Consider the following 57,671-nt stretch of genomic DNA (forward strand, 5'->3'; position numbering starts at 1 on the left):
CTGCCGCGTTTAGCCACTTCGCTATCTCCCCACTATGTTGGTAAAAATGGTGCCGGCGATAGGACTTGAACCCACAACCCCCTGATTACAAGTCAGGTGCTCTACCAATTGAGCTACACCGGCATATTCTTTTTTGATAAATAAGGTGGCTCGGGACGGAATCGAACCGCCGACACGAGGATTTTCAGTCCTCTGCTCTACCGACTGAGCTACCGAGCCAAACATGGCGGAGCTGACGGGACTCGAACCCGCGACCTCCGGTGTGACAGACCGGCGTGAACTCCAACTTCACCACAGCTCCATGTTAAAGATAGTTAGTGCGAACATCGTTAAGTTGCCCCCTACGGGGACTCCGGATTTCATCTGAACGGAGAAGAATATTCGACGTAGTTCAGATGAGCATTAAAGTTGCGGGAGCAGGATTTGAACCTGCGACCTTCGGGTTATGAGCCCGACGAGCTACCGAGCTGCTCCATCCCGCGTCAATATGAGTGGTGGAGGCTGACGGGATCGAACCGCCGACCCTCTGCTTGTAAGGCAGATGCTCTCCCAGCTGAGCTAAGCCTCCATATATGGTGACCCGTAGGGGATTCGAACCCCTGAATGACAGCGTGAAAGGCTGCTGTGTTAAACCGCTTCACCAACGGGCCATGTTCTCTCAGGACTCTTACTCTATCACATCTCTGAGGTGATAATCAACACGAAGTTTTTGGAAATTCGTTTATCGATTATGCATTCCAGATCGTGTTACTTGAACGTGTGTTTTTCTTAACATCGTTCTCACAAGTACATACTCTAGCACATCTCTACAGTCACAATCAACACGTATTTTTTTCCAAATCGAATCTTTTTGTCTATCAGCCCCGATCTCGTGCTCATCTCTTGGGGCGGATTTATAATTTAGCATATTTGAAATCTGTTTAGCAAGTATATTTTTTGGAAAAGGTCTGATCGCCCCTGTGTTCTTCGCATCCTATTCTGTTACGTAGTCGAATAAGTCCTGCACGAATCGCACATCATAATGCAGGTTTTAGCCAATATCGAGCATACATAGGAGGAAGATATCATCGCCAGACACCAACGCGTCATCATCAATGCGTATCACCAAGGGATCGGTCTGTTGCAGGGCAAAGGTGTAGACATGATGGCTATACCTCCAGCGGTTCATATTACCGGCCGAGAGCAACAGCAGCCTGTTTTAATCTAAGGCAGGGAAACCCACGCCGAAGACTGACAGATCGATTTTCCTACACGCATAAGAGCAGGTTGTGCCTATTGAACGGACCTCCTGCTCTTTTTCACTTCCCGTAAGTAAAAAAGCTCTGATGCGGGACTCACATCAGAGCTTTCATCTACACGCCCTCTTTAGAGCTGCTTGGCGTGGTCAAGCCCCAGATCAAGTGGATTGCCAAAAAGTCTGTGGTTTATCTAGTATTTCGTATTGCCGGATTCGCTTGTGTTGCCTGCTGCGAAGCCTTTGAACAGGGTTGGTACATTGGAGTAGCGGGTATTGGTGATGCGGCCTGTGCTGATCGTGCTGTCGGTGCGAAGGATGGAATCTTTCACATTGGAGATGTCACTGCTGTCGACGGTCATCACCGTTTTAAAGGTGGTACCGCCCAGTTGACGAACCAACTTACCGATATCATTGGCTTTAAAATTCTTGATGTTGATCGTACCCGCTGCATTGAGCTGGAACACTTTATCATACGCCTTGAAGGCACCGCCGCCAGTGATGTTGACTGTACCGGAGGATTTGAGTGTCAGCGCGTCCTCGCCCACATCCTGCCAGGTTACATTGGTGATCGTGCAGTTACCGTAGCAGTGGACACCGTCAGCACCTGGTGCGCCGATGATCACATTGGTCAGGGTGGCTCCTGCTTCTAAGCGGAAAATTGGTTTTTGGCCTTCAGCCTGGCTGCCGTCGCCCAAAGTCGTTGGGTTCGCTACGAATGTCTGCCCTTTGCCATCGTAGACGGTACCGGCTGGGACTGGGATTGTAGTATTGACAACGGTTACAGCCGCCTGTACAGGATCGGATTGGGATACAGATGCCGCCGCAACCAGCCCCATGAGCAGAGCAGCCGTTCCGATTTTTTTCATCATTTACGATCATCCTTTCCATGTATGTATTCTAGTGTAGATCTCAAAACAGATGTGCACCTCTGTTTTTGCTCTGAACAGATCATATCACGAACCATTTATTTCAATTAATTAACAATTTTACTATTTTCGTTTTGGATTTTATGGAAAAGAGATTCAAAACAGTCGGAAGGAACGTCGTGCAATAGCCTTTTTAGACAATACAAAAAGCACCCCCTTAAGAGGTGCTTTTTTGTATCGCTTGTCCGCCTATGCTCCGTTGAGCTTGTTCATCTGTGACAAAAGAGATTGGGTCAAAGTGAAGTTATCCGGCAGTTTGAACTGGTATTTAAACGGCGTGACAAACAAAGGCTGGTTCACAGGGCCTGTCGCATCTCCGCTGAATCCGCCAACCATGGCGTCAAACAGATGATCAGATGCCCAGCCACCGACAAAACCGCCGATGATTCCTCCGAGTACCCCGCCGACTAAGATGCCGATCGGGCCGCCGACCATTGCCCCGATACTGGCACCGATGGCTTGGCCTGCTGCCTCGCCCTCGATGGTTGCAACTACATTTAACCCATTTTCGATAATGGTCGTCACCGGATGCGCATCGTCGGTGATCTGCCACAACGTGATCCCGATGGTCAACAGGATGAACGGGCCACCCTTTGACAGATATCGGGTGGAATCGGAGAACAGCGTGGTAAAGGCAGTGGAGCGCCCAGATGCCTCGATGATATCTCCATACACCAGCATTTTTTCTTCTTCATTCAGCGCGGCAAAGTCCGTCTGACCCGGAAAACGCTTCTGTGTATAGATCCGCTGCAGGTCGATCAAGGTCTTGCCCTGCATCCAGTCTTTAAATCCGCTGGCCGTGCGGGAAAGCTGTGCACGGTACAGATCCATCTGGATATCACGGGTCCTCATCGCCTGTCTTGCCAGATCTTCTAAGTCTGTCAGGCTGGCTTGGTTGATTTGGCCCCTCAAATCGTTCACGGTATCGGTGACGTTTTGGAAGTATTGGGCCCGCAGTTTCATGTTTTTGATGTTTTGAATCCCGTGATGCAGACTGGAGCGGGCCACTTCCCATGCGAGCTCCCGCACTTTTTCACGGGTCTGGTCTGTCGTATATGGTTTATCGTTCTGTTCGGCTGTCAACAGGTTCATCGCATTCTGGTAGGCGGTCTGGCTGTCCAGCATGTCCCGCTCTTTGGCCACGGGGGTACTGTACTCCGTGTTGCGGATCACCGATGTCTCGGCACCGTAAAGCGCTTTGGTGATCGTGACGGCTTGGCTGTTGGTTATGACCTGACTGGTTTGGGTTTGATCGTCCATAAACGGCTCCGTTTCCCCTTCTCTTTACTTCGTACGCTGGATGATGAATTTGCAGATTGGAGTAGCACCTGTACCGATGGTAGCTACAATTTTGTAAGGGGCTTGTTCATCAGAGCTTGAAGCGGTCGCATTGTTGACCAGGTTGTACATATAATCCCAACTCGCAGCATTGACCCAATGACCATGTTCTCTGGCCTCTACATAAGTTCCGTCACTGGATGCAGAACCGCCATATGGGTCACTCCAGCCCATGAAAAAGTCCTTCTCTGTCCCGCGATAGACGCAACATCCGACAGAACCGCACCAAGTCCCGCTGACATGAGTATGCAGGAAATAAGACCACTGACCATTCTGGATAATCGAGTCAAATGGAGATTGACCAAGATGACCAGACCAATCATGAGAGTCGACAAAGGTCAGATCCTCGCCGGTCGCGTTATAGATCATGATCAACGTTGCCGTCATGTTCCCGTTATTTGCACTCAGTGAAACAAGGGAAGAGGTTGCATAATCTTCCAGGTCCACACCATTAATCAGTCTGTTTTTTTGGTTCAGCGCCACTTGGCCCAAGATATAAGGCGTAATGGTTTTGCCTTGATATTCAGGGTACGTGCTTACGTCTGCTTCGAGAATTGGATTTCCGGCTGTTGCCATGTCTGAACCCTCCGAGATGAATAGTTATATAATCGTTATTATTATAATTCACACAGGTAATGGTTTCTATGAACTTTACAGGTTAACCCTGTTCTTTTTTACCCAACCGCTACTCGTCCGTCAAAATGTAAAAAAAGCTCTGGTGCAACTCAACGCTGCATCAGAGCTTTTTGGTATGGTTTTACAGGCTGGCTTGCCTTTACTGATTTGCCTGCTTGTTTATTTGCCTGTTGGTTTATTTGCCTGCCAACTGCGCTTCTTTCATTTTTGCATTCAGCAAGTCAAACGCTTGTTTCAACTGTGCTTTCGGTACCCCGGCATAGCGGTCACCGATGCTTACCTCATAGTAGCAGGAGGTCTCATCGACTTCTCTGAGGTAGTGAGTCAGCCCGATCCCTGTTTCTTCATAGATAGACACGAGGATCGGCTCCAGCTGCGCCTTCGGCAACGGATAGTGGACATGAAACATGTTGGATACAGGTACAACCGGTCTTGTCGTGACACCGTGGCACTGGTTGTACAATCCGGCCAGCTCTTTGGCCTCTTCATAGTATTTGGCGAAGTGATTCATCCGCTGGTCGAAATAATAATCCGCACTGAGGATATATGGATAAAGGCTGATTAAATCCCCGCCGTGGCGTCTTTTCCATACCTTCGATTCCTTGGTGAAGGCTTCATCCCCCGCCAGGATCGCCCCGGCGATGCCACCGATCCCTTTGTAAAAGGAGACGTATACACTGTCGAACAGCTCACAGATTTCGGCCGCTGTCTTTTGGTAATAAGGCAGCACTTCAAACAGGCGGGCACCGTCGAGTTGGAGCTTGATCCCCTTTTCGCGGCAGTAGGTGGAGATCGCAACCAGCTCGTCATACTCAGGCAGCTGACCGCCGATCTCGCGCTGTGGCAGCTCCAGCAGGAGGCACGCGACGTCTTCTGGCATGTTCAGGACATCTTCGAGGTGAATCACTCTGGACTTATCAGCCAACAGGATCGGCTCGATGCCGTGCAGCTCCTTCAGTCCGTCTTCTTCATGGATTTCCAGATGGCTCAGCGGGTGGTAGGCTACTTTTTTTACGCCTTTTTGGTCACACCAGATTCGTAGGGCAATCTGCTGGGCCATGGTGCCGCTTGGGAAGAAGACGGCGGATTCTTTACCGAGGATGTTGGCGATTTTTTGTTGGAAGTCCTCGATGACTGGGCCGGTGCCGTAGTTATCGCTCTCAAGACTGTCGTCGAGTTGGCCTAAGACTTGTTTGAGGACGTGGATATTGCGCTTGCCGTGTCCTCCCAGGGGGTAGGTGGTACAGTTGAAGGCTTCTAATAGGAGGTTGGTTGGGGTCATTGTGGGTGTGGCTCCTCTCTGTGTACTGCTGTGGCAGGATGATTAGGTCTTTGGTTCACAGGGATTCATTGGGTAATGCCTTCTAGCTGATGCTGTCTGTTTCCTTCTCGAAGCTAACAGGGTTGGTTCGGTAATTTTACCAGTAGGTACAAAAAAGAAGCTAAGGAAAAACGAAATGCTTTTCCCTAGCTTCTTTACTTTTTTAGGGACTTCTTAGACAGCTCCTAATAATAATCTTAACGTCCGGCTGTGTTTGTAGCCCAGACAGGATACCAATTACCATGTTTTGTGTTATAAACAACTACATTACCGTCATCTTGAACATTCAGAACGTCGCCAGTGAGGTCAGATGGCACGCTACCACTTGCGTAATTGGCTTTAGTCCAATTTTCGGGAGCAAATCTGTATACCACCATGCCTGTACTCCTTTCTATTAAACCAAGAGCTTGTGGCCAAGTTTGTGAGGAATAAATACTTTTCATTATGCCGAAACCTACATAATCGGGATAATGTCTGTCATAACCATAATAACTTCCATCACCGCCTTTAGGAGTTTCAACATAATAACCAACAGTGTTTGAAGACCAGAGAGACGTTGTGGAACCATTGTAATTCTTATAAAGTACTAGATTATTATCGGTCTGCCAGATGAGGGAATAGATACCATTAGACGAAGTTAACACTTGACCTTTTTCGAGTGTTTCACCAGCATAGAGCATACTCTTTGCAGATGCTGCTGAGACAATGGAAATCTGGAACAAGGATATCGCAAGTAAAATTAATGAGAATTTTTTCATAATAATAACCTCTTTTCGAATAGTCTTTCAATTCAGATGCAAAGTTTGTTATAAAGTGTAGACTGGCCAGTCAAAGCAAATTCAGTAGAACTTACATTTATTAACACTTTATCTTATTATTATAAGTTAATAATTGGATATTAGTCAATATCTTGGACACATACTAGTTAAGTCCTACGAAACTACTCTCAGCATATCCTCTACAGCGTGCGGGGTCTTGTACCATTGTTTATAACATCTACTCGGAGACTGTTCGGTAATTGGTTTAATGATCTTGCTACCTCACCAGCTATTCGACTTGCGTTATTTAATTGATTCAATATGTTCGGATCGATCGCATATTTATAGCTCTGGATAGCGTTATTTATCTCATCCCCAGCATGATTTCTCTCCTAAGAGTCTTCGAACGCATATCATTCTTGCCTCACCCCTGTGGTAATTGACTTTCCATAGAAAAATAATGACTTGGGTCAGTAGTCATATGACTACTCTAATAGATATAATTGTATCCGTTTGGTGAAGTATTGAAAGAGTACCAATCTTCACCTCGTTTCATGTAGATAAATTCAAAATGTTCACATGGTGAATGGAGGAAAAGCAATGAATCAGGGGACTATTAGTTTATTCGGAAATGAGCTTGAATTAAATTATAACTTTGACCCTCAAAATTTAACAGCTGTTGTAGGGCTTTCGGTTATCGGAGTGACTGTACTTCAACATCAGGTTACAGTTGACCAGCCTTTGAAAATCAATCCCACGATAAACGGATTTGATAAGCTTGATCTCGTCGTATCTATTAATAAGTATCCAAACGGAACAAACTGCCTTCATGCAAAATGGGATTTACCTGCAGAGGGGATACAAGGGGACAGAGATATCGTGTGCTGCTAAGGATACATGATGGAAACAAACTATAGAAACATTGCGATTTTGGAGGGGCGGAAACGCCCTTCTTTTGTTTTGTAGAAGGGAAAATGGAACACGGCCAGCTGGTTCGTTTCCTGTGTCTCCACCACCCCAGCCCTTTTAGATAGGTGGGACGGTATTTTTGAACATCCATTAAAACAGCGAGCCAACCTTTTTGGGCAAACGAATGGTTATGATCACCTTCCTCCAGACTGATCAAAAAGGTTTACCGCCACCTACCTCTTCAGGATGTAAAGTCTCGCTCGATGTTGACCTGACGCGGAGTACTTTTCCCCATAAAAGCAAAACACGTAACAGAAAGTAAGTTCTGTTACGTGTCAGACTGAAGACATTTCTGTGTACTTTTTCGTGAGAGGCGACTACACCTTAGGCTTCTTTTTCTTGGATGGCTCTTTCATTGGCAGAGTTTCTGCCCAAGCCAAGGACTGTTGCACCAATGAGGAAACCCTCTCCGGATCTTGACGCCACTTCTCCGGAACCGTTACATACTCTTTCATCGGTCTTCCTTGCATCGGGGCAAACTGTGTGGCCCCCTCCTCCTCTATCAATCGTTGCCGTTCGGCTTCGGGAAGACGGACAAATACTTGATCGCCGTATAAACCAGCAAACATGTTTCCATTAATAAAGCTGGCTAAGTTGCCGAACATTGGCTTCAGATTGATTCTGGGATCAATGGGAATAATCGACTTGAAAAAAGCTTTGGATTCTTCGCTCGGACGATTCATGCTCATTGGCCTTGCTCCACATAATCTTTAAGAAACTTCCCTAATAACTCCTGCCATCCATGTTCGTGACTTTCTTTCCAGCCGTCTTCGATATATCCGGATGCCGTGTGAGACAGCTTCAGAACCGTGGCGTCACCCTTCTCCTCTAACTGATAAATATACGAGCTGTTCACGGCGCCTTTCATACCCAGATGGCCTTGCAGGCGAATTTCTACCGGGGCATGAATGTAATACACGGTTCCCCAAAGAGCTCCTTGATGGTCTCCCCATGTCTCGATAAACGTCCCTCCAAGCTCGGGCTTTAATTGGAGCGTGCTCTTCACACCAGCAGGAGCGAGTCGATACTGCCACCATGACTGAACATCTTGAGTCAATGCCTCGAAAACCTTCTCCCGAGGGGCTTGAATCACAATCTCCTGCTCGATTCGAAATGTCGTGCTTTCCTTGCCGGGGCTTGCTTGTTCCATGTGATTCGACTCTCCTTTTTCACTATGTGCTTGATGGAGGTTGTCCCGTAGCATGACCAAAGAGCCTGCCAGTTTCGATTCGTATTGACCTACCCATCTGTCGTAAAGCTCCTGTAACGGGACTGCGTTTAGAAAATTGACCCTGTATTTCCCCTCTCTGCGCACAAGCACTAGATTCGCCTTTTCCAATAAGCTCAGATGCTTCATGACCGCATATCGGGACAGATCCGGAAAACGTTCCGCCAGTTGTCCCGTTGTCTGCGAGGCTTGCTTCAGCAAGTCCAAAATCTCTCTGCGAATCGGATGGCTCAGCGCCTTGAAAAGAAGAGTAAGCTCATTGTTCATTCTCTCACCACCCATCATGTTACCTTATGGTAACATGATGGGTGCATATACACAAGTTTCAATAAACAATACCAATCGTCAGGTTCATCATCCGTCAACTCATACGGAATAGAACACCCCGTCCTCCTTAGCAAATCTTCAGACAAACAAACAACCGCCATAGCTTCTAAAAATACTAGGCGGCTGCTTCCTATTCAAACTCTCTATTTTCCTATAAAACCATTGTTACCAATTTCAACATAATCCCATAAACAAATTTATGAATGAACCGATGTATCTACCGCTATTCAAGTATCGAATCAACCAGATATATCGTTCGTACCAAAATTCGCACCAATTGTCACAAGGCGAAAACAAAAAGTGGCACCCGCGTGTACTGGGCACTGTCTGGCTTGTTTATTTTAACTGGTTTCATTCAACTGGAAAGTGAAAGATTTTTCATAGATGCTGATTTCGTGATCGGGCTTCATGCCGGCCTTCTCATAGAGGCGGTAGGCACCCGAAGGATTGGCAGCATCGACGCCTAGCGAGACAAGCGCCTGACCCGCGCGATGGGATGCCTCGAACACACACTGCAGCAACGTAAGCGCAAGACCACGCCCACGGAACGGCTGGCGTACGCCAAGCTGCTCGATAAAGAGCAGGTCCTCGCGCATGCGGCAGAGGGCAAAACCTGCAACGGCACCTTTCGAATCCCTTGCTATCATCCACCATCGTTCGTCGAAGGTAGGCAGCTTCGTCTTTTCGACCCATTTCTCGAAGGAAGGCACCGCGAAATCCCAGTGATCGGCGAACGATTCTACATAGGCTTCATAGACGGCTTGTTCGTCGCGCCCCTTCACGAACGGCTCGATTGTGAAGCCCTCCGGTAGGATGACCGCGCCCGGTTCGTCATCCAATCGAATTCCCATTCGCTTGAAGTAACGGACCGGGGCGAATCCTTGAGCCTCAAACAGTCGGACGGCATCTTCGCATAACGTCGGGATCATGCTTTGTAGGCGCTTCGAGACGCCAGATTCATTCTGAAGTGCCACAGCGCGCGCTTCAAGCGCCGCGACGAGCGCCGAGCCCACACCTCGGCCGCGAGCGGTGGGTAGCACGCATCCGTAGCTGAACAGCTTCTCTTCACTGTCCTCCTCAAGGAAGGCGTAACCGATTAATGCGGAGTCCGTGTCTTCAACGATCCAAACATTGTTCTCGAGATCGAAGCGGGACCACATGTCTAGGACGTCGTCGAGAACGATGTCAGGTGCTCCGAGGTCTTCGGTATCGCAGGTGGCTACAAGATCGCAAACAGCTTGGGCGTCATCCAATAAGGGGCGGCGGATGCGGAAGGTCGTTTTCGTCATATAAGGTAATCTCCTTAACTGGTAATCAATTACGTTTGGTTAAATTATACACCATTGCGGATTACTGTCTGTTAGCTTAACGACGCTTCCAGTCAAAAAGCCAGCCAATCAGGTTGTACAGACCCATGCTTGTGTTTTCCATTCGCTACATCTAAACGGAAGCCTCAGGGGATCGATAATAGCCCTCCACCGTGTCGCGCGAATCCATCAAAAGTGTTTGATTGCTACCATTGGATTCTGATACGTGTGTTTGTCTATTTCGTCAACAAGTCATCTCTGTTTAAACTTCTCTTCCAACTCACTCCGAATTGAATCCAATTCTTTAAGAAGTTTTTTAACTTGATCTGGATTCTTCGGATTTTCTGGGTTTCTTACGTCCACAGTTGCAAAATAATCGATCTTAACCTCAATAATTCGAATTTGTAGCTTGTTCTCTTCTTTACCGTACTCCTTATCACTAAACATATTTAATATTGCACGCTCTTCATCAAAAAATCGATCTGTATGAGAAATCGCATCTTCTAGAATGTCTATTACTTCCAATGCCTCTTTATAAAAGACACCAGTGTCTCCGGTTAACTCCTCTGAAGCTTGCTTAGATCTGCCACAAAAAAATAGACTGATCATTAAACTTTCCCTCCCCTCTCACTCAACCTAAACGGAGTCCTCAAGAAACCGATAATAACCCGCCACAGTATTGTACGAATCCCACCAAAAGAGTTCGATTGCAGCCATTGGATTATGTGACAGTCGTTCACCAATCTCTCTCAGGATGGCAACAGATGTCTCTTCTTTCCAAAACCAAATAGCTCCCAGATTTCTCCGAATATACTCACCGTAATATGCTGCTGCTCCTAGTATCAGTACCCAGTCTACCTCCTCCATCTCCTGTTTCCTTGATAGTAATATCGCTTGAAGCTTTTGTAGAGCTAACGGATCGTTGAATTCTAATGCATACATGGATGCAAACTCTTCGGATAACATATCTTTTTCATCATATAACCTTCTTTTCAATTCTTCCGATGCCAGTGGCCGGGGCTTCGCCACACACTCAAACCAGGGCATCCCCTTTTGAACAACCAGATCGATCAGCTTACGGATAATATCCTCAAGCGATTCTTGATCTTGGTACTCCCACCATTCTTCTACGCTATCAGCCAACCGAGAACCAGCAACCCCTTTATAATATTCAGATGTACGCAAATTTACCCTTATCGCGTTAGCATAATTACTCTTGTCAAACTCGATGTACTCCATAATCTCACCATTCAAGCGGCAAAAAGTCCACAAATCCGATGGTGACTTCCTTTCCTCAAAAGAAAAGCGATATTCCTTGAAAACTGGCGATGCCAGACGCTTTATCGCAGCCTTTATTTTCATACTCAACTGAGTCCCTCCATCTCACCTTCTATTTGGTTGTCGCCTCATATCGATCTACACCTGATTTTGATACACCTCTAGTTGTACAGGCACGTAATTCTGAATGACATCTTGGAACACCTGTAATTCCTCAACCCGGGCAAAAAATGTATCCAAATCATGATCCAGATCATAAGACCAAAACGTAATCGAATACTGCTTCAATTCCTCGGATGGAGCAAAAAGAAACTGGCAACGCAATTGCTCAATAATCGGTTCATCGTTTTCCTCTACCTTGTAGAACTGCCGCACAAAATCAAAATGAAACAGTTTCTTTCCTGTAAAAGAATAAACACCGCACTCAAAAAGCACGGCTGGTTCCGTACAATTTACGTCCATCTTCGTAAATAACTTAAATTCGTTCCAGACATTCAGAATCGTTGGGTCTTGGTATTTTGAAATCATTTGCTTCAGGTACCTTTCCGTTTCATGCAATTCAAGCACGTATATCCCCCTTGTCAGATCATAAGTCATAAACCCTTCCTCAGAAAAATGGATACAGAACTTGCTATCAAAAATAGAAATCCTCCAAAAACAACGTATGATGTGCCAATTCCTGATATAAATAATCCGCATACAGTGGCACCAACTGTTGTTCCTAAGTTTGCCGATGTTAAAAATAAGCCATTAGCAAACTCAGGAGCCTCTGGAGCTGCGGATGTAATCCAGTATTGGTTGATATTGGCCCCTATACCAGCCAAGATTCCCCAGAGCAATACAATCAAGGCCATTGGAACGCTCAGATGTCCCATCAAAAACAAGATGATGTAAACGGCTCCTAACGCAAAAGGAAAAATCGCTACAGTTTTTAACGCCTGTGTTGTAAGCAGTGTCCCTGCGAGAATATTTCCAATAATATTGGCCGCACCGTATAGAAATAGCATGAAACTAATGGAGTTCCCCGTCATTTTCGTAATCGTTTCAAGATACTCCGCAAGGTAACTATACACACCGAATACGGCTCCGTTCATAAAAATGACAGCGGTAATGGATAGCCAGGTCATTGATTTTTTTAGTACGCTTACCTGTGCCCCATAAGAAAGTTTTTCACGAACAGGCATTGATGGTACATAGAGGAGTGTGGCTATGAATACGACAGCATTCACAATAGCGAAGAATAACATCGCCATGCTCAGGGAGGTTGCTGTAGCAATGAAGCTAGTGACGGGCACACCAAGCACCATCCCGGCAGATACCCCAATGAATATGTTGGAAACCGCTTTGGGGGATTCTTCCTTACTAACCGATGCAGCCGCTACCGTAAAAGCCAATGACACATAAATCGGGTGGAAAATAGCTGGGATCACACGCGCAATTAATAATATTGTAAAGTTGGATGTGAGTGCGGAGACAACGTTACCCAAAATGAAAACGCCGAGTACAAGCAACATGGTCGTCTTACGATTCATGCGCGAAAACCATATAGGCATAGTTGGACCAGATATGGCAACAGCCAGTGCAAAAAGACTTACGACCAACCCTGCGCTGGATATACTGACATGAAAGTGATCGGCAATTAACGGCAAGATACCGATGACACCCATTTCCGTATTTAAAATGCCGAAGACTCCCGTCGTCAATATTAGTACAAGCAAGTTATTTCGTTCAACTTTCATCATGCACCCCCCATCTTCCCACCGATGACAAGCGCAACTGTTATATTCTCTGACATTTCAATCCTCCCTTTCTCGGCTATTCATCATAGATTGGAGCAGAGCTTTCACTATAGAAAGAGGCACACCGTGTTGGCGTGCCCCATCATATGTTGCAAGGATGAATCGTATTTGAACCAAAATACATTCGGCGATCTTCCCCATTCCGATCATATTTCGTGCTTTTCTCAGCAACACGAACAAATACAACGCGAAGCGAATAAACAAAACATATTGTTTAATAAACACTTGTCTATTATTATATGATTAAGCAGAGTACAATCAATGGTTAATCTATCGCAAAATGTTGATATATCAACACAGTAATCAAAACTGTTCATTATTTACGAAAGTTGGTGGGTTTACGATGGCAAAAGTGGATCGGAGGATTCTTAAAACGCAAGAATCCTTGAAAAAAGCGGTTATTGAACTGATGACGGAAAAAAACTTCGATGAGATTACCATTCAGGATATTGCGGACCGGGCAAACGTAAACCGCGGAACCATTTATCTACATTATCAGGACAAATATGATTTATTGGATAAACTCATAGAAACACACATTAACGAATTAGGGGAAATGGATAAGTGGGCATGTGAGATGGATTGGACAGATGCTCTTGTACCCTATTTTGAATATTTTGCGGAACATCATTTATTTTTTTCGACAATGTTAGCAAGTAAAGGGACCCCGTCATCCTTCAGAACTCGGCTTTTTGCTTCTTTTATGGAAGGATTCAAAGGTGAGATTGACAGAGAAACCGACAGGAATACTAATTTAAGTGAAGATGTTATGCTGCAATATGCTGGGAACGCCTATGTAGGGGTAATTGAGTGGTGGATTCGGAATGGGATGCCGCATCCTCCGCAAGTCATGGCCAAACAAGTTGGAGCTTTGTTAGAGAGAAGTCTATAGTTAAAACAGCCGACCTCCCTCCAATCGTTACGCCCACTTCGAAAATAATACACAAGCCGGTATTCCTTAGAGCAGGAAATACCGGCTTTTTTATGGCGTTTGGACCGTTATGTGAAAAGAACAGGCTCATTTTCGTAAGGGAAGTTCTCAGCGATTCTTTCTTTTCGAACACACTTCGGAATTACAACGCCCCCTCTTTGTGTTAACCATCGTAGATTTACTTGAGATTGAGATACTCTTCGTCGGTCACGGGCTCTAGCCAGTCTGTTGGTCCTGGTGTAAGCGCTAGGTGTACAAACCAACTGTCTTTAGTAGCACCGTGCCAATGTTTTACACCGGGTGGTATATTTACCACATCACCCGTTTTGAGTGATAGGGCCGGTTTCCCTTCTTCTTGATACCAACCTTCACCGCCAGTAACTAACAAAACCTGCCCAGCCTGATGAGAGTGCCAATTATTGCGGGCTCCAGGTGCAAAGGTTACATTCCCGATGGATGTGTTGAGTGGTGTTGGATCGGTAAAGACCATCTGTAAGTATGCATCACCGCTAAAGTATTGTTCTACTTTTTGTCCCAAGGGGAAGATCGTGCTATTTTTCAATTGTTCATTTTTCATTTTCATTCCTACTTTCTTTATTTTTTACCCTACTTGAACAGTTGGCCGAATCATCATTTCATTTCTTTAGTCAAATCATGGCACTAGGAATGTAACCACATGAAATTCACAGCGATGTATTCTGTTACACCTGTGTATTATTATAAAAAAAGCCACACAGTCTTCAATTACTAAAACACCTCGATTCGTGCATTAATGCACAGATTGATGAAAATTGATCATTATCTTACAAGGTTTGGTGATATATATTATCTAAAGTCGACAGGAGAATACTTCAATCTCAGGAAGCAATAAAAAAACAACCGCCATGGCTTATGAAAACGCCCCGGCGGTTGCTTCCTTTCCGTCCTTCCCTTTCAAAACGACTACTCTTGAATAATATGATTTTCCTTCAAAATACCTAGCGTAATCTCCTTCGCCTTCGCAGACGATGCCGTTCCTTCTCCATCTACATTCGTCGCAAACACGTACGTCCCCCGCTCATTCTCCACAAAACCCACATACCAGCCGACTGGCGGCGTCTCTCTCGTTCCTGTTTTGCCATAGAGTGTGTACGTATCCTGCTCGTCTTGAATCATCATTCGCTTCACCGTCTTCATCACCGGTTTGTCGAACGGCAGTGTCTCTTCCACCAGCTTCTCCAGAAAATCCACCTCTTCCAACGGGGAAATCTTCAAGCTGCTGTTCAGCCAGAATCGGTCGATCCCGCCGGAGATATCCTCATTGCCGTAGTTGATTTTGTCCAGCCATTCCTGCATGCGTGCTTCGCCGATGTCACGCGCCATCGCCTGATAGAACCAGACGACCGAATATCTCATGCCAGAGGCGAGCGAGTGATCCTCATTCCAGATCGGAAGCCACCTCTGCACGCCGTCCCATTGCTTGACTTGGTACTCATCGCGGACAGCACCCACCTGCAGCCCGATTAACGAGTTAGGGATTTTAAACGTAGATTCCGGTGCTTGCCGGGTGATGGCTCTCGCTTGGTTATAGATGTAGGTCTCGTCAGTTCGCAGGTCACGGATGACGAAGGTTCCCTCCTGCTTCGGAAAATACTTGGCCACGTCTAACTTCTTGACGTGAACCTGTCCATGGCCCTGACTCTCGGTACCCGTGCTAGCCAGTGCGGACAGTGGATTGGACTTTGCAGGCGTATTCGTGTTGGACGCGGTCACAGATGTGGCGGCCCAGCCAGTTGCGAACATTGCTAATGTTAAGGCGAGACAAAATGCTTTTTTATTTTTTCTCATATCTTTTCCCATCTCCTCTACTCGTTAAGGTTGTTGCCCTTACCAAATATACAGGCAGAAGATGGGTGATTCGATAATAGGAGCATAACGGACAACTAACAAAACCATAACAAATGGATAACAGCTATTGCCAAAATATTCAGTGGAAAAGACCTCTGCCTACTACCTCTCCACTCTCTTCCCGTACCTCCCGTGCCACTCGCTGGGGAGCATCCGCTTCCGCAGGGTCAGCAGGGCCCATAGATTCCACAGATTCGGCAAACTCGGCAGACACTTTCCGCTGGTTCTTCTTCTCCTTTATGATCAGCAAAAATATCCCCGCCAGACACACGCTGATTATGATCAGATACTCGCCCATTTCCGGAATAAAGTAGCCCAGATCCCCGCCTTTATAACCCATACCCCGCAGAACCTTGAAATGCAGGGACAACGGAATCGCCTTGTTGACCCACTGCAAAAGCTCTGGCAGCAAGGCAGCCGGCACTTGGCCTCCGCTAAGCAAGAAGGACGGCATCATCAGCGCGATGATTCTGCCCCCTGCTTGAGCCGCGACGGGAGCCGTCCAGCCAATCAGCATCGCCAATAGACTGGTGCAGCATGTATATAAGAAAAACGGGATGAAGACCTGCACGTAGTCCGCTTCAAAGCGAAGACCGCCCACCTGCTTCATGACACCTATCACCAGATACAGCGAGACCGAGCTGACTAAGGCGTACGGAAGTAGCCGTGATACCAAGCCGAGTGGACGCCGAAGCTCCTCCTGCAAGCGGCCTTCTTCTCTCAGACGTGGGACGATGGATATCGTATTCACTCCAAGCAATGCAAGCAGAATCACATTCACAAACATCATGACCGAGCTCATCATCGTATCGCTGGTCGGGTTGTACAAGGTGCGCTGTTCCAGCGTGAGAGCAGGAGCACCCATGACTTTCACTGCATTCTCCACACCGACCACTTCGGCCAAGCCCGTCCGTATACTTCCCGCACTGGCGGTCAGCGTCATGTCGAGATAGAGTCCGAGATTGGTCGGCTTTCCTTGCAGATACGCCGCCTCCAGCCCATTCGGCAGGTAAAGCACACCGGAATAGGACTCATCGTACAGGAGCGGGTCGGCTTCCATGTAGGTGTCATATATATCAAGAACATCGATATACGGTGACGCTTCTAGCTTGGTGATCAGTTGTTTGCTGTACGCACTATGATCCAGATCAATGATAGCCAAGGGCGCTTCTTGCACCGTACTATTTTGAAAAATGTAACCAAACAACGCAGCAATCACCAAGGGGACAAACAGGATCAGCGGAATAAATTTGCCGTTGGTAATGTGTCTCCACTCGTCAATCAGCGGTCTCATCCATCTTCACCTCCACTGTCATGCCCGGCAGAAGCTCTGGGGTGCGTTCTACATCAATGCGTACCAGGAACGCGCTGACATCGGCCTGCCCCTTCTCCCGGCTCATCTTCATCGTGGCGTATTGAGGTGCTGCGGATATGTAGCGAACCTTCCCTCCGATCTCCTTGTTCAGGGCGACGACGTGTCCAGAGACGCTTTGCTTAGGCTTGACCTTCCCGATCTGCGTTTCTTCTATATAAATGTTGTAGTAGAGCTGGTTGGACTCCAGCATGACGACGGGTGCCCCCACCGCTGCGTTCTCCCCGACCTTTGGCATGATGCGGGTCACTTTGCCATCGGATGGGGCTTTTAGTACCAGACGCTGTTTTTGCACCTCCAGTGTCTGCAGTTGCACCTGCATCGAATCCTTTTGCTTTTGGAGCAGCTCGACGTTGTAGGCACTGTTCTCGACATCTTGTCGGGCTTGGGTGGTTTGGGTCATGGTTGTTTTGGCTTTTTCCGTTTGGATCTGGGCTTGTTGCCGCTCTTGTGCGGTCGCTCCGGCCTGCATTTTGTGAAGGAGAGCTTGTTGCTGGGACAGTCCGTTTTTGGCGGCTTCCAGCTGGTTGGTCACAGTGTCCAGACTGGCTTGTGAGACTGCACCGCTGTCAAAAAGCGCCTTGGTGCGGTCATATGTCGTCTGTGTCAATTCCAGTGCCTGCCGGGAGGCTTCTACAGCGAGCTTCTGACGTTCTAAGTCTTCGGTACGCACTCCTTGGTTGACCAGACTTTCCGCTGTCTGCGCGGCCAGTACCCCCAGCTGGGCCTGCTGCTCCTGGGTAGCCACTTTGCTTAGCCCGATCTGTACAGCGTCCTTGGTCTGCCTGATCTTGACGTCCTGCTGCAAGATATCGGTCTTGAGCTTGGCGATTTGCAGGTCGAGGTCGGTGGGGTCCAGCGTCATGAGGATGTCACCCTTTTTGACCTGCTGCTCCTCTGTGACGTGAATCGCAGTCACCTTTCCCCCCACCCCTTGGAAGGACACGTTGACCGTATCTGCCGTCAGGATACTGCTTTTCTCCACGGCCGCCATCGTGACCGCATCCTTGCCTTGCATCACCATCAGTGTCCCACCTGTACCAAGCGCCGCGATTACGAGAAGCAGCGGAATGATTCTTTTTTTCATAGCCTGTCTCTCTCCTTTTTGAAAAAGGGTGTAACACTCGTCGGACAAGTTACTCAACTACGTGCCCACTAATCAACTTCGTGTTCATTTGTAATCATATAGGGTCACAGCTCATCCAAGCAATGATCAATGTTGATGCGATCTGTTGATAAATCAACAGGTGGATACGGTTGTGTCGATCATGTTTGATACGGGGCTACCCTTATCGAAAAATTACCCGTCCATGCATGAAAAAAGGACTACCTCCGCAGCCCTTCACAGGTGATCAATCTTTTTCAGTTGAAACAACAATCCAGTCGGTCCGTTATAAGACAAGTTTACCAGCATCATCGCAAGCTCGTTGGGTGTATACTTCATCCCGCTCTCAAACCAATACAGAATAATCCCCAAATGGGCCGAGGTGATGTAGGCGATGACATAATCATAGGGAACGGAACTTTCTTTGTCCTGCAGCTGCATCTTAACGAGCTTTTCATAGAAATTGACTTCCATGAATTTCTTTAATTTCTTCTGAAAAGCCGGATCGCCCTTGGGACCCAAGACGGCTCTGAAAAAAACGGAGTGCTCATATAAGTATTCGAACACCTTGACGAGCGGGGGATAGGCTTCATTTCGGTTTACATACTGGATAATGTCCAAGGGGTTCACGACCCTGATGAACTTCCGTAACTCAGAGATCGCCTCCTCCTCGCATTTTTCCAGCAAATCGTATTTGTCTGTATAGTTGAGATAAAAGGTACCTCTATTGAGTCCCGCTTTTGACGTCAAGTCTTTGACCGTGATCGCGTCGAAGCCTTTTTCTTCGATCAGCTGGGAGAGGGCATCCTTCAGCATTTTGCGGGTACGGAGGATTCTCGGGTCTACTGTATGCTCTGACATGTCGTCACACCTTTCTGTCAGATGATGTGTGCTTTTGTTTGGTTTGAGAATCATTATAGTAGACACAGAGGTGACTAATCAACAGATCGTTCATTACCAATGACCCTACCCAACCTTTATCGGACACAAAAAAATACACCCCCCGCTATCATCGGATACCCCTAGGGCTGTTGCCGATGATAGCAGGAGGTGCTCATTTCACCTTTTGAACTGAGATGTTCTACGAATTACCCCTGATTCAATGCCTCGCCTACCTGCACGACGCGGTCCAGATACTGCTCAATCTCTTGACGGCTCTTCGCCAGCTTGCTTACAAAACGCACGGTTTCCTTGCCGTTCTGGAAGGCGACAAAGCTTGGAATCCCCATGATGTTGAGCTCTTGGGACAGGTCTGGGAAATTGTCACGGTCAAGCGAGATCATGTCGAGCTTATCCTTGTACGCCTCTTCAAGCTCCGGCATGAACGGGTCGATACGGTGGCAGTCCGGGCACCAGGTCGTGTAGAATTTGACCACAACAGGCTTTTCAGACGCAATCGCTGCGTCGAATTCGGCTTGGGTTTTGATTTCTTTCATTATGTATCATTCCTTTACTTGTAAGTTACTTACCCCTATTGTACGCTCACCGCGCGTTTTTCACCACATCGACCAACACTTCTGTCGGCGGATTTCCTTTTTGCGCAAAAATGATCTTGCCTGCCTTGTCGATTACATAGACGATCCGCTGCTGGGCAAAGAGTCCCAAGATCTTCCCCACGCCATAGGCTTGACGAATCCGCCCGCCCGCATCGGTGATCAGCGGGAACTCATAGCCGAAGCGGTCCGCGAATTTGTGATGGGTATCCAGGTCAGCCGGATTGACGGCGAAGACCACGGTATCGTACTTGTCATAGTCGGCAAACGCATCCTGTGCCGCACACAGCTGCTTGGTGCAGGTAGGTGTCTCGTCGGCGGGGTAGAAAATCAGTACGACGTTCTTTTTCCCCCGGTAGTCACGCAGATCAATCGTGCCCTGTGTGCTTTCGGCTGTGAATAACGGGGCCGGATCATTGATGGATAGCATTATGGAAACCTCCCTTTTTCTGTCTCTATCTCATTACCATTGTAAAGCAAAAGAGACGTTTTGTGGGAGTTGGTATCGGGCAAAAAGTACTTCCTCCTCGTCTACTCCCTCGGCTCGCCCACCTGTTGGATGACCTCGACGAATGCACGCGCCGGCTTGGAGAGGTGCCTATCCTTATGATACGCCACGACCAGTGTACGGTACGGTTTGGTCGTAAGTGGTACATAGGCTGGCTTGACGCTCGTCCACGGCGCACGGGTAATCATGTTCGGCGCAAATGAAATGCCCATTCCCGCCGCCACCAGGGACTGTACGGTCTGGATGTTGCTGCTCTCAAATACGATGCGCGGTGTAAAACCTGCCTGTTCACACAGCATCAGCGAGATCTGACGGAAGCCCTGCCCTTCTTTTAACAGGATAAACGGCTGCTGGGACAATTCCGCCAAGTCGATCTCGTCACGGTCAGAGAGCGGATGATCCGGCGGCAAAGCCAGATAAATCTCCTCCTGAAAAGCAGGCTGAATCTCCAAGCTCGGCTCCTCGATGGGCATCGTCAACAGACTCACATCCAGCTTGCCGCGCACCAGCATCTGCTCCAGACTGCTTGATGTATCCTCCACCAGCTGCAATTCCACATGGGGAAACTGCTTGGAGAACTCAGGAATCACATGCGGCAGGACATACGCACCTGTGATTGGCAGGCTGCCTACCAACAAGCGCCCCGAGTCCCCGCTGGCATAAGCCCGCATCTCCCGCTCCAGCGCCTCGGCCTGATCAATCAGAATTTGCGCCTGCTGGGCGAAGCGTTCGCCTGCATCGGTCAGCTCTACTTTTTGTCCCAAGCGGTGAAACAGCGGCACCCCCCACTCTTTTTCCAGCTTGGCGATCTGCTGGCTAAGCGATGGCTGGGCGAGGTGGAGTCTGGCGGCTGCACGGGAAAAACTGCGTTCTTCGGCCACCGCCAGAACATAGCGGATTTGGCGTAGCTCCATGGTACGACCTCCTTATAGGTATTACCTATCGTGTTGATTACTATTATATCTTTGACCTATCAAGCATTCTACAGGTAAACTAAACACAAGAGTTTCAATCGTAGCCATAATTCGCTTGGGAGGGTGCATATGATGATGAAACCACGTACTTTGTTTGAAAAAATTTGGGATGCACATGTAATCCACGAAGAAGCAGGCAAACCAAGCCTTCTTTATATCGACTTACATCTGGTACATGAGGTGACCTCGCCACAGGCATTCGAAGGTCTTCGCCTCGCAGGACGCAAGGTTCGCCGCCCTGAGTTGACTTTTGCCACGATGGACCATAACGTACCAACCGCTGACCGCTTCAATGTCGCTGACCCGATCTCCCGTCAACAGATGGAGACCCTGACGCAGAACTGCGCCGAATTCGGGATTCCGCTTGCTGACCTCAACAGCCCTGACCAGGGAATCGTCCACGTCATCGGGCCTGAACTGGGTCTGACTCATCCAGGCAAAACCATCGTCTGCGGTGACAGCCATACCTCTACACACGGAGCATTCGGTGCGCTTGCGTTCGGGATCGGGACCTCTGAGGTAGAACACGTCCTCGCTACCCAATGCCTGCAGCAGCAAAAACCAAAAACGCTCGAAGTTCATATCAAAGGCGACCTGCCATCCGGCACATCTGCCAAAGACATTATCTTAGCGATTATCGCAAAATTCGGAACAGACTTCGCTACCGGCTATGTCATCGAATACACCGGCGATGCGATCCGTCAACTGACCATGGAAGAGCGTATGACCGTCTGTAACATGTCGATCGAAGCAGGCGCCCGTGCCGGCCTGATCGCTCCAGATGAGACGACGTTCCAATATCTCAAAGACCGCCGCTACGCACCACAAGGCGAAGATTTCCTCGCCGCTGTAGAAGCTTGGTCCCAACTTGTAACCGACGAGGGTGCTACCTATGACCACCGTGTCGAGCTCGATGCAAGCGAAGTAGAACCACAAGTAACATGGGGAACCAGCCCTGGCATGGGTACCGGTATCAACGGATGTGTACCGCATCCAGAGAGCTTCTCCACTGCTGACCAGCAAAAAGCAACCCGTGACGCACTTGCCTACATGGGTCTTGAAGCAGGCACTCCAATGAAAGATATCAAAATCGACCGCGTCTTCATCGGTTCCTGTACCAACGGCCGTCTCGAAGACCTGCGCAAAGCGGCAAAAGTAGCACAAGGACGCCGTGTCTCCCCTACCGTCCACGCGATGGTCGTACCAGGTTCCCAAGCGGTCAAACTGGCTGCCGAACAAGAAGGCTTAGACAAAATCTTCGTGGAAGCAGGCTTTGAGTGGCGTGAATCCGGCTGCTCCATGTGCCTCGCGATGAATCCTGACGTACTGGCACCGGGTGAGCGTTGCGCATCCACTTCCAACCGTAACTTCGAGGGTCGCCAAGGTCGTGACAGTCGTACACACCTCGTCAGTCCAGAGATGGCCGTAGCCGCTGCAATTGCCGGACACTTCGTCGATGTCCGCGAATGGCTCCGTGAGTCCGCACCGGTCTCCAACTAACTCACGCTCCCAACCACTGACAGGGAATCAGAGATTTGTAACCAGCGATTAAGGAGGGTTCAGCATGCAACCATTTACCGTTCATACAGGTACAGCCGCCCCGGTCGACCGGGTCAATATCGATACAGATGCGATCATCCCAAAACAATTTTTGAAACGAATTGAGCGTTCCGGCTTCGGACAATTCCTTTTCTACGAATGGAGATTCACTCCAGAAGGCCAACCGATTGAGTCCTTCGTTCTGAATCAACCGCGTTACAAGGATTCCACCGTACTGCTCGCCCGCTCCAACTTCGGCTGCGGCTCCTCCCGTGAGCATGCACCTTGGGCATTGCTTGACTACGGCTTCCGCGCCATCATTGCCACTTCTTTTGCAGATATCTTCTATAATAACTGCTTCAAGAACGGTGTGTTGCCAGTCGTCCTCTCAGATGAGCAGGTAGATGAACTGTTCAAACGTGCTGCTGAGTATGAAAACTATCAGCTGACCGTTGATCTGGAGAAAAAAGTGGTCAAAGACGACCATGGCTTGGAGTATCCATTCGAAGTAGATGACTACCGCCGCTTCTTCCTGCTCAATGGCTTGGATGATATCGGTCTGACCCTGCAGCATGAGGATCAGATTGCAGCTTACGAGGCGAAACGAGGACTTGTGTAAGTTTTCGTCCCATATGTTAACCCCCTTTCCTCCACATGTGCCGTGGTGAAAAGGGGGTTTCCTTTTTTTCTACTTACATACCCAACCGCCGGAATTCCTGCTCGAGCTTCTGAATCCATTCATCCATCGTGATCCCCTCTGGATCTTCATCCGACGGCTTCTTATGCCACTCGCTGTTCGGCAATCGGCCTTGTCCGATCCTCAACTTCAGCTCGACCAGATCCTCTAAGTCCATATCGGCTACATCCATAAACCACAGCCGATCATCATTATGTTCGTTGGCACTCATCCAGTCCACCCCACACGTTATTATCAAATATGTAATTACAGCTCAATCCACACTTCTTCCTGCCGAATCTCAACCGGATAGGTCTGCAAGGGGATCACACATGGCGATGAGGCCGGCGCTCCCGTCTTCACATCAAATGTGCCTCCGTGTCTGGGACAAGCCACAATGTGCCCCGCAAGCGATCCATCCGTCAGGTACTGTTTTCGATGTGTACATATATCAGATGTCACATAAAATCCGTCATCCAGATGATACAGCGCTAATTCAGCCCCGTCTACGATGACCTGCTTCATTTCACCTACGCCGATCTCATCTGTGCCGGCGATCCTTTTCCACGGCATGTGTTCACCCTCGTTTTCTTACTCTTTTCGCCTTTTTTTGCCTGTATGAACTTGATCTATGTTGTTTCAATTTTCCCATTCATCCCAACTCCTATCCCTGTTTTTGTTGGATGAGCAGGTATGCGAGGTATGTTTTTCATTTGCTGCCCCATACTAACAATTAGGAGGTGCGTTCTGTGGAACAGGAAAAAGTAACGATCAAGATCAATGACAACGGTTCGATCCGGGTGAACGGCAAGGTAGAACTGCTGGATGGAGCGGGTGAACCGTATGAGGTGGGCGAATCTTTTTCGCTTTGCCGCTGTGGTCAGTCGGGTAAGAAGCCTTTTTGCGATGGAACCCATAAGCAGATTGGGTTTGAGAGTGCGCCGAGGGCGAAGGAATAATGCGTGTTTATGTAAAAAGGAACCGTGCTGGACAGCTGCGGCTCCTTTTCCTCTTTTATACAGGCAGCAAATCTGGTTGGCTACTGCTTGGTTGACTATTCATTTGGATCAGAGCTCCAGCCTTTTTCTGCATCTTCACCACGAAACACCAGCTTCTGATCCCGCAAAAAATACACATCTTCATCCGGATAGTGGGCGATATCACCCTGTTCTTTTGTACCTACATCTAAGATTTCTAATATTGCGTCACCTGTATTGATAAACTGATGCGCGATATTCTTTCCGGCTGGCTTGGCGAAGAAGTCTCCTTTTTTCACTGGATACTGCTCCCCGTCCAATCTCAGTGTGCCCTCCCCCGCGAGGATCAGGAAGAACTCTTCTTGTTTGGAGTGGCTGTGGTACTTGGTGCTTTTCTGGCCGGGTGGGATCTTGTCGATGTGGACGTAGATTTTCTCACTGCCTGCTGCTGCGCTTAATAGAAGCATGCTGGCGTTGCCGCCGAATTGTTCTTCGAATTCTGCGGGCAGTTGGTTAAGGTTATGAATCTGGCTCAGATGAAAGTCCCCTTTCCTCATACGTAATAGTCTATATGTTTGTTAGTGAATTACTCAGTAACTAGGGACTTAGAAGCATCAAACCTTCTATTGAATAGGTCTCACTTTTTATAAACCGCTCTAGATTATCTCCGAAATCCACCAATTGGTTCATCTCCGTTATGATAAAGAAAGTCGACTGCATCGAATACGGTTCTTGTCTCATATTTTGAACATGAACTTTGATGGCTACATATCCTCGTTTATTGTAAAGAGCGAAAGTCATCATGATATAATGATGACTTTGCTCCGAATCACTTCCGGAAACCCACTCAACACATTCCTCGGGGTTTGAAACGAATCGAAGGATAGCCTCTCTCCATTCCTCACATTCATCATTGGTCGTGTACATGTCCATGCTGATGCTGCATCCTATTCCACTGATGGTGAGCTTACATTCAAAAAAGTCTACATCGTACCATGTTTTCGTCAGTACAATACTCACTTGTGACCGCATCCCCCGATATTTATGATCCCTTATAAAAACAACACCATTAACCACTCATCATAATACTGCCCCGCAACCTTCAACGCCCGCTTCTCCTCCCCGTACACCTCAAAGCCACACGACTTATACAGCGCAGCCGCCGCTTCATTGGTGGTGACGACCGCAAGCTGGATTTGCTCGGCGGACTTTTCCTCACGAACGCGCTCAATCAAGGCTTGAACGAGCTTTTTACCGACGCCGCCTTGGCGTTTTTCCGGATGGACGTACATGGAGACAAGCGTACCCTTATGCCCCGCCTTCAGACCGCCCGGATGATAAAAGCCGACAATCCCGATCAGCTCCTCTCCGGCGAATGCTCCCAAGGTAAAAGAGGTTTTCCCCGGTAAGCGCTGCAGCAGGCTGGTCCAATAGTCATCCCCGGCCTTCACAGCATCCTCGTAGCTGGCCCCGAAGGCTTCCGGGTTCAGCCGTAATCCCATCAACCGTAATTCTTTAAAAACAGGGGCGTCCCCCGCGTCTAATATGCGAATCCTTACATCTTGTGCCATTCGTGGTGGCCTCCCTTACGTTCATTTTCCGATCATTTTCCGAACAATGCCGTTATCCCTTATCCCTGCTCCCACTCATGCCGGAGCAACCCGTACAGATGCATGTCAAACACCTGTCCATCCCGGTGCAAAAACTCACGGTACGTACCTTCCCGCTTGAATCCTGCTTTTTCATAAGCGCGAATTCCCGGAATATTGTAATCAAACACACTCAGTTGAATCCGATGCAGATTCAGCTCACGGAAAGCAAAACCAATGGCGACCTGCAAGGCTTCTGTTCCATAGCCTTTGCCACGCGTCTCTTCGCCGCCGATCAGCATTTCGATCCAACTGACACGGTTGTTCCAGAGGATCGCGGTCAGAGCGATATATCCGATCAATAGATTCTCATCCAGAGTACGAATAGCGAACACGTAGCTGGTATCACTGCTGTTATTCTGTTCCAGCCATTTGGTCAGCTTTTCTGCGGTGTAGGGCTTGGCTGGGGTGGCGTCGAGATGGCGCAGTACATATTCGTCGGAGTACCACGTCACCATCACAGGCACATCGTCTGTGGTTAGCGCGGTCAGTCGGATGCGCTCGCCGGTGAGTAGATTTTTGGCTGCTAACATGCTCGTCTCTCCTTTTTGGCATGGGTGTTTTGTATGATTTTGGTTGTTTCCGCTAAGTCTATACCAAAATGAATGGATTGGAAAGGTTTGGTGACGACATTTATGCCTCCTGTTCTGGGTGTGCTGCTGCCCCATCCTCCGGTGATCATCCCAAGAATCGGTCAGGATGAAGCGTCAGAGGCACAAAAGACGATTGACCATGCCCGCTTGGCCGCCAAAACCGTACAGTCGCTGGCACCCGACACGATTGTGGTGATTACGCCGCATGGTACGATTTTTGAAGACGCAGTGACCGTCATGAGCGGGGATGTGCTGTCTGGTACATTCGGGGAGTTCGGAGATGATACGCCATACCGTCTGGACAGCGATACAGAGCTGGTGGCGCGGATTCACCAGCTGGCAGTGGAAACGAACGCGAAGCTGACCGTGCTGGATGAGGCGCTGAAAAAGCAGTTTCAAATCACGAAGGAGCTGGATTACGGGGCGCTGGTTCCACTGGATTTCATGCTGGAAGCGGGATTCGATGGGACAATTGTCCATGTGACAATCGGACTTGTATCGCCTCTGGAGCTGTATCAGGCCGGGATGCTGATCCAAAAGGCTGCCGATCAACTTGGGCGCCGCATTGTCGTGATCGCAAGCGGAGACAACTCTCACGCCCTGACAGATGAGTCGCCGGAAGGAGCACGTCCCGAAGGCAAGCAGTTTGATGACATGCTGGTGGATGGCATCCGGCATGGAAAATGGACGGAGCTGATCCTGACCGACCGTGATTTTAGCGAGTCGGCGGCAGAGGATACGATTTTGTCGCTGACGATTATGCTGGGGTGTTTGGAAGGGTCTTTGATCCAACCATCGCTGTTGTCCTATGAGGCACCATTTGGGATCGGGTATACGGTGGCGACTTTTCGTGGGAGTGGGCGCAGTGAAGTCACTCTCTACACCTCTCTGCAACACGCCATCTCCTCCCATATCCAACAACGCCGTACCCAAGAGTCTCCCCCTGTCAAGCTGGCACGGCTTGCCTTGGAATACTACGTCCGCCATGAGAGTAGACCCACCGCCGATAAGCTCAAACAGCTGGTCACCCTCGACATGGACAGCCCTCACGGCGTTTTCGTCACGATCAAGCAGCACGGCTACCTGCGCGGCTGTATCGGCTCGACCGAACCTGTATCTGCGAGTCTGTACGAGGATATCATCACGTATGCCATCGAGACAGGGACCGAGGACGACCGTTTTTTTCCGGTGGAGGAAGACGAGCTGGATGAGTTGATCTATCAGGTCAGCCTGCTCTCCCCGCCGGAACCTGTCACATCTCCTGGCGAGCTTGATCCCAAGCGCTATGGGGTGATTGTGGAGACCGACGAACATTACGGCTTGCTTTTGCCTGATCTGGCAGGTGTCGAGGATGTGCAGACACAGCTTGCCTACGCACTGGAAAAAGCGGGCTTGACCGAACTTACACCAGACGTCAGGCTGTATCGTTTTACCGCTTCCGAGTATCAATAAATCCATCTGAGGCAATCCCCACAGACAGCGGCTATTGGGGTTTGCCTCCAAACGTGTTACACTAATAGGAAATATTCTTGATTGCCTTGCTAGTATGGAGGTTCTTACGTGGGAGTAGGTAACATGCTTTCTTTGCATGCCGCCCGTTATTATGCCAAACGAAACGATGCGGCCACATCAATTAAATATTATCGACGTGCCCAAGACCATGTGTTGGCCGACCCTGACGATGTGATGCGGTTCTGTGAGCTGCTATCCGAGCAGGGCGAATGGGAAGAGGCCGTCAGCGTACTCGACGCCGCGATTGAGCGTCACCGTGACAAGGACTTTTTGTATGCACGGCGCGGGCTGGTACTAAGAGAGTTAGGCCGGGATACCGAGGCATTGCAGAGCTTTAACCGGGCGATTGCCTTGAATCCGGAGCCTTATTTTTATTGGTATACCCGTGCGCTGATCTATCAGGATCTGGACAACTGGGAGTCGGCGATCCTTGACTTTCGGGCGAGCATCAAGCGGGAAGACAGCCATACCGTCCGATCTACATGGTATGAGCTGGGCAGTGCTTATCTGCGGCTGAATCAGGTGGATGAGGCGATCAATGCCCTCTTGACCGCTGTCCAAGATGAGGAGAACGCCGTCGCTATCTATTACTACAAGCTGGGCGAAGCCTTCATGTCCGCCGAGCAGAGCGATTCGGCTGCCATCGCCTTGGAAAAAGCACTGACGCTGTACGAACAACAACGGGCACTGCCAGACCAAGGGATCGAGGAATTCCGCCGCCGCACCGGCTATACGGCATCTGGATTCGAAAGCATCAAGGAATACATCGATGAACGCTTCGCGATGGTGCTGGAATTATCCGAGCTGCTTGCCGATCTGGGTCAGCTGGAGGATGCCTGTGACGCACTCAGCCGAGGGATCGAGCTGTATCCGGATGCAGATGTACTCTGTGTGGAGCGCGGTCTTCTCTACGTACGCATGGGAACATACAAAAAAGCGCGCGCCGACTTCACCCGTGCCCTTGAGCTTGACCCTAACTACATCCGTGCCCTGATCGAACGCGCACTCGTCCAGTCCCACATCGGGAACAACGAAGAAGCGATTGCCGATCTCAAGCTGGCAGCAGAGCGCGAACCTAGTCTGTCGGTCGTCCATTATACATTGGGCAATCTGTATATGTCGCTCGACCGCCCCGAAGACGCGCTCCCCTGCTACCATACCTTGGTCGAGGTGGAGCCAGACGATCCAGCCAACTACCTGCGCCGTGCCGAAGCCCTGCTGTTCGTCGGGCAGTATGAGGAAGCGATCCAAGACTGCGACACGGCCATCACGCTTAGGGACGCACCAGAGATCCGCATGAAGCGCAGCTACATGTACTTCCTAGTCAACCGCTATGAAGAGTCGATGATCGATCTGGAACATGCACTGGAGATGGACCCACAGCTCGACGAGAACAGCAACTTCCTGTTCGCCCGTGGGATGAATCTGATGAACATGAAGCATACCGACCTGGCGGAAGCCGAGTTTACCAAAGCGATTGTCAACGACCCTGCCACCCCACTGCTCTATGATAAACGCGCCAGCTGCCGGATCAGCCTGGGGAACCTGGAAGGCGCTCTCGAAGACTGTGACATGGGCCTGATCCTCGATGACGAAAACACGTCACTGATCTGGCTTCGTGCCTTTGTCCACTATGAGCTGGGCAACTATCGGCTGGCCGTGGAAGACACCGAGCACTACGTCGCCCTCCTGCCGCATGATCCTGCGGGCTATTACAACATCGGGCTTTTGCATATGAGCGAAAATCAGGATGAGCTGGCAATCGAGTGGTTCAACAAGTGCCTGGAGATCGACCCTGCCTTTGCCGAAGCTTATCTCAAACGCGCCCGCATCTGGCAAGGCTTGTTTGACCTTGAGCAGACCGTAGAAGATCTGACCCAATGGCTGCTGTATACCGATATCCATCTGTCGCTCGACGAACGTCTGGAGGTACTCGAAGAGGTCGAGGGCTTCCAGCCAGAGGTTGTCGAGGAAGTCCGCTCGCGGGTGGAAGGCTTGTATGGCGGCAGTGGCTATGTGAATTAACAGACCGATGCAAATGCTGGCTTTGAAATGCTGGCGGTATCGGTCTTCTTCTTACTGAATATTTTTTGAAAATTCATATTTTTAATCACATACGCATATGCTGTAATAACCCTTCTGAATGAACATTATAAAAACCCAAGGTAGAAAAGCTGCCTTGGGTTTCCTTTTTTATTTAGGGCAGAAAAGTAGGTGGGAGGTAAGTCACGTCCAAATCCGGATGCTTTAGACCAATAACATATTTTTCTATAACTGGCTTCTCAGTTGGACTATACATCCAGTACGTATACCACCCTATTGGTGTATAAGCTTGTTCCTGTGGCACATTGGAACGACCTAGGGGAGAAGATGAGGCAATTCGGGCAAAAATGCCGGGAAATTGATCGTCTTTTGTAATTAAGTGAATTCCACCCCCCGTTACAGAATACCCTTCCTCCATTGTAACCATATAATCCTCTGTTTGAGATACAGTTATGGTGGTTTTTAGTTTATCGTGACTTTTCACTTTAAGCCCTACAGCATATGCGGTTAAATGCCAACTACCCAGCAATTTTATTCCATCATCGTTCATAGCTACTTCCCATGTATGTTGATCCTTAGGATAACATGAAGTAATGCCCGTAAAATAATTGTCTTTATCAGGATCATATGGTTGCCCTTCACGATTAAATGGCTGGAATTGTACACCACCACTTAATAGCATGTACTCTTTCGGGATGCTGACCGAAACTGTTGTACTGTTTGTTACCGATTGAGAGAATAATTCTACCTCCCAGTCGTCCTGTGGGTCATATATCGCAATTATGTACGTATAAAAATATCCTCTTATTAGATTAGAGAATTTTACAACGTATTTATTGATACGATCAGGATAAAACGAGGTTGGGGCAACCTGCGAATCTGTGAACGCGACCCCTCCTCCTACTATTTTATAACCAGCTGGAATTGTACTAATGTACTCAAATTGGTTAATGTTCGTAATCTGATGCGAAGTGACGAACATCTTGAGCATAATAGGAGGAGGAGTTTCAGCTTCTAATACCTGCTTAGCGACTCCTTTATCCGTCTGAAGGATGACCACGACCTCCTGGCTCCCTCCTCTCGTTAATAATACACTGGTAAATGTACCGATCTGATCACCCTGAGAAAACGCTTCTTGATAAGTAGCCCCAGATACTTGAAAGGAAACAACCGTAGGATATGGATCATTCTCGTTAAGCGGATTGTACCAGGTGCTAAAAATCAGCGAATCACCTACTACTTCTAACTTAGATTGTAAACCATAAACCGGCTCCGCTACTGGCTCAGGTTTATCATCTGGGTTGTCTCCTGGATTGTTTCCCGGAGCAGGGGCGGGTGGAACTGGGATTACGGGTCTAGGACGATTTTGCATGCATGTACTCCATGCTTCAACTGCATTTTCATCCAGATAATGGGATACGAAGTTACGTAAATCCTTTGTACTAAGTTGCTGCACTCTTCCAGACTTCAGGTATTCCTGAAACTTTTTATAATCATCCCGTGACATGTCTCCACCCAAATTAAAAGGCAACGGGACACCTTCTGCCAAAAAAGTGATGCCTATATCAAAGCCATCTTTTTTCATTTTCTGGTATTCTTCGTAACTTAAATTTTCAAACCAATTGATTATATTAGACGAGAGAGATTGATCTCTATGGCTAATAATCGTATTAAAAATGCCATGTTCAAGCAGATCATTACATTCATCCATTTTTATACACCCCTTCTTCAAAGAGATTCTAATTGTTATTATTTGTTAGTTATACATCATTATTCATACACAACAAAAAAACGGGCCCTTGTTGAAAGACCCGTTTTTGTCACTCTTTGATTATGCCGTTCCCTGCTCGCTTGGATCTAGCCCAAACTCTTTCATCGCCATTTCACGCAGCTTATACTTCTGGATTTTGCCGGAGGCAGTCATCGGGTACTCGGTGACCACTTGGATATAGTGCGGGATTTTGAAACGGGAGATTTTGCCGTCACAGTAGGCTTTGACCTCTTCTTCGGTCAGGCTCTCCCCTTCTTTAATCTTGATGCAGGCCAGCACCTGCTCCCCGTACTTGGCATCCGGTACGCCGACGACTTGGACGTCCACGATCTTCGGATGGGTGTAGAGGAACTCCTCAATCTCACGCGGATAGATATTTTCGCCGCCGCGGATGATCATGTCCTTGAGACGGCCTGTGATGCGGAAGTAGCCCTCTTCGTCCATCGTCGCCAGGTCGCCTGTGTGCAGCCAGCCTTCATTGTCGATGGCTTTGTAGGTCTGCTCCGGCATGTTGTAGTAGCCCTTCATGACATGGTAGCCACGCGTGCAGAGCTCGCCCTGGACACCAGTCGGCAAGGTCGCACCCGTCTCTGGGTCGATGATCTTGACCTCGACAGGGCCAAGTGCGCGGCCTACCGTAGATACGCGGCGCTCGATGGAATCTTCTGGGACGGTCTGCGTAATCACAGGTGAAGACTCGGTCTGTCCGTACGCGATCGTCACTTCGCTTGCGCCCATGCGGTTCACGACGGCCTTCATCACCTCAATCGGGCAAGTAGACCCCGCCATGATCCCTGTACGCAGTGAAGACAGATCATATTTATCAAATTCAGGCTCGTTCAGCTCCGCAATAAACATCGTCGGTACCCCATACAGTGCGGTACAACGCTCGGCCTCGACAACCTCCAGCACTGTTTTCGGATGGAACGAGATCACCGGAACCATCGTCGCTCCTGTCGCTACACACGCCAGTGTCCCCATAACACAGCCGAAGCAATGGAAAAACGGCACAGGAATACAGACCAGATCTTCCGGCCCGAGATTTTGGCAGCTGGCCACCTGAATCGCGTTGTTGACGATATTGTTGTGGGTCAGCATGACACCTTTTGGGAAGCCGGTCGTGCCGGAGGTGTACTGCATGTTAATCACTTGGTCAGGCTCCAGACTGGCTTGGCGGGCGATGCGCTCCTCCTCAGTCACGTTCATCGCGCGGGAGAGCAGATCACTCCAGAGGAACATGCCTGGCTGGCGTTCATTGCCGATATAGATCACATTTTTGAGATGGGGCAGACGCTCGGACACAAGCTCGCCCGGCTCGCAGGAGTCAAGCTCCGGACAGATCTCACGGATCATCTCCAAGTAGCTTGCGTCGCGGTAGCTGTCGATCAGGATCAAGGTGGTGGATTCGGACTGGCGCAGCAGATACTCCAGTTCATGCACGCGGTAGCTGGTATTGACCGTGACGAGCACCGCACCCATTTTGGCAGATGCGAATTGGGCAGTCACCCATTCCGGCACATTCGTCGCCCAGATCGCGATGTTCTCCCCAGCCTGGATGCCCAGTGACATCAAGCCTTTAGCCACCTGGTTGCAGAGCTGTTGAAACTCTTCAAAGGTGTAGCGGAGATTCCGTTCTTTGTAGATGAGCGCTTGTTTTTGCGGGTAGCGGGATGCTGTCTCGTCCAGCAAGTCCCCGATGGTAATGGAGCGAAGTTCAGCCATTGCTATTTTCACCTCTATTGATATTTCTCATTTTTCTTATAATTCTATAAAGTGTATGCGCTTTCCTGCCGAAACATGGCAACAAGCGCACCCTTTTTTAGGTACGCTTCTGCGGCATTGATGAATGATTTTGGTTATTTCACGTTGACCATCTTGACAGACTCGACTTTGTATGGAAGATGGTTGCTGTACACCAGCTCTACTTTGATCTCATGCTCGCCTTTTGGCAGTTTGCTCAGGATGAACTCAGGATCGTAGAGCTGCCCAAGCAGTTGCCCGTCCACGTAGAGATGAGCGTGGCCTTGTCCGTGTGTCGCCTCTTGGGATGGGTTCTCGGCGGTGTTGATGAAGGTGAAATTGTCGGTGAGCATTTTGATGTTGGCCTTGTTGCCTTCCATCGTGACATCAAGGGCGAGGGTCGGCTTCTCGGACGAGAATGGGTTGGCGGTCACCTGATTGCCTTCCACCTTGGAGGAAGTCGGGACGCTGTCTTGACCCGCGCCTGCCTGTGCTTGTGGATTGTCGTTCTGATATGGACTGGATACGTCGAGCGGGTCACTTACGAGCAGAACAAAACCTGCGATCAGGACACCAGCAAAAATGGCGGAGCCCCAGATTAATTGTTTCAGACTAAGTACCATGATTTTCATTGTGAGACCTCTCCCTTTTGTGGCTATTTGTACATGCTTATGTGCTTGGTCAGGGAGATAGAATCGGGAAATACGAAAACTAGTAACATTTTATGAAAAAAAGAGCGCGGGGTGGGCGCTCGTGGGGATTGGGATGAGTTGTTGAATCGTTTCCTGTATGGGTCGTTTTCTGTAACGAGCGTTCTCTGTCTCGTTTCGGTGTGTCAGCTTTAAGCTTAAATTTCCATTGCTGTTGCGAGTGTCACCAGCTTGTTGACCGTTTTCCAGTTACGGACGGTTGCCGGGACGTCGAGCTTCTGGAGGTTGGTGGCAAGCTTAGAGTTGCGGATGCTCTGCCGGAAAAGCAAGTAGGCGTCGCGACCTACCAGTCGATATTCTTCGCTTTGGCTTTGAGCAGCGTTGAGCCTCTCGATAGATGTTGATGAAGGCACGTCAAGCAGGAATGCGACGTGCAGGCTCTCACCTGTGGCTGTGCTCTCTGCTTGGGATACTTCCTCTGCGGAGAAAGGGCAGCTGTGGGCTGTTTTTTTCAGTTCGTCGGCGGTTCGTAGGACGACTGGTACTGGAAAACCGAATGTCTGCTCGATTGCCTGCTCGATCCGGTGGCGTAGAGGGGCTTCCTCCTCTGGTGATTCGAAGAGGACATTGCCACTTTGGATGTAGGTCTGGACATGGGTGAGGCCGATGGATTCGAGTGTGTGTTTGAGGTCGGTCATTTTGATGATGTTTTTGCCGCCGACGTTGATGCCGCGTAATAGGGCGATGTGGATGGTCATTGGATTGGGTGTCCTTTTTTGAAGTAGTGTTGACGGGTCTATCAAAACGAATATCCTAATATGACTAGTATACATTGCTTATCTTATCTCAAAAGGAACATTTTTACTAACAGAATAACCGGCTCGTTTGATACAAGATACTTGATAGAAGCTTTCCTGTTATTGATGATCATGAAAAAAGAGCGCTGATTTGGCGCTCGATTCGTAGATTACCAGCCTGGATCGTCTAGATAAGCGATGGCTGATCCGGTATTGACACTTTCCTTTTTGGATGCCCCTGTATGTTGAGCAGTGACAGAGACGGTGAAAAAACAGGGATTAAAATCCTGGATCATATACATAAACTTTCATGGTTTCTTTTGCTTGATACGATGTAACCTGGTAATGATCCGTATCTTCAGCTGAAACAATTGATGCAAATGCTGACAATACCATTACAATAGCCAATGACGACAGAACTAATTTCTTCACTCGAATCTACTCCCTTTTATTTTAATATTATGTTTATTTACTATATGATAAGCATACTTGAGCTTTTCAAGTAGTTGCAAATCAATCACTTTATGGTGATGGGTATGAATATCTAAAATGTGTTGCATGATTTCATTGATTTCTTCATAAGCGCAGATATGAGCGTAAAAAAGGATCGCATCAATATAATGATCGATAGCCGCCTCTAACAACGAACAGCCAATATAGTACTTTCCTTTTAATCGACTGTATGTACCGATCTCTCGATGCTGAAAAGGAGTTTCTGACTGCTCCAACAGGAACATATCTTCTTTTTCAATCAAATCTCGAATCGAATCTAAATCTCCTATTTCAAAATAGATAGGTACCAGTTCGTTTACGGCATGGATACGAGTTCTTGGACTCATTTCATTCAAACATGTCTGTAATTGCTGAATGGCCAGCTCATGATTCCCTTTTCTGGCATTGACAATCCCCCGGGTTAGTTTGGCTGATTCATCCACAAAATCGAAATCAAATTTTTCATACTCATTCAGATAGGCTTCAATATCCGAGTACTGATTCATTAATAAAAACGAGTTTATCACCGCCAGATAGGATCTGGCTTTCAGTTCAGTGTTACTCTGATCCTCTTGTATGCCTTTCAGACAAAGATCAATACACGTTTGATAGTAATTCAAATGAAAAGCGTGTAAGCCTAATCGATGGTATGCAGCAACCCTTTCTTGCCAGTTAAGCTGATCGATGTAATATAGGATTTCTTCCCCTGCTTTAAAGGTTTCACTAAGTCTGGTGAAGTCATATCGTTCGATCATATATTTGTGGAACAGACTTTGAGCCAGATAAAGCTGAACACCACGGCCTCTCGTGTATGTAATGATCGCGTCGTAGAGGGATACCTTCAGCTTCGGTTCCATATCAGAAACGGTAAACCCATAGACCAAATCCAAAGCTTCAAAAGTATCCTCATGGGGTGATTCCAGTATTTTGGTCGCTATTTCGGTGCAAAGTGAGGCTTCTTTACTGTTGATAGCTTCTTCCAACAGTACTTTAAGAGTATCAATTTTATGATCCACTTTGATGTAATAAGTAACAATAATACTATTCGGAATATTAAGTGCGTTAGCAATTGACTTAACGGTCTTCCATTCAGGCCTCTTCGTATCGCCATTTTCGATCTTGGACAATACACCTTTGCTGAGACCTGCTTGTAAGGCCGTATAGGATAACGTGAGACCTGCATTTTCTCTATAATTTCTGATCATATCTCCTAAAGTTGTATGGGTTTGCCTAGTGTTGTTAACTTCCACAAAATCCACCTACTACATCATATGTTGTGATAAACGATATACTTTGTTACATTTTATCACAAATTTTAACAAATATAAATATTTAACAAGAAAAAGAAGCACCCCTGTATGAGTGCTCCTTTTGGATGACCCTCCTAATCCATGCGAACCTATTCCGGTCTTACTAGATCACGGTTTTTATTAAATGATTGCTTCTGCTCTTTTCTCTACGTTACACTATTCACGTCATATCTATTTTTGTCGGCGTCCCTCTGATCTTGCCGGATCGGAGAACGCTTCTTTTTTTTACTGACGGCGCTTTCTCCAGCTCCCCTTTTTCCCTTAAAGCAACCGCTTTATAGTGAAGGGCTTCTACCAAATATCCCCTCTCATTATCAAGACGTGCGGCCATTGCCATCTCATCTGCATAAGTAAGCAGCTTATCCCACCGCTCTACCAAATGATAATACAGCACAACTTGCCTATAGCCCTCGCACTTGAGCGGAACCGTCTTCTTGTGACCATCCGGATCGGTACACACATCGTACGCCGGCAGATACGGAAGGTATTCTAAGAGCTGGTGAAGGGCTTCCAGTCCATCCATGTAAAGGTCTCGGTCTCTATGGATCAGATAACGCCGATAATGGGCTACTGCTGATTTTTCGCCCTTTTTCGTCGACCATGCCAGGAATTTATCAAAGAATGGCAACGATTCTAGCTTTCGATCGGAGTGAAACAGCATCTCAGCGATTTCAAAAAGCATGTTGTTCGTTCGGTATGGGTCTGTTTCCTCTGACATCAATTCGAGCAGCCGATCGATGATCTCCTGTCTGCCTGTCTGGTAACATCGCGTAATGAGTGCCGCACATCTGGCTGGAAGCAGCTTGCCCTCTTTGCTGAAGCATTCGGCCATGTATGTTTCATAATAGGTTCCCTCTGGCCGGTTGAATGCTTCTGTGATCGCATCTAGTTGAGGAAGCGTGATGCTCTGCTTGTTATTGAGAATGTTGGAGATCGTGACTGGCTCGATTCCGGTAGCTTTTGCCAAATCCCTGCGTTTCCACCCCCTTTTCTTCCTATCGGATTCAAATTCATGACGCAGTTCGATTCGGGTCCGTTGGGGATCATACGAACCATTCAAGTCCGACCACCTCTTTCACCTTTGTACCTTTTTTTCACAACATCACCAATTGTAAATTTCGTATCACAGAAACCGGGGGCTTTTCTAAAACTAGAAACACTTTCCAAGATGAAACGTGCTGTATCTATTAAATCAAGTAGACTATAAGCCATAAAAAAACAGGGATATCCACCCCACTCGGAGTGAATCTCCCTGTCCCTGCTCTGATGTAACTTCCCGGTACATCAAGAGCCTTATTTATTATGATTTATTATTTCTACTGCCTAACCGACATCTTACTTGCGAAGGAATGTTTTCTTCCAATCGTTGATGACTTGCTGTTTGGTTTTATCTCTCATCCATGGTATTTCACCTTGTTCCCAATCCAGTAACACTTCTCGAAGCGTTCGGTGGAACCTCAGATCATTAATACACCACGGATTAAAGATTTTACGGTACATACTGCCATGAGGAATATCAAGCTTGTAACGTCTTACTTCCTTGCTGGCCAGACGCTTGGCAAAACGTTTACCTTTATTAGCCTTATCCTTTACAACTGGAAATCGCTTATAACTTCTTGCCATCATTAACCTCCTATCTTGGGAAGTTAATGACCGTAATTCATCTCTTTCATCGAAAGACCCCCTTTGTGTTAATGGTATGTATGTATACTTTTGGCTGGATCAAAAGTTGCGATCATTGCCCAACTCGCCCCAAGCGAAAAAAAGCCCAAAACCTTGACCAAACACAAGGCTTTGGGCTTTTCTTATGTAACCACACTCAGGCATTTACTCACGTTAGCGGTAGTTAATAAACTGCACCTCAATCGGCAAATCCGCCTTGCGAATCGCAGCAATAATCGCCTGCAGCTCATCACGGCTCTTTCCGACCACGCGGATCTGGTCGTCCTGAATCTGGCTCTTCACCTTCAGGCCGGTCTCCTTGATGATGTTGTTGATCTTTTTCGCGTTATCCTTGTCGATCCCGCTGATCAGCTTGACGCGTTGGCGGACGGTGCCGCCTGCGGCTGGTTCGATTTTGCCGTATTCGAGGTTTTTGACCGGGACTTCGCGCTTCACCAGCTTGCCTAGCAATACGTCTTTGACCTGGCTAAGCTTGAAATCGTCGTCCGAGATAATCACCAGCTCTTTGTCGTCGAGCGAAATGTCGCTTTTGCTGCCTTTGAAGTCAAAACGGTTCTCGATCTCTTTTTTCGCAATGTTGATCGCGTTGGTCACTTCGGTGAGATCGACGCGGGATACGATGTCGAATGAACTTTCCTTACTCATGGGCTAATCTCCTCACTTGACAGAATTCACATTCTTCCAGTATAGCATCTCTACCAGCCAATTCCAAAATGTTGGCGTAATGCCTGTGGGGATTCGCTTACTCTTCTACACGGAGGGCGATTTTGCCGAACTGTTCGGACTGCACGAGGCGGTCGATCGCGGTCATGGTCTCGGACAACGGATAGACTTGGTCGAGCACTGGGCGGATGTTGTGGTCGGCGAGGAATTGGATCAGCTCGCGGAACTCCACGGCGCTGCCGAGCGTGGTGCCCAAGATATTTTGATGTCCATAAAAAAAGGTGCGGATGTTGAACGTCACATCATCTCCGGTCGTTGCTCCGAATGTGACAAGCGTGCCGCCTTTTTTGAGGACGGACAGGGATTGGTTGATCGTCGCGGGGCCGATCGATTCGATGACGAGATCCACCTTTTCCCCGTTGAGGGCTTCGCTCCAGTTACAGGCCGTGTCGATGGCGAGATCGGCGCCCAGCTCCAAGGCACGCTCACGCTTGGCGAGGCTTCTGGAAGTGACGATGACGCGCGCTCCGGCTGCTTTTGCCATCTGCAGGACGAATGTCGCGACACCGCTGCCGATACCAGGGATCAGGACAGTCTGACCTGCTTGGAGCTGACCGCGCGTGAACAGCGCACGGTAGCCAGTGATTCCAGCGACACCGAGTACGGCGGCCTCTTCCCACGTTAGGTACGCAGGCTTCGGCTCTACGTTCTGGGCTGGCAGGATGATGTACTCGGCAAAGGTACCGTTTGTCGGATGGCCGAGGATATCGAACTCCTCCGGTGGTGCCGGGGTTTTGTCGTGCCAGTGCAGGCTTGGGTTGATGATCACTTCATCGCCTGCCTTGACATGGGTGACGTCTGCGCCTGTCGCTTCGACGATACCTGCCCCGTCTGAGCCCATGACGACGGCCGGATCGTTCTCAGTGCGGCGGTTGACGACCAAGAGCTCGCGGCGGTTGAGACCTGCTGCTTTGATCTTGACTTTTACTTCATGCGGTGCCAGCTCACGCTGATCGACCGTGATGTCTGTATAGGTGGCCCCGGTAAGACCCTTTGGACCGTTGTGGACAAATGCTTTCATGTTTCTTCCCTCCTCACCCTTTTACCATACCATAATTTTACCAAAAACGAACAGATTGTTGCGCATCACAATGCACCCGACTCAATACTCTATATCATTACCCACCATATTCTTTTCAGAGGACTGACTGGAGGTGCGTATCTTGCGCAATAAACCGATATGGACGGCGCTGTTGATGTGCCTGTCGCTCCTTTTTACGGCTGGATGTCTATTCGATCCCGTTCAGGATGATCTGATTGCGTATATCAACGACCGTGTCAAACCATTGGCCCCGCTGGAGGCTGAGGCGATGGATGCCTACGACTCGGTGACAGGAGTGAATTATAAAAATGATGCGGAGACGCTTACCGTGATCCGTGATACGGTGATGCCGAAATACCGGGATTTCATCACCAAGCTGGAAGCGGTGCAGACCGATACACCAGAAGTAAGGGCCGCGCATGAGATCTATATTGCGGCGGCGAATAAGCAGTACAATGCGATGGTGCAGATCACGGCGGCCTTGGAGCAGCAGGATGTGGAGATGATCCATAAGGCGAATGAAATGCTGGATGAAGGGCGCAAGGGTCTGCGGGATTATCAGAATCAATTGAGGGAGTTGGCTGATGCGCATGGGGTGACATTGGCTGAGTAAAACCAAAAAGCACTTACCGCCCTCTCACAGGCTGTAAGTGCTTTTTCCCATTCTCTATGGCTCTGCAGGGTAACCCGTGCTCCCCTACCCAATCAGACTCGGACTCACCACATTCGACACCGCAATCGCAAACACGGCGAACAGCAATGCCGGTTCCTTATGCCCCGCAACGACCAATTGAGAGAAACGCTGTTTGTAAAAGACCTTCGCCGTCAGCGCCTCCACGACAAAGAACAAGATCATCTGCAGCACAATAGCCGCCGCACCGAAGATCAAAAAGTCCGTGATGCTGACACTGTTGGCAATCGCGGCATACAGATTGTTGGAGATCGCATAAATCTGCCCGCCGAAGACGATCACCGCAGCGAGATTCTTCTCTTTGATCAGCTGCCACTCGTTGTGCGGAGTGAGCACCGGAATCAGGATGATGCTAAGCACAAGCATCGCGAAGCCCAGAAGTGAATACGTAAGAAAAGCAAGCATGTCAGAATGACCCCCTAGATAGTAGTAAAGTAAAAATACCGTAAGAATAAACAGTTCTCCCCTACTCCAGCTCCTCCATCGCGGCGGGAGTGAAATAGGATAGGTTACCCGTGATTTTGCCACCGATCCGAGGCAGGAGACCGGCGAAGCGACCTCCGATACAGAACGCGCCCAGCAAAAGATAGCCCTCTGTCTCACCCTCTTCGGTACGCAGACGGACACTTGGCAGATCAACACGCTGCTGGTAGAGCATCTGCTGATCCCAGTAGTTCGGGGCACCATCCCGCTCCTCTACCTGTCCCTGTGCATCATACAGGGTGACGGCACCGCCTTCCCGGCCAAAAAACGGCTTGGAGACGTACGGTACGCCTTTTTCCACGAACTCATCCGGCTCGAAGCGGCTTACCAGAAAATGCTTTCGAATCAGTTCCTGATCCTCTGCCGTATAAAGCGGATGGCCCAGCTCAGCCAGATCATAGATCAGTGCCTGAAGCCCCTTGGACTGAGTGATGATCGACTGTGGCGGGGAGATCGTCGCCACCTTGCCTTCGGCGATCTGCTGGATGAGCAACAGACCAATCGGAAAGCCCGATTCATCCTTGTCATGCGGCAGATGCTCCCACGGGTACAAGCGATACCAGATACCCGCACGCTCGCCCCCACCGGACAGCCCATGCTCAGAGATACTCATCTCTTCGAGCGGCACGTACAGGCTGTCGAGTCCCGCCTGCTCGCGGGCATATGTAACCGTCCCCGCATCCTCGTCACTATAGCGGGTTCCACTGTAGATGAGCTTCTGCTCAAATTCGTGCTTTTGATAAAACGCCACACATTCCCCAAGCGCCCGCTTGATCTCCTGATTCATCTGTGCCGACGGATTTGCATAGGAAGTGTAGCGCCGTATGACCGAATCGGCCACATAAGCCGTCTCTACCACGCCTGTCGGAGTATCTGAATTGTATTCCAAGAGATAGATCCCGTCTTCTGTCAGGGCAAAATCAAACCGGGTGATACCATCCACCGGCACCGTCTGGCGGATGATCGCACACAGCGGCTCCAAAATCCCCAGCTGATGCACCAGAAACTCATCTGGCACATTGGCCTGCACAAAGCGGAGCGTCTTTTGATACAGCCGGTACAGCTGCTCGGTGACCTGAGCAATCTGTCTTACACGTTCTCGGGAGAAGACCGTCAAAGCCGGGACGAGATATTCTTTTCCATACATACGGTCCCAGCTGCACCAGTCTCTTGTGGGCGCATACACCTCATCGTGCGGTGCATCCAGCGTGACCAGCTTAACCCCCGTAAGAACCTCCTGAACCACTTCCGAATCCTCCTCGTGATGATACGATTTTATTGTAAGCAGGTGATGATTTCGAGATCAGACTGTATTTGTTTTTATAGCCTTTCTTCTTGTAAAAATCGGCGTCATCATCATCACAGTAATAGACTTGGTTATCCTGCTGCTCCTGGTATTTGCATTCGTCATAAGCGGTCGGTTCTTCCTCAGCGCATCCACTGAGGACGGCTGGGATCGAGATGATGCCCGCTACCGCAAGGGCCTTTCTGTGAAATGGGATGTTTGCCAGCTTGACAGGTGCTTCTGTGGAATCGGCAGCCTTCGCAAAAGAGCGCTCCACCCACTCATTCCAGGTTTGTTTCATCGTTGTGCTCCCCCTTTTCCCTTCATGTTTACTCTGGTTGGACAAAAATCAGTACTGCCCCCCGGTCCTCATCTAATATGGTGTAGACCAGCTGGTAGTCACGTCCTGCCAAGACCGTATAGTGATCGAGCAGGCGTGTCGCAAGCGAAGCCGCATCTTCAAAGGTGCGGGTCTGTACCAACCTCGAATAGCCTTGAGAGATATCGTAGTATTCGGCGGTCAGACCATATACCTGTTGTCCTTCCTTAGGCAGCAGATGTTTTTTCTCATCGGTTGGCTCCACATATATCACTTCTGCATCTTCATATGCGTTGGACGTATGTTCATATAACACGTTACTCATGATCGTCGCATCCACCAGCTTGCGGACATGCAGCTCATCGCGGGATACGTCTGCTTCCCGGACCGCTGATGACTGGTCGACATTGCTTCGGTTGATCCATTTGTACAACAGGTGCATCCTCGTGCAGCTCCTTTCGCTTTGCTTGTAAACCGATCTTTTGTGAAACCTTCGTGACATTTATGCTTGCATAGGAATTATACGTGACGGGACGGGGAGGGTTTCAAAATTTTATCCAGATTAACCTCCGTATCCTGACCCTGAACTCCCTTCCCCTTCATGACCTGTCCGGGAACCCTTGCCATACAGATGAAAACCGCTGATGCTGCCACTACCGAATCCAGTCATCTCACGGTTCCGTAGATATTGATTAAAATTCAATCTGCGTAGCCAATCAATATGATACCAGAATATACGATATTGTGAAAATTTGTCAATTTTTTTGACATTCATAGAAAAATCTATAGAAAAGCTATAGAAAAACCCCCGACTGCGAAAAGCCGGGGGCTGGTTCATGATCAAAGAATGAAGTTACACAAGCACTAGACTTTACCGATGGAGATCTCCGTGCTGCTCTCATCCAGTTGCTTCTTCTTTTTACCTCTCAGACGGCCTCTGAAGGCGCGGAATCGGGCGAAAAAGCCTTCAAACAGCGAGTAGAGCACCGGTACGAGCACGAGGGTAACCAGCGTGTGGAAGATCAGACCGGAGATAACCGCAGTCGCCAGCGGAGCTTCAAAATCGGAGCCTTCCGCATACGCGAGCGCCATCGGGAGCATCCCGAGGATCGCGGTCATTTTGGTCATCAACACTGGACGGACGCGGTCTTGTGTCCCTCGGATGATCGCTTCACGCAGCTCCATGCCACGAGAGCGCAGCGTGTTGATACGGTCGATCAACAGAATCGCGTTGGAGACGACGATCCCGATCAGCATGACGATCCCGATGATGGACATCGCGGAGTATTCGCGACCGGTGATGACGAAGCCTGCGATCACCCCGAAGCCTGCCATCGGCAATGTCAGCATGATGATGAACGGATGCGACAGCTTACCGAATTGGCCGACCATGATGAAGTAGATCAGAATCATCGAGCCGAAGATGACCAGCAAGCCACTCGTCATGTTTTGGCCTTGCTGCTTGAGGTTACCTGCGATCTCGACGCTAAAGCCGGTAGGCACGTTCATCTCTTTCAGCTTTTTCTGAAGAGCAGCGGCGACGGTCGTGGTATCTGTTCCTTTCAAGTCAGCAGAGACGGTGATGATCCGGTCTCCATTCTCATGAGCTAAGCTTAAAGGTGTACGGGTATAGGTGATATCCACGAGATCGTAGAGCGGCACTTGGGTTCCGTCTGCCGACTTGATCATGACAGTGCGGAGCTGCTCTGGATGCTTCATCCAATCTTCCGGATATTGGGCATATACCTCAACATCGACACCGTCTGTGGAGATCTCGGTGACTTTTTCCTCGCCGATGAAGCTGCCCAATTGGTCGACGAGGGAACGTTGGTCGATACCGAGACGTTCGAGTGTGTCTGTTTTTGGGCGGAGGGAGACTTTTTCCGTCCCTTCCGAAAAGTCGTTGGTCGGATTGGTCACGCCAGGGATGGTCAACAACAGCTGCTCGACATCTTTGGTCAGTTGGTTGGCAACAGCCAGATCCTTCCCTTTGATTGCGACGGCAACCGGAGCATCGCTTGCGGATTGACCGGCGGCAGATGCCTTTTCCGTACCTGGGATAGTGGCGAGGGTATCTTGAATCAGCTCTTGCACCTCTTTTTTGCCGCGTTCGCGCTCGGTTTTCGGCACGAGCGTGATGAAGAGGCTGAGCTCTTCCTTGCCACCCATGATAAAGGTCTGCTTGATTTCTTTATACTCGGCCAGCTTGGCTTCTGCCTGGGCGATGACCTGTTTGCTTTCTTCGATCTTTGTTCCTTTTGGCAGTTCGATGCGGGCGCGGATGGAATTCTCATTCGGGTCCATTGCAAAACCGCCGTTTACCATCGGTGCCAAGACGGCCGTGCTGGCGAGGATGAGAACAGCACCCAAGATGGTCAGCCAACGGAAGCGTAAGCACCAGTGGAGCAGGCCGTTGAACAGGCGGATGAGCAGACCCTGCTTCGGTCCGTGCCCCTCCTCCAGATGAACCGATTTATCCTTGCGCAGGAAACGGTCAGAGAAGATCGGCACGAAGAAGAACGCTGCGATGGTCGATGAGGTGATCGCCGCTGTAACCGTAAATGCAATCGTCTCAAAAATCGGTGCCATCGCTTCATCGAAGTCAGCGAGCACCATCGGCAGGAAGACGACCACCATGGTGATCTGTGAGACGATAACCGGGGCGAATACCTCACGCGTCCCTTTGATGATCGCGCTGGTCAGCTCCTCGCCTCTTTCCCTGAACTGATAGATACTTTCTAATACAACGATCGCTGCGTCTACGATCAGACCGACCGAGAGACTGAGTGAGATCAGTGTAATCATGTCAATCTCGTAGCCGAACGTTTTCAATGCGATAAAGGTCATCAAAACAGAGAGCGGCAGGGTCGTCGCGATGACGAGCGTGACGCGCCAGTTGCGCAGGAAGACCAGCAGAATGATAACGGCCAGAGCACCACCGATGCTGACATCACGGCTCAGGTTGCTGACCGCATGCTGGACGAAGGACGCTGTCTCATAGACGGTATCGAGCTGATACATGCCATTGGCTTCTGCATTGATCGCTGCCACTTCTTGTTCGACGAGACGCTGGGTCGGGATGATCTCGGCGTCGGCATTTCGTTTGACTTGAAGGAAAATAAACGGTTTGCCTTGGTACAACGCGACCGATTTTTCATTGTCTGTGCCTCGGTTGTCCTCGACGACAGCCAATTGGGAGAGCGAGATGGTGCCTTGCGGTGTCTCGATCGGTACTTGGTTCAGCTCAGTGATGTTGTGCAAGGTGTTGTCTACCTCGACAACGGTATTGTAGCCGTCATTGGAAAGTGTGCCAAGCGCCTGCTTCCAGTTGGTGTCGCGCAGCTGGTCTACCACGTCTTGTGGACTGATGCTATAAGCGGCGAGACGCTCCGGCTGAAAAATAATCGTGACCTGGTTGGACAGGCTGCCCTCGTCAACCTCCACTTTTTTGACGCCTTCTATCGCTTCGAGGCGGTCTTTGAGCTTGGTGTTGGCTAAGGCCAGATTGGCATGCGGATCCACACCGGTCAGAGCGTACGCGATCAGTTCTTCGTCACCAAAATCGTATTGGATGACATCTACGTAAGTGATCTGTTCCGGAAAATCGTTACGCAGGCGGTTTACGACGCTTTCGATCTTTTGTTTGGCTTCAATCCCCTGCCCGTCGTTGGCCTGGATTTGGATATCGACGTATCCGGTGCTGGAGGTTGAGGTGAATTCTTTGATTTCAGGGAGACCCTTGATCTCTTTTTCAATCTTATCGGTAATCTTCTCTTCCATCTCTTCTGGTGGCAATGTTCCGCCGGAGACGGTGATGCCCAGGTATGGAAGATTGGTTTTTGGCACGAGGTAGACCTTGAAGCTGAGGAACGCTCCGATCCCTGCGAAAATCAGCATAAACGTCAAGAGATAAACGATCAGTTTACGCCTCATGAAAAAATTGAGTATCGCTTCCATCGGTTTATTCTCCTTTCGCGACGACCTTTTCTCCATCGACGTAATAGGTCAGGCCGGCCGCGATCAGCTTGTCGCCTTCTTTGATGCCGGAGAGGATTTCAATCCGTTCGTCAAACACCTGCCCAACTTCCACCTGACGCTTCTTGACGACGCCGTTCTCGACGGCGAGCACGTAGCGGGTGGATTCTTGAATCCCTACGGCCTCAATCGGTACGACCAGACCGCGCAGCTTGCGTGGAATCTGGACGTTGGCGATCATGCCGCCGCGCCATTCGCCCTGTGGGTTGGGTGCAATGATTTCGACACGGTATTTGCCTGTTTTGTTGTCAATGACCGGGGAGACGAACTGGATCGTGCCTGTTGTCTTGGTGCCCGTGTCACCTGCAAGGGTCACTTTTTCCCCTTCTTTAAATTGGGTGATGGTTTCATTGGTGACATCGAGCGCCACCTTCACGCTGGACAGATCGACGAGGTGGATCACACTTTGGCCCGGGCTTGTCATTTCACCCACATGTGGGATGACTTCCACAATCGTACCGTCAAAAGGAGCGGTGATTTTGGTCTCGCGCAGGGTCTGCTGAGCACGCGCCACTTCGCTGGTCGCCTGTTTGTAGGTAGCATCGATGCGGGCGATGTCCTCTGGCTCTGCCCCCTTGAGCAAGGTGTCGAGGCCGATTTGTTCGTTCTTCACGCGGCGTTCTGCTGCGTCGACCGCCTGCTTGAGCTGGTCGAGGTCGTTTTGGGCAATGGCCCCGCCTTGGAGCAGGATTTGGCCTTGGGCGTAATCCTTTTTGGCCTTATTAAGATCCTGCTGGGCACCTGAGAGAGCAAGGCGCTGTTGCGCGATCGCTTCGGTGGATGCACCTTTGAGAGTTTCCCGGCGTTGGATCGTAGACTGCGTGACTTGACCCGACGCCGCTTCTACGGCCTTCTCATAGTAGCTGGTATCAAGCGAAGCCAGCAATTGACCTTTTTTTACGCGTTTCCCCTTTTCCGCGTTAAGTGAGACGATTTTACCCGCTGTGCCGAATGCAAGCTCCAAGTCTTGCTTGGCTTCGATAATTCCGGTAGATGTGAACAGGATCGGCTTGCTGTTCTTCTGCACCGTATAGACGTTCACGATCTTTTCCTTTTGCTGCTCCTGCTTCTCGGTTGTCTGACTTGGGTCAGCGGCTGTTTCACTGCCACAACCGGTAACGGTCGTCACGAGAACAGCAGACAAAAGTAAGGCAAGTGGCTTTTTCAAAACTTGTTCCTCCATCTCTATATTCCTTTATCTATATATTTACAGATTGGCACAAATAATGTTAACAGTCAATGGATGTAGATAAGATCAGCCCTGAGACGGAGAAAAGCCGCTACTCTAATTCAAGCAGCGGCGAAACCTCTCTCATACTAAAGATAATCCCCAACGCAATCATATTGGATAAAAGCGAACTGCCTCCATAGCTGATAAAGGGCAGCGTCAGCCCGGTAATCGGTGACAGTCCGATGTTCATCCCGATATTGACGAACACCTGAAACACCCACATCGTCACCATCCCGCTGATAAAAAAGCTGGCAAACGGGTCAGGTGTCTTCATCGCCCAATGCACGAGCCGGTAAAATAAGAGAAAATAGAGCATCAACAACAGACTGGCCCCGATGAAGCCCCACTGGTGTGCAATCGTAGCAAAAATGAAGTCGGTATGCTTCTCTGGGAGCTTGCCTGCTTTGGATGCCAGCATGTAAAGGATTCCTGCCCCTGTCAGCTGGCCGCTGCCGACGATCTTGCGGGCTTGAATGTACTGGTAGCCTGCCCCAAGCGGATCATCTTCCGGATGCATGAACGAGGTGAGACGCTCGAACTGGTGTGGCCGGACGACTTCAAAAAAAGCGGTGGGCGAAATCACATACAGGATATACAAGGAGATCCCCACGATACAGGCCCCTGCTATCGCGGTGATCGGCACCCATTTGGCCAAGCGGGTCAGAATCAGAAAGCATCCCAGCATAGAAAAATAGATCAGTGCCATGCCCAGATCCGGCTGCACCAGCACAAGTCCGGTCGGGATGATCAGGACAACCGCGGTTTTTGCCAAGTCTTTGGTTTTGATAAAATGCCCCTTGTTCTGCTCATAGAAGCGTGCAAGCAGCAAAAGCGTGGTGATGCGGGTCACTTCGGAGGGTTGGATGTTGAGGATTCCGAGATCAATCCAGCTAAGCGCCCCGTTGACTTTTTTTCCAAGGACAAAGACACTCATCAAAAAAACAATCCCACACACATAGAGGATCGGGGCATGTTTGGCGAGGAACCGGTAATCACATTTGCTTAGTACAAGCGCGACGATACCACCGAGGATCATATAAAATACTTGTTTGATAAAGAAATCAGAGCCGGGCATGTCCATTGTGGCATGGAACAGTGCTGTGAGACTTGCGATCAGTAAGCCGATCACGGCGAAATTTATCAGGTAGTCGCGTTTGACAATCTCTTGCATGGGCGATCGCCTCCTTTTAAGGGAGTCAACGGGTAGTTTGCCCCGATTTTCCTGTTTCCATGTGTCGGGGGTGCGGTGGGGCGTGGGGTATATCTGTTTTCCAGTCGCCTTTCCCCCCCATTCGGGGGGCCGGTCTCCTTACAAACAGATATACCCCACGCCTACGCGACCTTGGTACAGGAAAAGGGAAAGATCGGGGCAAAAATGAATAAGGAAATAGAAAAAACAAAAGGATTCGGAAAGCTTGTTCACAGTGACTTTAATAATTGTCATGATATTAACCGGTACGAGATTGTCTAGCACAATGCTGAATATAGACAGCCTCCTCGTTATATGGGACAGCATCTGTTTTTCTTTTATCATTATTGTCCTTTCTGTCTTTAAAGCTTTTTCTTTTTAATAACATCCACTGTTTGCCAGAGTGAGAGGAGAAAGCATCTGTTTGTAAGGAGACCGGCTGAACGAAGTGAGGGAAAGGCGACTGGAAAACAGATGCTTTCTCCTCTCACTCTGTCCCCCCCAGTCCAATTAAAAATGAAAACAGCAAAAAAGCCGTCGGCACACATACCAACGGCTTTTTCGTATTGAAAAGACGAGATGACTTCCCTACTTCACACCTACCAACTGCTCCAACTCGTCGAGCAGTTCGCCGAACACCTTCAGAGCTTCTTCGATCGGTTCTGGTGTCGTCATATCGACGCCTGCTTTTTTGAGCAATTCCAGTGGGAAATCAGAGCCACCGCTTTTGAGGAAGTTGAGGTAACGGTCTACGGCTGGCTGACCTTGTTCCAGGATTTGATGGGCAAGGCTGGTTGCTGCAGAGAAACCAGTCGCGTATTTGTACACATAGAAATTGTTGTAGAAATGCGGGATGCGGGACCAGTCAAGGTTGGCCTCTTCGTCAATCACCATTTCAGGACCATAGTACTTCTTATTAAGCTCGCCGTAGGTGGCAGTCAGGCTGTCAGCGGTCAGGGCTTCGCCTGCTTCCACTTGCTCATGGATGCTCTTCTCGAATTCAGCGAGCATGGTCTGACGGTATACGGTACCGCGGAATTGCTCCAAGTAGTGGATCAGCAGATACATGCGTTTTTCTTTTTCCTTGGTCTGATCCAGCAGGTGATGCATCAACAGTGCTTCGTTGAGAGTAGATGCCACTTCTGCTACGAAAATGCGGTAGCCCGCATATGTATACGGCTGATTTTTGTTGGAAAAGAAGCTGTGCAGAGCGTGACCCATCTCATGCGCGAGGGTGAACATATCGTTGAGATTGGATTGATAATTCATCAATACATACGGATGCGCAGCATAGGTACCCCATGAGTAGGCACCACTGGTTTTGTTCTGGTTTTCGTAGACATCAATCCAGCCGGAGGTGAAGCCTTCTTCGAGAACCTTGGAATATTCCTCGCCGAGCGGGCGGAGTGATTCTTGGATTGTCGCAACTGCGTCCTGATACGGCACTTCTGCATCCATCTCTTCGACAAGCGGTGCAAACAGGTCGTACATACGGAGCTCGTCGAGGCCGAGCATTTTTTTGCGGAGACCCATGTAGCGGTGCAGCAGTGGAAGCTGGCCATGCACGGCTTTAATCAGGTTATCGTAGACAGACTGCTCGATGTTGTCCCCGAAAAGTGCAGCTTTCAGTGCGGACTCATGCTTGCGGGTTCTTGCATAAAACACATCGCGCTTCACTGCTGATGTAAGCGTGGCAGCAATGGTATTGCGCTTTTCGCCGTAGGTGGCATACATCGCTTTGAAAGCGTCATGGCGGACACGGCGGTCTTTGCTCTCCAGGAACTGGACGTAGCGGCCTTTGGTCAGCTCTACCTCTTCTCCCTGTTCATTGACGATATATGGGAATTTCATGTCGGCGTTATTGAGCATGGAGAAAATCTTGGATGGAGCACCTGCCAGTTCACTTACGCTGGCGAGCAACGCTTCCTCAGAGGCACTCAGCGTATGAGGCTTGCCGCGCAGGATTTCATTCAGGTATTTGTCGTAATGCTCCAAGCCTGGCTCGCTTTCACGCAGCTGTTGCATCTGATCATCCGGGATCGCTAGAATTTCAGGCTGGATGAACGAGGTTGCACTGCTGACTTGAGTGCTCAGGCTGGCCGCGCGGTCGGTCAGTGCCTGATATGTGGAATTGGTATTGTCTTCGTCGCGGCGCATACGGGCGTAGACATAGATTTTTTCGATGTATTGCGAGATTACTTCCTCAAGTTTCAGCGTCTCAAGCAGGCTTTGACCGGACTCTGCCAAGGTGTTCTGCTTGGCTTGTACTTTATCGAGCAACTGCTTGGTGGTGGCAAAGTCCTTTTCCCAGTCAGCATCACTCGCATAGATATCTTCGAGCTTCCATTTGGACTCCGCAGGGATTTCGCTTCGTTTCGGGAGAGCTTTGGTTTTATTCACACGGGTCACTCCTTTTCCACTTGTTGGCTGGTCTTTCATTTCATCGTACAACATCTTAGAGGTGGTTACAAATTTATCTACCTACATAATATGCTCATGCCCGCAAAAAAAACCGCTTCCTGCCAAAGTTGGCGCAGAAGCAGCTTACACGGAGCCTGGCTCCACTCCGATGCCGATATAATGAAAGCCCATAGCAGTAAGCTCTCTCTCTGGCAAGGCATTGCGGCCATCAAACAGATACGGGCCGCGCATGACACGCAAGACTCTGGACCAGTCGAGCCGCACATACTCCTTCCATTCCGTAACCAAAATAATCACGTCCGCCTCTTCTGCTGCCGCATAGGCATCGGCTGCATACGTGATCTGCGGATAGACCTTACGCATGTTGGCGATCGCTACAGGGTCATGCGCACAGATCTCAGCCCCCCGCGCAAGCAGACTGCTGATCAGCGTGTGGGCGGGTGATTCGCGGATATCATCTGTGTCAGGTTTAAAAGAAAGCCCCAGGATCGCAATCCGCTTGCCGTGCAGGGTACCAAGCGTCTGCTCCATTTTGCCCAAAAACCACTGCGGCTGAGTCGCGTTCACCTCGATGGCATGCTCTAAAATGGACATAGGTTGTCCATGCTCGCGGGCCACCTCCAGCAGTGCTCTCGTATCCTTGGGAAAACACGAGCCGCCATACCCCAGACCCGCACGCAAAAACTCCGGCCCGATCCGCGGGTCCAGCCCCATGCCCAGTGCGATGGTGCTGACATCTGTACCGATGTGATCACACAGGCGGGCCAGCTCGTTCATAAAGGAAATGCGGGTGGCGAGAAACGCATTGGACGCGTATTTGATCATCTCGGCATTGGTGCGAGTCGTACGGACAACTGGAGCATGAAAGCCACGATACAGCTCCTCCATCCGTTCGAATGCGGTAGGCTCAGCCGCTCCGAGGATGATCCGTGTCGGTGCGAGTGAATCCTGCAGCGCCGTCCCCTCCCGCAAAAATTCCGGATTGGTCACGACCATCCATTCTTTTCTGTCCGCGAACATCCCGGCCACCTTGTCTGTTGTACCGACAGGAACAGTGCTTTTGACAACGATCATCCGGTCACAGTCGCCTTGTGGAAGTGCTGTCCGCAGCTCATCCACCACAGCAAAAAGGTGTGTCAGGTCAGCCTGCCCGCATGCCTCACCAGGTGTCCCGACACAGATAAAAATCACATCGGCGTCGCTTACCCCCTCGGTCAGCCGTGTCGTGAACCGAATCATCCCCGCTCTCTGCACTTCGGCAAGCGATCGATCCACGCCAGGTTCAAAGAAAGGCACTTCCCCTTTTGTCAGCTTGTTGATTTTTGCTTCATCTATATCAATTCCGGTCACGGTATGCCCCTTCATAGCGAGCGATACTGCTGTGGTCAATCCGACATACCCGGTGCCGATGACAGCGATCCGCATGGTTTCACCTCCAATCGCACTCCTGCGCATTTTTTCGTCTTATCAAAGTTTTTGTCTGTTTACCCTTTTGATGCATCGATCAGCAGATGGTGTGTGTCATAAGGGGATGGTCATCGATCAGACACTGACTGAGCCAATGGCACGGCTCCAGCCTGTTTCCATGTCAAAACGGGTGTTCACTCAAGGAAAACACCCGGCTAACACGGTCTATTCGGTTTAACGGTATGGCCTCTTTCATTCCATCGTCTCTCCCGGATCATCTGTTGCTTCCACGTCTGCTGCGCTGCTCTCCGTCGTATGGTACCCGTTCACAGGCTCCTCAGGCTTCTTCTGCCGCTTCGAGATGATATGCTCGAAAAAAGCCGCATACCGCTCAGCCGTTGCCTCCCAGCTGAACATCTCCGCACGGCTTTTGGCCTGCATGCCCATCCACATGATCTGCTCGGGTGCTTCCCACAGCCTGTTCCACAGGGCAGGAAGTTCATCTTCCCACTGCTTGGACGGGAGCAAAAAGCCCGATTTTCCGTCTTCGATCACTTCCCCGATCCCCCCGCTGGTCGAGGAGATGACAGGTTTACCTGCCGCCATCGCTTCGAGGTTACTGCGGCAAAATGATTCTTTTCCCGTCGATGGCATCGCTACGATATCGGCGCAGTGGTACAGGTACGGCATCCAGGAAGGCGGCACCATGCCCGTAAAGGTCACCTGATCACGGATCGGTGCCGCCAAGTTTTCCAAAAGATCCATGTACGTGTTGCGCTTGTTGGAGCCGTAGCTGGGGGCACCGGCCAAAAGCAGTTGGGCATCCGGGTCATTTCTGGCGATGGTCCGAAAGGCTTGGAGCAGGCGGTGAACCCCTTTTTCCCTCATCAGTCGCCCGGCATACATAAGCACACGGGTGTATGGGGTGAATCCCAGCTTTTCACGGATTTTTTCGACACGGGACAGCATGAATTCATCCGGTTCGTAATCGCTCATCTCGACGCCGAGGTGGGCCGCATATACTTTTTCGGCGGGAACCTGATGCTGTCCGATAAAATAGGAGCGTAAATACTCGCTGTTGGTCAGCATTCCGTCGATTTGGCGGACGACTTTTCGCATTTTGACCGGATCGATCCGCTTGGGAGTGGCAAACGCGGACGAGTGCATATTCAGAATGATCGGTGTCCGGTAAAATTGCTTGCGGAGTGCCAGGACGTAGCGGGGACGGTTCTCGACGAGGATCACATCGACCGGCCGTTTTTTCAACTGGCGGATGACCCGTTGCAGATACCCCATCGGATGATCGTAGGTGACGCGGATGTAGTGCAGATCATTGATGGAGGTATGGCGTGGATATTTTTCACAGGTGCGGGTATAGACATACACGCTATGTTCACGGGCGAGCCGTTTGCTGATTTCTTCTATGTCGTATTCCACCGAGCTGCCATTGACAGGTGGGACGGTATACGGACCCGGACTGATGATGGCAATCTTCATCCCCGATTGGCTTCCCATTCCCTCTTCAGCGACAGAACCACTTGGTAGAGGTATTCACGCTCTTTCTCCGCTTCTTTTTGGAAAGCGGCGAAGCGGCCTTCGCAGTCGGCAAGCCGTTTTTGCAGATCAGCAACTTGGGTGCTCAGGTGGGCTACCTGTGTGTGCAGGTCGTGCTGGGTGTTATCGTTGTCGCAGCTCGCGTGATGAGATGGATCGAGCGTGTCGGTTGTATCACTGGTGTGTAATGGCATAGATGGTTCAGCTGTTGCTTGTTCGGTTGAATCATGCAGCTGCGGCTGTTCAAGGGCCACTTCTTTGTTCAACCGGGCTTGGTTGATTGCCTGATTCAGATGATGCAGTTCGGCATGATCGTAGCTGTTGAGCGGGATCTCGGAGTACGGCCGCTGATTTGAATTCCCGTAGCTCTGCCCCTGTGCCTGTGGTGTATGGCTTTTTTTCGTCAAATCAATATGACCGACGGCTTCTACCAGTTCAAACGAGCCGCGAAACACGCCGGGATTAATCCATTGGGGTTCTGGCTTTCTGCGCTTTTCCATGACTGCCTACCTCCTTTTGCATCGGTATATCATATGTAAGGAGGAGGGGGTAGGGTGCTTGGGCCATTCACCATGTCAGGAAGCAAAAAAAGCTGTGATCCACTAAAGATCACAGCCCTATCGACTCTCCCGTGCCATCGACTGGCGACGGAAACGTAAACTGTAGTTGCGTGCTTCTTCGACGTTGGTGATCTGCTGACGTTGCCACTCTAACAAAATCCGATCAATATAGCGAATATATAATTTCCCGACTGAAACGGCTTCACGCAACGCACAGACGATCAGATCATCTGCGTATTTGTCCTGCTCCACCCAGATCTGGATCGTCTCCACTTCAATGGGCGAAAGCGGACGGCCAAACGCTTGCTCAAACTGGCTATACAGACCAAGTTCAGCATCATCGTGGCTGGGAGCGGTATGTCCATTGGCAGTTCGTGGTGCGACAGGAGGATGTCCTGGTGTGAATGCTTGATTTCCTGTACCAGGTGTCGTTACTTTCGGGGTATCATACATAGGCGCATAATGGCCGGATGCTTCGTATTGGCCGCTTGCGGCTGCCACTTCAGCCCGCGCATCCGCAATGGCTTCTTTTTGGAGCATCTGTTCTTTTTTCCAGCATTGATACAGCTTTTGGTAGAGATATTCGAGATTGTAGCTCTCAGAGCGCATCCCAGAATTGGGATCTACACTCTCATCTATCGAAATCCACTCATCCTTGAGCAGTTTTTGCAAAAGTTGAATCAGTCGCAGGCTCGGCATGGACAGGCGCTCTTCTAGCTCATGCAAGGCGGGGAAACGGTTTCCTTCTTGCTGAAATGACAAGAGGTGTATGATCAGCATCATCTCTTCGTCTGTCAACCCCATCCGTTTATACTTTTTGATTAAAAGATTGGAGACGGATGTGGCGCCTTCTTGGAGTAGTTGGAGAATTTGTCGATCCATGTCGTAACTTCACCTCTCCCCTATTATAGCAAGTGTACAACAGATAGCATAGTAAAAAATCACACCCTGTGGCATAAGACCAACAGGGTGTTTGTTACCAATGATCATTATGGATAGAGACGATACAGAAGACGTGGGAATGGAATGGATTCACGTACGTGCTCCAGACCGCAGATCCACGCGACCGTACGCTCAAGACCGAGACCGAAGCCGGAGTGTGGCACGGTACCATATTTACGCAGGTCGAGGTACCATTTGTAGGCTTCCTCGGAGAGTTCATGCTCTTTGAAGCGTTCTGCGAGCAGCTCTGGATCGTCGATACGTTGGCTTCCGCCGATGATTTCGCCGTAGCCTTCCGGTGCGATCAGGTCTGCGCAGAGTACCACTTCTGGACGGTTTGGATCTGGCTTCATGTAGAAAGCCTTGATCTCCGTCGGGTAGTTGGTGATGAACACCGGCATGTCAAAATGCTCCGCAATCGCGGTTTCATCCGGCGCACCGAAGTCGTCGCCCCACTTGATCTCATGCCCTTTTTCCTGCAGGAATTTGATCGCATCGTCATAGCTGATGCGTGGGAATTCACCTTTTACTTTCTCAAGCTTGGATGTGTCGCGGTCCAGTGCTTTGAGTTCGCGTTGGCAATTTTTCAGAACGGACTGCACGACATGGGAGACGAATCTCTCTTGCACGTGCAGGTTTTCTTCGTGATCGACAAACGCCATCTCCGGCTCGATCATCCAGAACTCAATCAAGTGACGACGGGTTTTGGATTTCTCTGCACGGAAGGTTGGGCCAAAGGAGTACACGCGACCCAGTGCCATCGCAGCCGCTTCCATGTAAAGCTGACCGGATTGAGAGAGGTATGCATCTTCCTCGAAGTATTTGGTATGGAACAGGTTGGTTGTTCCCTCAGCAGATGTTGGTGTGAGAATCGGCGGGTCTACTTTGTAGAAACCGTTTTCGTTAAAGAATTCATATACCGCACGGATGATCTCAGAGCGGATCGCCATCGCTGCACGCTGA

57 protein-coding genes and 6 tRNA genes (1 of these 63 running past the window's edge) are annotated in these 57,671 nt (G+C 49.5%); 8 read left to right on the forward strand and 55 right to left on the reverse strand.

Going from position 1 to position 57,671, the window contains the following annotated elements; translation table 11 throughout:
- Window positions 1–47: 47 nt before the first annotated feature.
- The 11 genes from FGI41_RS05965 to FGI41_RS24780 form a co-directional block, all read right to left on the reverse strand.
- Window positions 48–123, reverse strand: a tRNA-Thr gene (locus FGI41_RS05965).
- A 23-nt stretch (window positions 124–146) separates the two neighbouring features.
- A tRNA-Phe gene (locus FGI41_RS05970) sits at window positions 147–219 on the reverse strand.
- 5 nt (window positions 220–224) lie between these two features.
- Window positions 225–301: transfer RNA gene (locus tag FGI41_RS05975), tRNA-Asp, on the reverse strand.
- 107 nt (window positions 302–408) lie between these two features.
- Window positions 409–482 (reverse strand) — tRNA-Met (locus FGI41_RS05980).
- A 10-nt stretch (window positions 483–492) separates the two neighbouring features.
- Window positions 493–568: transfer RNA gene (locus tag FGI41_RS05985), tRNA-Val, on the reverse strand.
- Window positions 569–573: 5 nt separating this feature from the next.
- Window positions 574–650 (reverse strand) — tRNA-Glu (locus tag FGI41_RS05990).
- Between the two features lie 778 nt (window positions 651–1,428).
- Window positions 1,429–2,073, reverse strand: a complete 645-nt coding sequence (locus FGI41_RS05995; RefSeq protein WP_438358009.1) for a pectate lyase — start codon at window positions 2,071–2,073, stop codon at window positions 1,429–1,431.
- Window positions 2,074–2,352: 279 nt separating this feature from the next.
- Entirely contained in the window at window positions 2,353–3,423 is a 1,071-nt protein-coding gene (locus tag FGI41_RS06000; protein ID WP_139489068.1) for a hypothetical protein, read from the reverse strand.
- A 24-nt stretch (window positions 3,424–3,447) separates the two neighbouring features.
- Complete coding sequence (locus FGI41_RS06005; protein WP_139489069.1) at window positions 3,448–4,077, reverse strand: hypothetical protein; 630 nt, start codon at window positions 4,075–4,077, stop codon at window positions 3,448–3,450.
- A gap of 235 nt (window positions 4,078–4,312) precedes the next feature.
- Window positions 4,313–5,419, reverse strand: a complete 1,107-nt coding sequence (locus FGI41_RS06010; RefSeq protein ID WP_139489070.1) for a threonine aldolase family protein — start codon at window positions 5,417–5,419, stop codon at window positions 4,313–4,315.
- A 236-nt stretch (window positions 5,420–5,655) separates the two neighbouring features.
- Window positions 5,656–6,216 (reverse strand): hypothetical protein, encoded by a 561-nt coding sequence (locus FGI41_RS24780; RefSeq protein WP_176560149.1) that lies wholly within the window; start codon window positions 6,214–6,216, stop codon window positions 5,656–5,658.
- Between the two features lie 600 nt (window positions 6,217–6,816).
- On the opposite strand from FGI41_RS24780, the gene FGI41_RS06020 reads away from it, so the two are divergent.
- Window positions 6,817–7,107, forward strand: coding sequence for a hypothetical protein (locus tag FGI41_RS06020; protein ID WP_139489071.1), 291 nt, complete (start codon window positions 6,817–6,819; stop codon window positions 7,105–7,107).
- A gap of 395 nt (window positions 7,108–7,502) precedes the next feature.
- Here FGI41_RS06020 and FGI41_RS06025 read toward each other — a convergent pair whose 3' ends face one another.
- The 7 genes from FGI41_RS06025 to FGI41_RS06055 all read right to left on the reverse strand — a co-directional run bounded on the left by FGI41_RS06025 (window position 7,503) and on the right by FGI41_RS06055 (window position 13,064).
- On the reverse strand, window positions 7,503–7,874 hold the full coding sequence (locus FGI41_RS06025; protein WP_139489072.1) for a TfoX/Sxy family protein: 372 nt from the start codon (window positions 7,872–7,874) through the stop codon (window positions 7,503–7,505).
- A complete protein-coding gene (locus FGI41_RS06030; protein ID WP_139489073.1) occupies window positions 7,871–8,680 on the reverse strand; it encodes a helix-turn-helix domain-containing protein in 810 nt (269 codons plus the stop codon). Before FGI41_RS06030 ends, FGI41_RS06025 begins: the two co-directional genes overlap by 4 nt.
- A 401-nt stretch (window positions 8,681–9,081) precedes the next feature.
- Window positions 9,082–10,029: a GNAT family N-acetyltransferase gene (locus tag FGI41_RS06035; RefSeq protein WP_139489074.1), complete on the reverse strand. Its 948-nt coding sequence runs from the start codon at window positions 10,027–10,029 to the stop codon at window positions 9,082–9,084.
- Window positions 10,030–10,299: 270 nt separating this feature from the next.
- Complete coding sequence (locus FGI41_RS06040) at window positions 10,300–10,656, reverse strand: hypothetical protein (protein WP_139489075.1); 357 nt, start codon at window positions 10,654–10,656, stop codon at window positions 10,300–10,302.
- A gap of 27 nt (window positions 10,657–10,683) precedes the next feature.
- Entirely contained in the window at window positions 10,684–11,415 is a 732-nt protein-coding gene (locus tag FGI41_RS06045; protein ID WP_139489076.1) for a hypothetical protein, read from the reverse strand.
- Window positions 11,416–11,463: 48 nt separating this feature from the next.
- A complete protein-coding gene (locus FGI41_RS06050; RefSeq protein ID WP_139489077.1) occupies window positions 11,464–11,892 on the reverse strand; it encodes a hypothetical protein in 429 nt (142 codons plus the stop codon).
- A 26-nt stretch (window positions 11,893–11,918) separates the two neighbouring features.
- Window positions 11,919–13,064 carry an MFS transporter gene (locus FGI41_RS06055; protein WP_139489643.1) on the reverse strand — a complete coding sequence of 382 codons (1,146 nt, stop codon included), beginning with the start codon at window positions 13,062–13,064 and terminating at the stop codon, window positions 11,919–11,921.
- 403 nt (window positions 13,065–13,467) lie between these two features.
- Between FGI41_RS06055 and FGI41_RS06060 the strand changes: the two genes are divergently transcribed.
- A complete protein-coding gene (locus FGI41_RS06060) occupies window positions 13,468–14,016 on the forward strand; it encodes a TetR/AcrR family transcriptional regulator (RefSeq protein ID WP_139489078.1) in 549 nt (182 codons plus the stop codon).
- A 217-nt stretch (window positions 14,017–14,233) separates the two neighbouring features.
- On the opposite strand, the gene FGI41_RS06070 is transcribed toward FGI41_RS06060, so the two are convergent.
- The 8 genes from FGI41_RS06070 to FGI41_RS06105 all read right to left on the reverse strand — a co-directional run bounded on the left by FGI41_RS06070 (window position 14,234) and on the right by FGI41_RS06105 (window position 21,334).
- Window positions 14,234–14,632, reverse strand: a complete 399-nt coding sequence (locus FGI41_RS06070; protein ID WP_139489079.1) for a cupin domain-containing protein — start codon at window positions 14,630–14,632, stop codon at window positions 14,234–14,236.
- Between the two features lie 365 nt (window positions 14,633–14,997).
- Complete coding sequence (gene blaOXA, locus FGI41_RS06075) at window positions 14,998–15,882, reverse strand: class D beta-lactamase (RefSeq protein WP_255298349.1); 885 nt, start codon at window positions 15,880–15,882, stop codon at window positions 14,998–15,000.
- Between the two features lie 139 nt (window positions 15,883–16,021).
- Window positions 16,022–17,236, reverse strand: a complete 1,215-nt coding sequence (locus FGI41_RS06080; protein WP_139489080.1) for an ABC transporter permease — start codon at window positions 17,234–17,236, stop codon at window positions 16,022–16,024.
- Window positions 17,220–18,401 carry an HlyD family secretion protein gene (locus tag FGI41_RS06085; RefSeq protein ID WP_139489081.1) on the reverse strand — a complete coding sequence of 394 codons (1,182 nt, stop codon included), beginning with the start codon at window positions 18,399–18,401 and terminating at the stop codon, window positions 17,220–17,222. Before FGI41_RS06085 ends, FGI41_RS06080 begins: the two co-directional genes overlap by 17 nt.
- A 255-nt stretch (window positions 18,402–18,656) precedes the next feature.
- Window positions 18,657–19,280, reverse strand: coding sequence for a TetR/AcrR family transcriptional regulator (locus tag FGI41_RS06090; RefSeq protein ID WP_176560150.1), 624 nt, complete (start codon window positions 19,278–19,280; stop codon window positions 18,657–18,659).
- Window positions 19,281–19,507: 227 nt separating this feature from the next.
- Window positions 19,508–19,855, reverse strand: coding sequence for a thioredoxin family protein (locus tag FGI41_RS06095; RefSeq protein WP_139489083.1), 348 nt, complete (start codon window positions 19,853–19,855; stop codon window positions 19,508–19,510).
- Window positions 19,856–19,901: 46 nt separating this feature from the next.
- Entirely contained in the window at window positions 19,902–20,342 is a 441-nt protein-coding gene (locus FGI41_RS06100; protein ID WP_139489084.1) for a peroxiredoxin, read from the reverse strand.
- 101 nt (window positions 20,343–20,443) lie between these two features.
- The gene (locus FGI41_RS06105) at window positions 20,444–21,334 is read right to left on the reverse strand and encodes a LysR family transcriptional regulator (RefSeq protein ID WP_139489085.1); all 891 of its coding nucleotides are present in this window, start codon (window positions 21,332–21,334) and stop codon (window positions 20,444–20,446) included.
- A 135-nt stretch (window positions 21,335–21,469) separates the two neighbouring features.
- On the opposite strand from FGI41_RS06105, the gene leuC reads away from it, so the two are divergent.
- Both leuC and leuD read left to right on the forward strand, forming a co-directional pair.
- Window positions 21,470–22,894, forward strand: coding sequence for a 3-isopropylmalate dehydratase large subunit (leuC, locus tag FGI41_RS06110; protein WP_139489647.1), 1,425 nt, complete (start codon window positions 21,470–21,472; stop codon window positions 22,892–22,894).
- A 64-nt stretch (window positions 22,895–22,958) separates the two neighbouring features.
- A complete protein-coding gene (gene leuD, locus FGI41_RS06115; protein ID WP_139489086.1) occupies window positions 22,959–23,552 on the forward strand; it encodes a 3-isopropylmalate dehydratase small subunit in 594 nt (197 codons plus the stop codon).
- A gap of 73 nt (window positions 23,553–23,625) precedes the next feature.
- On the opposite strand, the gene FGI41_RS06120 is transcribed toward leuD, so the two are convergent.
- Window positions 23,626–23,841 (reverse strand): hypothetical protein, encoded by a 216-nt coding sequence (locus FGI41_RS06120; protein WP_139489087.1) that lies wholly within the window; start codon window positions 23,839–23,841, stop codon window positions 23,626–23,628.
- 35 nt (window positions 23,842–23,876) lie between these two features.
- Window positions 23,877–24,182: a non-heme iron oxygenase ferredoxin subunit gene (locus FGI41_RS06125; protein ID WP_139489088.1), complete on the reverse strand. Its 306-nt coding sequence runs from the start codon at window positions 24,180–24,182 to the stop codon at window positions 23,877–23,879.
- Window positions 24,183–24,358: 176 nt separating this feature from the next.
- Here FGI41_RS06125 and FGI41_RS06130 point away from each other — a divergent pair, with 176 nt between their 5' ends.
- Window positions 24,359–24,568, forward strand: a complete 210-nt coding sequence (locus FGI41_RS06130; protein WP_139489089.1) for a CDGSH iron-sulfur domain-containing protein — start codon at window positions 24,359–24,361, stop codon at window positions 24,566–24,568.
- A gap of 95 nt (window positions 24,569–24,663) precedes the next feature.
- On the opposite strand, the gene FGI41_RS06135 is transcribed toward FGI41_RS06130, so the two are convergent.
- Genes FGI41_RS06135 through FGI41_RS06150 form a run of 4 tightly spaced genes read right to left on the reverse strand, consistent with a single transcriptional unit; the run spans window position 24,664 to window position 26,768 of the window.
- A complete protein-coding gene (locus tag FGI41_RS06135) occupies window positions 24,664–25,143 on the reverse strand; it encodes a cupin domain-containing protein (RefSeq protein ID WP_139489090.1) in 480 nt (159 codons plus the stop codon).
- A 40-nt stretch (window positions 25,144–25,183) separates the two neighbouring features.
- The gene (locus FGI41_RS06140; protein ID WP_139489091.1) at window positions 25,184–25,606 is read right to left on the reverse strand and encodes a hypothetical protein; all 423 of its coding nucleotides are present in this window, start codon (window positions 25,604–25,606) and stop codon (window positions 25,184–25,186) included.
- 32 nt (window positions 25,607–25,638) lie between these two features.
- Entirely contained in the window at window positions 25,639–26,157 is a 519-nt protein-coding gene (locus FGI41_RS06145) for a GNAT family N-acetyltransferase (protein ID WP_139489092.1), read from the reverse strand.
- 59 nt (window positions 26,158–26,216) lie between these two features.
- A complete protein-coding gene (locus FGI41_RS06150; RefSeq protein ID WP_139489093.1) occupies window positions 26,217–26,768 on the reverse strand; it encodes a GNAT family N-acetyltransferase in 552 nt (183 codons plus the stop codon).
- 102 nt (window positions 26,769–26,870) lie between these two features.
- On the opposite strand from FGI41_RS06150, the gene amrA reads away from it, so the two are divergent.
- Both amrA and FGI41_RS06160 read left to right on the forward strand, forming a co-directional pair.
- Complete coding sequence (gene amrA, locus FGI41_RS06155; protein WP_176560151.1) at window positions 26,871–28,280, forward strand: AmmeMemoRadiSam system protein A; 1,410 nt, start codon at window positions 26,871–26,873, stop codon at window positions 28,278–28,280.
- 108 nt (window positions 28,281–28,388) lie between these two features.
- The gene (locus FGI41_RS06160; RefSeq protein ID WP_139489095.1) at window positions 28,389–30,365 is read left to right on the forward strand and encodes a tetratricopeptide repeat protein; all 1,977 of its coding nucleotides are present in this window, start codon (window positions 28,389–28,391) and stop codon (window positions 30,363–30,365) included.
- Window positions 30,366–30,537: 172 nt separating this feature from the next.
- Here FGI41_RS06160 and FGI41_RS06165 read toward each other — a convergent pair whose 3' ends face one another.
- The 10 genes from FGI41_RS06165 to FGI41_RS06205 all read right to left on the reverse strand — a co-directional run bounded on the left by FGI41_RS06165 (window position 30,538) and on the right by FGI41_RS06205 (window position 40,570).
- Window positions 30,538–32,094 carry a hypothetical protein gene (locus FGI41_RS06165; protein WP_139489096.1) on the reverse strand — a complete coding sequence of 519 codons (1,557 nt, stop codon included), beginning with the start codon at window positions 32,092–32,094 and terminating at the stop codon, window positions 30,538–30,540.
- 120 nt (window positions 32,095–32,214) lie between these two features.
- Window positions 32,215–33,876, reverse strand: coding sequence for an AMP-binding protein (locus tag FGI41_RS06170; RefSeq protein WP_139489097.1), 1,662 nt, complete (start codon window positions 33,874–33,876; stop codon window positions 32,215–32,217).
- Window positions 33,877–34,010: 134 nt separating this feature from the next.
- Window positions 34,011–34,526 carry a hypothetical protein gene (locus FGI41_RS06175; RefSeq protein WP_139489098.1) on the reverse strand — a complete coding sequence of 172 codons (516 nt, stop codon included), beginning with the start codon at window positions 34,524–34,526 and terminating at the stop codon, window positions 34,011–34,013.
- A 215-nt stretch (window positions 34,527–34,741) separates the two neighbouring features.
- Window positions 34,742–35,302: a DUF1697 domain-containing protein gene (locus FGI41_RS06180; RefSeq protein ID WP_139489099.1), complete on the reverse strand. Its 561-nt coding sequence runs from the start codon at window positions 35,300–35,302 to the stop codon at window positions 34,742–34,744.
- Between the two features lie 318 nt (window positions 35,303–35,620).
- Window positions 35,621–35,773, reverse strand: a complete 153-nt coding sequence (locus FGI41_RS24785; protein WP_176560152.1) for a hypothetical protein — start codon at window positions 35,771–35,773, stop codon at window positions 35,621–35,623.
- Complete coding sequence (locus FGI41_RS06185) at window positions 35,770–37,083, reverse strand: helix-turn-helix domain-containing protein (RefSeq protein ID WP_139489100.1); 1,314 nt, start codon at window positions 37,081–37,083, stop codon at window positions 35,770–35,772. Before FGI41_RS06185 ends, FGI41_RS24785 begins: the two co-directional genes overlap by 4 nt.
- A 220-nt stretch (window positions 37,084–37,303) precedes the next feature.
- Window positions 37,304–38,203 (reverse strand): helix-turn-helix domain-containing protein, encoded by a 900-nt coding sequence (locus tag FGI41_RS06190; protein WP_139489101.1) that lies wholly within the window; start codon window positions 38,201–38,203, stop codon window positions 37,304–37,306.
- A gap of 275 nt (window positions 38,204–38,478) precedes the next feature.
- Entirely contained in the window at window positions 38,479–38,766 is a 288-nt protein-coding gene (locus tag FGI41_RS06195; RefSeq protein WP_139489102.1) for a hypothetical protein, read from the reverse strand.
- Between the two features lie 213 nt (window positions 38,767–38,979).
- On the reverse strand, window positions 38,980–39,471 hold the full coding sequence (locus tag FGI41_RS06200) for a YajQ family cyclic di-GMP-binding protein (RefSeq protein WP_139489103.1): 492 nt from the start codon (window positions 39,469–39,471) through the stop codon (window positions 38,980–38,982).
- Window positions 39,472–39,568: 97 nt separating this feature from the next.
- Entirely contained in the window at window positions 39,569–40,570 is a 1,002-nt protein-coding gene (locus FGI41_RS06205) for a zinc-binding dehydrogenase (RefSeq protein WP_139489104.1), read from the reverse strand.
- Window positions 40,571–40,712: 142 nt separating this feature from the next.
- On the opposite strand from FGI41_RS06205, the gene FGI41_RS06210 reads away from it, so the two are divergent.
- Complete coding sequence (locus FGI41_RS06210; protein WP_255298350.1) at window positions 40,713–41,204, forward strand: hypothetical protein; 492 nt, start codon at window positions 40,713–40,715, stop codon at window positions 41,202–41,204.
- A gap of 84 nt (window positions 41,205–41,288) precedes the next feature.
- Here FGI41_RS06210 and FGI41_RS06215 read toward each other — a convergent pair whose 3' ends face one another.
- From FGI41_RS06215 to asnS, 13 genes are all read right to left on the reverse strand, one after another.
- On the reverse strand, window positions 41,289–41,687 hold the full coding sequence (locus tag FGI41_RS06215) for a DUF350 domain-containing protein (protein WP_139489105.1): 399 nt from the start codon (window positions 41,685–41,687) through the stop codon (window positions 41,289–41,291).
- A gap of 61 nt (window positions 41,688–41,748) precedes the next feature.
- On the reverse strand, window positions 41,749–43,011 hold the full coding sequence (locus FGI41_RS06220; RefSeq protein WP_139489106.1) for a glutathionylspermidine synthase family protein: 1,263 nt from the start codon (window positions 43,009–43,011) through the stop codon (window positions 41,749–41,751).
- Window positions 42,983–43,351, reverse strand: a complete 369-nt coding sequence (locus tag FGI41_RS06225) for a hypothetical protein (protein ID WP_139489107.1) — start codon at window positions 43,349–43,351, stop codon at window positions 42,983–42,985. Before FGI41_RS06225 ends, FGI41_RS06220 begins: the two co-directional genes overlap by 29 nt.
- Window positions 43,352–43,379: 28 nt before the next feature.
- Complete coding sequence (locus tag FGI41_RS06230) at window positions 43,380–43,811, reverse strand: hypothetical protein (protein ID WP_139489108.1); 432 nt, start codon at window positions 43,809–43,811, stop codon at window positions 43,380–43,382.
- Window positions 43,812–44,233: 422 nt separating this feature from the next.
- Window positions 44,234–47,326, reverse strand: coding sequence for an efflux RND transporter permease subunit (locus tag FGI41_RS06235; RefSeq protein WP_139489109.1), 3,093 nt, complete (start codon window positions 47,324–47,326; stop codon window positions 44,234–44,236).
- A 4-nt stretch (window positions 47,327–47,330) separates the two neighbouring features.
- On the reverse strand, window positions 47,331–48,572 hold the full coding sequence (locus FGI41_RS06240) for an efflux RND transporter periplasmic adaptor subunit (protein ID WP_255298351.1): 1,242 nt from the start codon (window positions 48,570–48,572) through the stop codon (window positions 47,331–47,333).
- Window positions 48,573–48,684: 112 nt separating this feature from the next.
- Window positions 48,685–49,806, reverse strand: coding sequence for an FtsW/RodA/SpoVE family cell cycle protein (locus FGI41_RS06245; protein ID WP_139489111.1), 1,122 nt, complete (start codon window positions 49,804–49,806; stop codon window positions 48,685–48,687).
- Between the two features lie 606 nt (window positions 49,807–50,412).
- Entirely contained in the window at window positions 50,413–52,224 is a 1,812-nt protein-coding gene (gene pepF / locus FGI41_RS06250) for an oligoendopeptidase F (protein WP_139489112.1), read from the reverse strand.
- Between the two features lie 144 nt (window positions 52,225–52,368).
- Window positions 52,369–53,670 (reverse strand): UDP-glucose dehydrogenase family protein, encoded by a 1,302-nt coding sequence (locus tag FGI41_RS06255; RefSeq protein ID WP_139489113.1) that lies wholly within the window; start codon window positions 53,668–53,670, stop codon window positions 52,369–52,371.
- Window positions 53,671–53,904: 234 nt separating this feature from the next.
- On the reverse strand, window positions 53,905–55,149 hold the full coding sequence (locus FGI41_RS06260; RefSeq protein WP_176560154.1) for a glycosyltransferase family 4 protein: 1,245 nt from the start codon (window positions 55,147–55,149) through the stop codon (window positions 53,905–53,907).
- Window positions 55,146–55,706, reverse strand: coding sequence for a hypothetical protein (locus FGI41_RS06265; RefSeq protein ID WP_139489115.1), 561 nt, complete (start codon window positions 55,704–55,706; stop codon window positions 55,146–55,148). Before FGI41_RS06265 ends, FGI41_RS06260 begins: the two co-directional genes overlap by 4 nt.
- A 117-nt stretch (window positions 55,707–55,823) precedes the next feature.
- Window positions 55,824–56,648, reverse strand: coding sequence for a DnaD domain-containing protein (locus FGI41_RS25375; RefSeq protein WP_255298352.1), 825 nt, complete (start codon window positions 56,646–56,648; stop codon window positions 55,824–55,826).
- 107 nt (window positions 56,649–56,755) lie between these two features.
- Window positions 56,756–57,671, reverse strand: the 3' portion of a protein-coding gene (gene asnS, locus FGI41_RS06280; RefSeq protein WP_255298353.1) for an asparagine--tRNA ligase. The gene runs 377 nt beyond the window's last position; only the last 916 of its 1,293 coding nucleotides appear in the window; its start codon lies off the right edge, out of view; the stop codon is at window positions 56,756–56,758.

Source organism: Brevibacillus dissolubilis (assembly GCF_006170445.1).
GTDB classification, from domain to species: domain Bacteria; phylum Bacillota; class Bacilli; order Brevibacillales; family Brevibacillaceae; genus Brevibacillus_B; species Brevibacillus_B dissolubilis.

Excerpts from the sequence above, each read along its gene's own strand:
- FGI41_RS05995 (WP_438358009.1), bottom strand. The coding sequence starts at position 2,073 with ATGGGGCTGGTTGCGGCGGCATCTGTATCCCAATCCGATCCTGTACAG.
- FGI41_RS06000 (WP_139489068.1), bottom strand. The coding sequence starts at position 3,423 with ATGGACGATCAAACCCAAACCAGTCAGGTCATAACCAACAGCCAAGCC.
- FGI41_RS06005 (WP_139489069.1), bottom strand. The coding sequence starts at position 4,077 with ATGGCAACAGCCGGAAATCCAATTCTCGAAGCAGACGTAAGCACGTAC.
- FGI41_RS06010 (WP_139489070.1), bottom strand. The coding sequence starts at position 5,419 with ATGACCCCAACCAACCTCCTATTAGAAGCCTTCAACTGTACCACCTAC.
- FGI41_RS24780 (WP_176560149.1), bottom strand. The coding sequence starts at position 6,216 with ATGAAAAAATTCTCATTAATTTTACTTGCGATATCCTTGTTCCAGATT.
- FGI41_RS06020 (WP_139489071.1), top strand. The coding sequence starts at position 6,817 with ATGAATCAGGGGACTATTAGTTTATTCGGAAATGAGCTTGAATTAAAT.
- FGI41_RS06025 (WP_139489072.1), bottom strand. The coding sequence starts at position 7,874 with ATGAGCATGAATCGTCCGAGCGAAGAATCCAAAGCTTTTTTCAAGTCG.
- FGI41_RS06030 (WP_139489073.1), bottom strand. The coding sequence starts at position 8,680 with ATGAACAATGAGCTTACTCTTCTTTTCAAGGCGCTGAGCCATCCGATT.
- FGI41_RS06035 (WP_139489074.1), bottom strand. The coding sequence starts at position 10,029 with ATGACGAAAACGACCTTCCGCATCCGCCGCCCCTTATTGGATGACGCC.
- FGI41_RS06040 (WP_139489075.1), bottom strand. The coding sequence starts at position 10,656 with ATGATCAGTCTATTTTTTTGTGGCAGATCTAAGCAAGCTTCAGAGGAG.
- FGI41_RS06055 (WP_139489643.1), bottom strand. The coding sequence starts at position 13,064 with ATGAAAGTTGAACGAAATAACTTGCTTGTACTAATATTGACGACGGGA.
- FGI41_RS06060 (WP_139489078.1), top strand. The coding sequence starts at position 13,468 with ATGGCAAAAGTGGATCGGAGGATTCTTAAAACGCAAGAATCCTTGAAA.
- FGI41_RS06070 (WP_139489079.1), bottom strand. The coding sequence starts at position 14,632 with ATGAAAAATGAACAATTGAAAAATAGCACGATCTTCCCCTTGGGACAA.
- blaOXA (WP_255298349.1), bottom strand. The coding sequence starts at position 15,882 with ATGAGAAAAAATAAAAAAGCATTTTGTCTCGCCTTAACATTAGCAATG.
- FGI41_RS06080 (WP_139489080.1), bottom strand. The coding sequence starts at position 17,236 with ATGAGACCGCTGATTGACGAGTGGAGACACATTACCAACGGCAAATTT.
- FGI41_RS06085 (WP_139489081.1), bottom strand. The coding sequence starts at position 18,401 with ATGAAAAAAAGAATCATTCCGCTGCTTCTCGTAATCGCGGCGCTTGGT.
- FGI41_RS06090 (WP_176560150.1), bottom strand. The coding sequence starts at position 19,280 with ATGTCAGAGCATACAGTAGACCCGAGAATCCTCCGTACCCGCAAAATG.
- FGI41_RS06095 (WP_139489083.1), bottom strand. The coding sequence starts at position 19,855 with ATGAAAGAAATCAAAACCCAAGCCGAATTCGACGCAGCGATTGCGTCT.
- FGI41_RS06100 (WP_139489084.1), bottom strand. The coding sequence starts at position 20,342 with ATGCTATCCATCAATGATCCGGCCCCGTTATTCACAGCCGAAAGCACA.
- FGI41_RS06105 (WP_139489085.1), bottom strand. The coding sequence starts at position 21,334 with ATGGAGCTACGCCAAATCCGCTATGTTCTGGCGGTGGCCGAAGAACGC.
- leuC (WP_139489647.1), top strand. The coding sequence starts at position 21,470 with ATGAAACCACGTACTTTGTTTGAAAAAATTTGGGATGCACATGTAATC.
- leuD (WP_139489086.1), top strand. The coding sequence starts at position 22,959 with ATGCAACCATTTACCGTTCATACAGGTACAGCCGCCCCGGTCGACCGG.
- FGI41_RS06120 (WP_139489087.1), bottom strand. The coding sequence starts at position 23,841 with ATGAGTGCCAACGAACATAATGATGATCGGCTGTGGTTTATGGATGTA.
- FGI41_RS06125 (WP_139489088.1), bottom strand. The coding sequence starts at position 24,182 with ATGCCGTGGAAAAGGATCGCCGGCACAGATGAGATCGGCGTAGGTGAA.
- FGI41_RS06135 (WP_139489090.1), bottom strand. The coding sequence starts at position 25,143 with ATGAGGAAAGGGGACTTTCATCTGAGCCAGATTCATAACCTTAACCAA.
- FGI41_RS06145 (WP_139489092.1), bottom strand. The coding sequence starts at position 26,157 with ATGGCACAAGATGTAAGGATTCGCATATTAGACGCGGGGGACGCCCCT.
- FGI41_RS06150 (WP_139489093.1), bottom strand. The coding sequence starts at position 26,768 with ATGTTAGCAGCCAAAAATCTACTCACCGGCGAGCGCATCCGACTGACC.
- amrA (WP_176560151.1), top strand. The coding sequence starts at position 26,871 with ATGCCTCCTGTTCTGGGTGTGCTGCTGCCCCATCCTCCGGTGATCATC.
- FGI41_RS06165 (WP_139489096.1), bottom strand. The coding sequence starts at position 32,094 with ATGGATGAATGTAATGATCTGCTTGAACATGGCATTTTTAATACGATT.
- FGI41_RS06170 (WP_139489097.1), bottom strand. The coding sequence starts at position 33,876 with ATGGCTGAACTTCGCTCCATTACCATCGGGGACTTGCTGGACGAGACA.
- FGI41_RS06175 (WP_139489098.1), bottom strand. The coding sequence starts at position 34,526 with ATGAAAATCATGGTACTTAGTCTGAAACAATTAATCTGGGGCTCCGCC.
- FGI41_RS06180 (WP_139489099.1), bottom strand. The coding sequence starts at position 35,302 with ATGACCATCCACATCGCCCTATTACGCGGCATCAACGTCGGCGGCAAA.
- FGI41_RS06195 (WP_139489102.1), bottom strand. The coding sequence starts at position 38,766 with ATGGCAAGAAGTTATAAGCGATTTCCAGTTGTAAAGGATAAGGCTAAT.
- FGI41_RS06200 (WP_139489103.1), bottom strand. The coding sequence starts at position 39,471 with ATGAGTAAGGAAAGTTCATTCGACATCGTATCCCGCGTCGATCTCACC.
- FGI41_RS06205 (WP_139489104.1), bottom strand. The coding sequence starts at position 40,570 with ATGAAAGCATTTGTCCACAACGGTCCAAAGGGTCTTACCGGGGCCACC.
- FGI41_RS06215 (WP_139489105.1), bottom strand. The coding sequence starts at position 41,687 with ATGCTTGCTTTTCTTACGTATTCACTTCTGGGCTTCGCGATGCTTGTG.
- FGI41_RS06225 (WP_139489107.1), bottom strand. The coding sequence starts at position 43,351 with ATGAAACAAACCTGGAATGAGTGGGTGGAGCGCTCTTTTGCGAAGGCT.
- FGI41_RS06230 (WP_139489108.1), bottom strand. The coding sequence starts at position 43,811 with ATGCACCTGTTGTACAAATGGATCAACCGAAGCAATGTCGACCAGTCA.
- FGI41_RS06235 (WP_139489109.1), bottom strand. The coding sequence starts at position 47,326 with ATGGAAGCGATACTCAATTTTTTCATGAGGCGTAAACTGATCGTTTAT.
- FGI41_RS06245 (WP_139489111.1), bottom strand. The coding sequence starts at position 49,806 with ATGCAAGAGATTGTCAAACGCGACTACCTGATAAATTTCGCCGTGATC.
- FGI41_RS06255 (WP_139489113.1), bottom strand. The coding sequence starts at position 53,670 with ATGCGGATCGCTGTCATCGGCACCGGGTATGTCGGATTGACCACAGCA.
- FGI41_RS06260 (WP_176560154.1), bottom strand. The coding sequence starts at position 55,149 with ATGAAGATTGCCATCATCAGTCCGGGTCCGTATACCGTCCCACCTGTC.
- FGI41_RS06265 (WP_139489115.1), bottom strand. The coding sequence starts at position 55,706 with ATGGAAAAGCGCAGAAAGCCAGAACCCCAATGGATTAATCCCGGCGTG.
- FGI41_RS25375 (WP_255298352.1), bottom strand. The coding sequence starts at position 56,648 with ATGGATCGACAAATTCTCCAACTACTCCAAGAAGGCGCCACATCCGTC.